Source organism: Variovorax sp. GW821-FHT09A10 (assembly GCF_059418385.1).
This window is the reverse complement of sequence record NZ_JBWKPT010000004.1, coordinates 495,834-553,504: the sequence shown is the minus strand read 5'-3', so window position 1 is coordinate 553,504 and position 57,671 is coordinate 495,834. Positions and strand designations below refer to the sequence as shown.

Annotated in this window: 46 protein-coding genes (1 of these 46 only partly in view); 14 read left to right on the top strand and 32 right to left on the bottom strand. The window is 66.8% G+C overall.

Annotated features, from left to right (window positions below; translation table 11 throughout):
* The first annotated feature begins 209 nt into the window (after positions 1-209).
* Together AC07Q9_RS19240 and proC are read left to right on the top strand one after the other, a co-directional pair.
* The gene (locus AC07Q9_RS19240) at positions 210-1,388 is read left to right on the top strand and encodes an esterase-like activity of phytase family protein (RefSeq protein WP_495311341.1); all 1,179 of its coding nucleotides are present in this window, start codon (positions 210-212) and stop codon (positions 1,386-1,388) included.
* A complete protein-coding gene (gene proC / locus AC07Q9_RS19235) occupies positions 1,385-2,242 on the top strand; it encodes a pyrroline-5-carboxylate reductase (protein WP_495311339.1) in 858 nt (285 codons plus the stop codon). The genes AC07Q9_RS19240 and proC overlap by 4 nt, the downstream gene beginning before the upstream one ends.
* Before the next feature lie 15 nt (positions 2,243-2,257).
* Here proC and ubiA read toward each other — a convergent pair whose 3' ends face one another.
* The 20 genes from ubiA to AC07Q9_RS19135 form a co-directional block, all read right to left on the bottom strand.
* Positions 2,258-3,121 carry a 4-hydroxybenzoate octaprenyltransferase gene (ubiA, locus tag AC07Q9_RS19230; RefSeq protein WP_495311337.1) on the bottom strand — a complete coding sequence of 288 codons (864 nt, stop codon included), beginning with the start codon at positions 3,119-3,121 and terminating at the stop codon, positions 2,258-2,260.
* Between the two features lie 91 nt (positions 3,122-3,212).
* Positions 3,213-3,797 (bottom strand): Dps family protein, encoded by a 585-nt coding sequence (locus AC07Q9_RS19225; RefSeq protein ID WP_139700624.1) that lies wholly within the window; start codon positions 3,795-3,797, stop codon positions 3,213-3,215.
* A gap of 136 nt (positions 3,798-3,933) precedes the next feature.
* Entirely contained in the window at positions 3,934-4,899 is a 966-nt protein-coding gene (locus AC07Q9_RS19220) for a LysR substrate-binding domain-containing protein (RefSeq protein WP_062474802.1), read from the bottom strand.
* Between the two features lie 73 nt (positions 4,900-4,972).
* On the bottom strand, positions 4,973-5,716 hold the full coding sequence (locus AC07Q9_RS19215) for a hypothetical protein (RefSeq protein WP_495311335.1): 744 nt from the start codon (positions 5,714-5,716) through the stop codon (positions 4,973-4,975).
* Between the two features lie 4 nt (positions 5,717-5,720).
* Entirely contained in the window at positions 5,721-6,857 is a 1,137-nt protein-coding gene (locus AC07Q9_RS19210) for a hypothetical protein (RefSeq protein WP_495311334.1), read from the bottom strand.
* Positions 6,854-9,766, bottom strand: a complete 2,913-nt coding sequence (locus AC07Q9_RS19205; protein WP_495311332.1) for a type VI secretion system Vgr family protein — start codon at positions 9,764-9,766, stop codon at positions 6,854-6,856. Before AC07Q9_RS19205 ends, AC07Q9_RS19210 begins: the two co-directional genes overlap by 4 nt.
* 126 nt (positions 9,767-9,892) lie before the next feature.
* Complete coding sequence (locus AC07Q9_RS19200) at positions 9,893-10,411, bottom strand: hypothetical protein (RefSeq protein WP_495311330.1); 519 nt, start codon at positions 10,409-10,411, stop codon at positions 9,893-9,895.
* Entirely contained in the window at positions 10,408-11,322 is a 915-nt protein-coding gene (locus AC07Q9_RS19195; RefSeq protein WP_495311328.1) for a DUF6708 domain-containing protein, read from the bottom strand. The genes AC07Q9_RS19200 and AC07Q9_RS19195 overlap by 4 nt, the downstream gene beginning before the upstream one ends.
* Positions 11,323-11,417: 95 nt before the next feature.
* On the bottom strand, positions 11,418-12,305 hold the full coding sequence (locus tag AC07Q9_RS19190; RefSeq protein WP_495311326.1) for a DUF6708 domain-containing protein: 888 nt from the start codon (positions 12,303-12,305) through the stop codon (positions 11,418-11,420).
* Position 12,306: 1 nt separating this feature from the next.
* Positions 12,307-15,732, bottom strand: a complete 3,426-nt coding sequence (locus tag AC07Q9_RS19185) for a T6SS effector BTH_I2691 family protein (RefSeq protein ID WP_495311324.1) — start codon at positions 15,730-15,732, stop codon at positions 12,307-12,309.
* On the bottom strand, positions 15,725-16,669 hold the full coding sequence (locus AC07Q9_RS19180; RefSeq protein ID WP_495311322.1) for a DUF4123 domain-containing protein: 945 nt from the start codon (positions 16,667-16,669) through the stop codon (positions 15,725-15,727). Before AC07Q9_RS19180 ends, AC07Q9_RS19185 begins: the two co-directional genes overlap by 8 nt.
* Positions 16,670-16,681: 12 nt before the next feature.
* On the bottom strand, positions 16,682-19,507 hold the full coding sequence (locus AC07Q9_RS19175; RefSeq protein ID WP_495311320.1) for a type VI secretion system Vgr family protein: 2,826 nt from the start codon (positions 19,505-19,507) through the stop codon (positions 16,682-16,684).
* A gap of 38 nt (positions 19,508-19,545) precedes the next feature.
* On the bottom strand, positions 19,546-22,263 hold the full coding sequence (gene tssH, locus AC07Q9_RS19170; protein ID WP_495311318.1) for a type VI secretion system ATPase TssH: 2,718 nt from the start codon (positions 22,261-22,263) through the stop codon (positions 19,546-19,548).
* 41 nt (positions 22,264-22,304) lie between these two features.
* Entirely contained in the window at positions 22,305-23,426 is a 1,122-nt protein-coding gene (gene tssG, locus AC07Q9_RS19165) for a type VI secretion system baseplate subunit TssG (protein ID WP_495311317.1), read from the bottom strand.
* Positions 23,390-25,240, bottom strand: coding sequence for a type VI secretion system baseplate subunit TssF (gene tssF / locus AC07Q9_RS19160; protein WP_495311315.1), 1,851 nt, complete (start codon positions 25,238-25,240; stop codon positions 23,390-23,392). The genes tssG and tssF overlap by 37 nt, the downstream gene beginning before the upstream one ends.
* Before the next feature lie 29 nt (positions 25,241-25,269).
* A complete protein-coding gene (tssE, locus tag AC07Q9_RS19155; RefSeq protein WP_062474770.1) occupies positions 25,270-25,761 on the bottom strand; it encodes a type VI secretion system baseplate subunit TssE in 492 nt (163 codons plus the stop codon).
* A gap of 110 nt (positions 25,762-25,871) precedes the next feature.
* Positions 25,872-26,384, bottom strand: a complete 513-nt coding sequence (locus AC07Q9_RS19150; RefSeq protein WP_062474768.1) for an Hcp family type VI secretion system effector — start codon at positions 26,382-26,384, stop codon at positions 25,872-25,874.
* Between the two features lie 80 nt (positions 26,385-26,464).
* Positions 26,465-27,955, bottom strand: coding sequence for a type VI secretion system contractile sheath large subunit (gene tssC, locus AC07Q9_RS19145; protein WP_062474765.1), 1,491 nt, complete (start codon positions 27,953-27,955; stop codon positions 26,465-26,467).
* A gap of 2 nt (positions 27,956-27,957) precedes the next feature.
* Positions 27,958-28,473, bottom strand: coding sequence for a type VI secretion system contractile sheath small subunit (gene tssB / locus AC07Q9_RS19140; protein WP_099793844.1), 516 nt, complete (start codon positions 28,471-28,473; stop codon positions 27,958-27,960).
* A 121-nt stretch (positions 28,474-28,594) separates the two neighbouring features.
* On the bottom strand, positions 28,595-29,269 hold the full coding sequence (locus tag AC07Q9_RS19135; RefSeq protein ID WP_495311313.1) for a tetratricopeptide repeat protein: 675 nt from the start codon (positions 29,267-29,269) through the stop codon (positions 28,595-28,597).
* A gap of 220 nt (positions 29,270-29,489) precedes the next feature.
* On the opposite strand from AC07Q9_RS19135, the gene tssJ reads away from it, so the two are divergent.
* The 4 genes from tssJ to tssA all read left to right on the top strand — a co-directional run bounded on the left by tssJ (position 29,490) and on the right by tssA (position 33,507).
* Positions 29,490-30,110, top strand: a complete 621-nt coding sequence (gene tssJ, locus AC07Q9_RS19130) for a type VI secretion system lipoprotein TssJ (protein WP_495311310.1) — start codon at positions 29,490-29,492, stop codon at positions 30,108-30,110.
* Between the two features lie 79 nt (positions 30,111-30,189).
* Positions 30,190-31,536 (top strand): type VI secretion system baseplate subunit TssK, encoded by a 1,347-nt coding sequence (gene tssK / locus AC07Q9_RS19125; RefSeq protein WP_062481129.1) that lies wholly within the window; start codon positions 30,190-30,192, stop codon positions 31,534-31,536.
* Between the two features lie 16 nt (positions 31,537-31,552).
* A complete protein-coding gene (gene icmH, locus AC07Q9_RS19120) occupies positions 31,553-32,350 on the top strand; it encodes a type IVB secretion system protein IcmH/DotU (RefSeq protein ID WP_062481127.1) in 798 nt (265 codons plus the stop codon).
* The gene (gene tssA / locus AC07Q9_RS19115; RefSeq protein WP_495311308.1) at positions 32,347-33,507 is read left to right on the top strand and encodes a type VI secretion system protein TssA; all 1,161 of its coding nucleotides are present in this window, start codon (positions 32,347-32,349) and stop codon (positions 33,505-33,507) included. The genes icmH and tssA overlap by 4 nt, the downstream gene beginning before the upstream one ends.
* Positions 33,508-33,555: 48 nt before the next feature.
* Here the strand turns inward: tssA and AC07Q9_RS19110 are convergent, their stop codons facing one another.
* The 6 genes from AC07Q9_RS19110 to AC07Q9_RS19085 form a co-directional block, all read right to left on the bottom strand.
* Positions 33,556-34,395 (bottom strand): OmpA family protein, encoded by an 840-nt coding sequence (locus tag AC07Q9_RS19110; protein ID WP_495311306.1) that lies wholly within the window; start codon positions 34,393-34,395, stop codon positions 33,556-33,558.
* A 7-nt stretch (positions 34,396-34,402) separates the two neighbouring features.
* Positions 34,403-35,386, bottom strand: a complete 984-nt coding sequence (gene tagF, locus AC07Q9_RS19105) for a type VI secretion system-associated protein TagF (RefSeq protein WP_095950376.1) — start codon at positions 35,384-35,386, stop codon at positions 34,403-34,405.
* Positions 35,383-39,249, bottom strand: coding sequence for a type VI secretion system membrane subunit TssM (tssM, locus tag AC07Q9_RS19100; RefSeq protein WP_495311304.1), 3,867 nt, complete (start codon positions 39,247-39,249; stop codon positions 35,383-35,385). The genes tagF and tssM overlap by 4 nt, the downstream gene beginning before the upstream one ends.
* A 24-nt stretch (positions 39,250-39,273) precedes the next feature.
* A complete protein-coding gene (locus AC07Q9_RS19095; protein ID WP_495311301.1) occupies positions 39,274-40,746 on the bottom strand; it encodes a hypothetical protein in 1,473 nt (490 codons plus the stop codon).
* Positions 40,747-40,848: 102 nt separating this feature from the next.
* Positions 40,849-41,142: a PAAR domain-containing protein gene (locus tag AC07Q9_RS19090; RefSeq protein ID WP_062481115.1), complete on the bottom strand. Its 294-nt coding sequence runs from the start codon at positions 41,140-41,142 to the stop codon at positions 40,849-40,851.
* A 60-nt stretch (positions 41,143-41,202) separates the two neighbouring features.
* Positions 41,203-42,045: a M15 family metallopeptidase gene (locus AC07Q9_RS19085; protein ID WP_370681903.1), complete on the bottom strand. Its 843-nt coding sequence runs from the start codon at positions 42,043-42,045 to the stop codon at positions 41,203-41,205.
* A 160-nt stretch (positions 42,046-42,205) separates the two neighbouring features.
* Here AC07Q9_RS19085 and AC07Q9_RS19080 point away from each other — a divergent pair, with 160 nt between their 5' ends.
* The 7 genes from AC07Q9_RS19080 to AC07Q9_RS19050 all read left to right on the top strand — a co-directional run bounded on the left by AC07Q9_RS19080 (position 42,206) and on the right by AC07Q9_RS19050 (position 50,556).
* Positions 42,206-43,024, top strand: coding sequence for a hypothetical protein (locus AC07Q9_RS19080; RefSeq protein WP_495311299.1), 819 nt, complete (start codon positions 42,206-42,208; stop codon positions 43,022-43,024).
* Positions 43,025-43,049: 25 nt separating this feature from the next.
* Positions 43,050-46,052, top strand: a complete 3,003-nt coding sequence (locus tag AC07Q9_RS19075) for a type VI secretion system Vgr family protein (protein WP_495311297.1) — start codon at positions 43,050-43,052, stop codon at positions 46,050-46,052.
* 10 nt (positions 46,053-46,062) lie between these two features.
* A complete protein-coding gene (locus tag AC07Q9_RS19070; RefSeq protein WP_495311295.1) occupies positions 46,063-46,980 on the top strand; it encodes a DUF4123 domain-containing protein in 918 nt (305 codons plus the stop codon).
* A complete protein-coding gene (locus AC07Q9_RS19065; RefSeq protein WP_495311293.1) occupies positions 46,977-47,453 on the top strand; it encodes a DUF3304 domain-containing protein in 477 nt (158 codons plus the stop codon). The genes AC07Q9_RS19070 and AC07Q9_RS19065 overlap by 4 nt, the downstream gene beginning before the upstream one ends.
* 74 nt (positions 47,454-47,527) lie before the next feature.
* On the top strand, positions 47,528-48,016 hold the full coding sequence (locus AC07Q9_RS19060; RefSeq protein WP_489063017.1) for a DUF3304 domain-containing protein: 489 nt from the start codon (positions 47,528-47,530) through the stop codon (positions 48,014-48,016).
* A 52-nt stretch (positions 48,017-48,068) separates the two neighbouring features.
* Positions 48,069-50,180 (top strand): T6SS phospholipase effector Tle1-like catalytic domain-containing protein, encoded by a 2,112-nt coding sequence (locus tag AC07Q9_RS19055; protein ID WP_495311290.1) that lies wholly within the window; start codon positions 48,069-48,071, stop codon positions 50,178-50,180.
* A gap of 88 nt (positions 50,181-50,268) precedes the next feature.
* The gene (locus AC07Q9_RS19050) at positions 50,269-50,556 is read left to right on the top strand and encodes a hypothetical protein (RefSeq protein WP_495311288.1); all 288 of its coding nucleotides are present in this window, start codon (positions 50,269-50,271) and stop codon (positions 50,554-50,556) included.
* A 13-nt stretch (positions 50,557-50,569) separates the two neighbouring features.
* On the opposite strand, the gene AC07Q9_RS19045 is transcribed toward AC07Q9_RS19050, so the two are convergent.
* Genes AC07Q9_RS19045 through AC07Q9_RS19020 form a run of 6 tightly spaced genes read right to left on the bottom strand, consistent with a single transcriptional unit; the run spans position 50,570 to position 57,116 of the window.
* Positions 50,570-52,303, bottom strand: coding sequence for an acetyl/propionyl/methylcrotonyl-CoA carboxylase subunit alpha (locus AC07Q9_RS19045; protein ID WP_495311286.1), 1,734 nt, complete (start codon positions 52,301-52,303; stop codon positions 50,570-50,572).
* 21 nt (positions 52,304-52,324) lie between these two features.
* Positions 52,325-53,911 carry a 5-oxoprolinase subunit B/C family protein gene (locus AC07Q9_RS19040; protein WP_495311425.1) on the bottom strand — a complete coding sequence of 529 codons (1,587 nt, stop codon included), beginning with the start codon at positions 53,909-53,911 and terminating at the stop codon, positions 52,325-52,327.
* An 8-nt stretch (positions 53,912-53,919) separates the two neighbouring features.
* Complete coding sequence (locus AC07Q9_RS19035; RefSeq protein WP_495311284.1) at positions 53,920-54,690, bottom strand: LamB/YcsF family protein; 771 nt, start codon at positions 54,688-54,690, stop codon at positions 53,920-53,922.
* 35 nt (positions 54,691-54,725) lie between these two features.
* The gene (gene pcp / locus AC07Q9_RS19030; RefSeq protein WP_495311282.1) at positions 54,726-55,403 is read right to left on the bottom strand and encodes a pyroglutamyl-peptidase I; all 678 of its coding nucleotides are present in this window, start codon (positions 55,401-55,403) and stop codon (positions 54,726-54,728) included.
* A 10-nt stretch (positions 55,404-55,413) separates the two neighbouring features.
* A complete protein-coding gene (locus tag AC07Q9_RS19025; protein WP_492683832.1) occupies positions 55,414-56,370 on the bottom strand; it encodes a DUF979 domain-containing protein in 957 nt (318 codons plus the stop codon).
* Between the two features lie 5 nt (positions 56,371-56,375).
* Positions 56,376-57,116, bottom strand: a complete 741-nt coding sequence (locus AC07Q9_RS19020) for a DUF969 domain-containing protein (RefSeq protein WP_062477421.1) — start codon at positions 57,114-57,116, stop codon at positions 56,376-56,378.
* A 284-nt stretch (positions 57,117-57,400) separates the two neighbouring features.
* Between AC07Q9_RS19020 and AC07Q9_RS19015 the strand changes: the two genes are divergently transcribed.
* On the top strand, positions 57,401-57,671 hold the start of the coding sequence (locus tag AC07Q9_RS19015; RefSeq protein WP_260685246.1) for a GntR family transcriptional regulator. The gene runs 425 nt beyond the window's last position; the window shows 271 of its 696 coding nt (coding positions 1-271); it begins with the start codon at positions 57,401-57,403; its stop codon lies off the right edge, out of view.

The window sequence follows — 57,671 nt, the reverse complement described above, 5'->3', positions numbered from 1 at the left end:
ATATTCCCAACTTGTACCGATGAGCCTCCAGGAGGGAGACACCGCGGTCAGTCTTGGGCCCGTCGTCCACGCCTCGAACCACTCGAGACGCTTCCGCTTTGGGCTGAAAGCTTCGCCTTTTGAAAGCGAAGCCCGCGATTGTGGCACCCATGCAGGGCGATGTCAACTGCCTCATCACGCGAACTTCGACAGCCGCTAGACTTTGTGGCGTGCGCGCCCCCATCCACCCCCTCGTTTCGCCGCCTTCCGTGCGGCGCCGGCGCCTGCTGGCGGGCGGCGCGGGCCTGCTGGGGCTGGGATCACTGGGCCTCGCGGGATGCCGCAGTGCAGCACCGGCCTCAGATACGGGCCGGCTGCAGCGCCTGGGAGAAGCCCGCTGGGCGCACCGACGCTCTATAGAGAACACCACGGCAGGCGGCCTCTCAGGCATCGACTACGACCCAGCCAAAGGTGAGTACCTGCTTCTCAGCGATGACCGGTCAGACCTGGCCCCCGTGCGCTGCTACACCGCACGCTGGCCCCAGCCGGCCGACGCCGCGCCCGAGCCCACCGGCGTTGTCCAGCTGCAACGCCCCGGTGGCGGCCCCTGGCCCGGGCGGCGCCAGGCGGTCGCCGGCCTGCCCGCTCCCGACCCCGAGGCCCTGCGCCTGCGCCCCTCGGCCGGCACCTTGCTCTGGACCAGCGAAGGCGACCTCGCCCGCGGTTTCGGTCCCGCCTTATATGAATCGACGCGCGACGGCCGCTTTCTGCGCGAATTCGCCCTGCCGGCGATGTTCGCCCCGGACCCCACCCAACGTCGCGGCCCGCGCGACAACCTGACCTTCGAAGGCCTGGCCCTCACGCCTGACGACCGCTCGGCCTGGCTCGCGATGGAAAACGCGCTGGTCCAGGACGGCCCGACCCCGACCACCGCCGCCCCCGGTGGCCCCTGCCGCTTCACCCAGGTCGACCTCGCGACCGGCCGCGCCGTGCGCCAGATCGCCTATGTGCCCGACGCCATTCCGCTGCGCCCGCTCGTGCCAGGCGCCTACGCCGACAACGGCGTGAGCGAGGCGCTGATGCTCGACGCCCACCGCATGCTGGTGCTGGAACGGGCCTACGCCACGGGCGCCGGCAATTCGCTGCGCCTGTACGAAATAGACACCCGGGCCGCCGACGACGTGCTCGCCATCGATGCCCTCGCACCCGGCAACCATCGCCCGGCCGCCAAGACGCTCGTGGCCGACTTCGCCACCCTCGGCCTCTCGCGCCTCGACAACACCGAGGGCATGTGCTGGGGTCCAGCGTTGCCCGACGGCCGCCGCCTGCTGGTGGTCGTGAGCGACGACAATTTCAACCCGCTGCAAGTGACGCAGTTCGCCGCCTTCGCCTACACCGACCGACCATGACCATCGCCGTGACCTTCCTGCCCCGCACCGCGCCGGGCCCCCTGCCCCCCATCGCCTTCATCGGCGGCGGCAACATGGCCAGCGCCATCATCGGCGGCCTGATCCAGCAAGGCGTCGCGGCCGACAACTTCGAAGTGGTCGAGCCTTTCGAGGAGGCCCGCACCAAGCTGGCCCAGTCCTTCGGCATCGTCGCCAAGGCCGAGGCCACCGAGGCCCTCGCGCGCTGCGCCGTGGTGGTGTGGGCGGTCAAGCCCCAGACCTTCGCGGAAGCCACCCGCCCGGTGCGCGCCTTTGCCGGCGACGCCCTGCACCTGAGCGTGGCCGCGGGCATTCCGTCCGACAGCATCGCCCGCTGGCTCGGCACCGAGCGCGTGGTGCGCGCCATGCCCAACACCCCCGCCCTGGTGGGCAAGGGCATGACCGGCCTCTTCGCGCGGCCAGGCGTCGAAAGCGCCGACCGCGCACGCGTCGGCCAGCTGCTGGCGCCGACGGGCGAGCTGATCTGGGTCGACGCCGAACCCGCGCTCGACGCGGTGACCGCCATGTCGGGCTCCGGCCCGGCCTACGTGTTCTATTTCATCGAGGCGATGACCGAGGCCGGCGTCGAGATGGGCCTCACGCCCGACCAGGCCCAGCGGCTGGCCATCGGCACCTTCACCGGCGCCTCGGCGCTGGCGCACAGCGCGACCGAGCCGCCGTCGGTGCTGCGCGAGCGCGTGACCTCCAAGGGCGGCACGACCTACGCGGCCCTGAGCGCGCTCGAAGCCTCGGATGTGAAGGGCCAGTTCAAGACCGCCATCCGCGCCGCACAGAAGCGCGCGGCCGAGCTGGGCGAGGAGTTCGGGCGCGGCTGAGCCTGTGGCGGGCGGCTACCGAGCGGTGTAGCCCGCCACGATGCCGACGAACAGCGCGAAGCCCAGCCAGTGGTTTTCGCGGAAGGCCTTGAAGCAGCCCTCGCGCGTGCGGTCATGGATCAGGCGCCAGTGCCAGAGCGCCTGGGCCACCGCTGCGGCAACGCCTAGATAGAAGAGCCCCCCCAGCGACCGGCTGGCACCGGCCCAGATCCAGACCGCCAGGAAGATCGCGTAGCTCGCCATCACCGCCGCCACGTCGAAGCGGCCGAACGTGATCGCCGAGGTCTTCATGCCGATCTTCAGGTCGTCGTCGCGGTCCACCATCGCGTACTCGGTGTCGTAGGCCAGCACCCAGAACAGGTTGCCCGCCAGCAGCCACCACGCAAAGGCCAGCACCGTCGACTGCACCGCGGCAAAGGCCATCGGGATGCCGAAACTGAAGGCGATGCCCAGCACCGCTTGCGGGATCGACACGAAGCGCTTGGCGAACGGGTAGATCAGCGTGATCGCCAGCGCCGCGAACGACCACAGCACCGTCGTGCGGTTGGTGGTGAGCACCAGCCCGAAGGACAGCAGCGCCAGCACCGCGCCCAGCCCCAGCGCCTCCTTGACCGACATCGCGCCGCTCGTCACCGGCCGCTGGGCCGTGCGCTTCACATGGCGATCGAACTCACGGTCGGCCACGTCGTTGACGCAGCAGCCCGCGCTGCGCATGAGGAATGTGCCGAGCGTGAACACCGCGAGCAGGTGCCAGCCGGGCCAGCCGTCGGCCGCGAACCAGAGCGCGCCCAACGTGGGCCACAGCAACAACAGCCAGCCGGCCGGCCGGTTCCAGCGGATCAGATCGAGGTAGAGCGCGAAACGGCGGGCGAGAGGCATGCGAAAAGCGGCAAGGCAGACGTCAAAAGAGCGGCAATTGTGCCGCTCTCTGAAGGGGTTCCCGGCGTACCGGGAGATCAGGACGCCGTCATCAGTCCTCGAGCAGCGAGCGCAGCATCCAGGCCGTCTGGTCGTGCACCGTGCAGCGCGCGGTCAGCATGTCGGCGGTCGGGTCGTCGCCGGCCTCTTCGGCCACCGGGATGAACTCGCGCGCGATGCGCGACACCGTTTCGTGGCCCTTCACGAGGATGCGCACCATCTCCATCGCCTTGGGCGGGGTCTGCGGCACGTCGGGCACGGTGGCGATCTTGCTGAACTCGGCGTACGAGCCCGGCGCGTAGTGGCCCAGCGCGCGGATGCGCTCGGCGAGCACGTCGGTCGAGCCCCACAGCTCGGTGTACTGCGTCATGAACATCGCATGCAGCGAGTTGAAGTGCGGCCCTGTCACGTTCCAGTGGAAGTTGTGGGTCGTGAGGTACAGCGTGTAGGTATCGGCCAGCACGCGGCTCAGGCCCTCGGCAATGGCCGCGCGGTCCTGGCGTTCGATGCCGATGTTGATGATCGGCGCGTTGCGGCTGCCCGACTCCTGCGCGACGACGGCGCCGCCCTTCTTGGGCACCTTGCCGGCCGAAGAAGCGGGCGATGGGGACTTGGTCTTTTTCGGGGGTTTGGCCATGGCGGAGGGGTCTTTCTTGAAGTTGGGTGACAACACCGAAATTCTGAAAGCCGGCAGGCGGCTTCGCAACAGCTTCACTCTATCCCAGCGATCAGCGATCACAAACAGCCCGCGCGTAGGCGAAGGCCCCGAATCGCTAGGAGAGTCGTTTGACACCCGGCAGCTCGCACGCGTAGATCGCGTTGCGCAGCGCTGCAATCGCCTCGTAGCGCGTGAAGGTGCGGCGCCAGGCCAGCACCACGCGGCGCATCGGCGGGTCGCGGTCCTGCGCGTCGCGCACGGGCAGGTAGCGCACCATCTGCTCGGGCTCCTTGCGCCCCTTGACCTTCGGCTTGAGCGCCTCGGCCGGCACCGACAGGCGCGGCACCAGCGTCACGCCCATGCCCGAGGCCACCATGTGCTTGATGGTCTCCAGCGACGAGCCCTCGAAGCTCTTGCGGATGCCCTCGGCGTTGCTCGAGAAGCGCGCGAACTCGGGGCACACCTCGAGCACGTGGTCGCGAAAGCAGTGGCCCGTGCCCAACAGCAGCATCGTCTCGCTCTGCAGCTCTTCCGAGGTGATCGACTCGCGGTCGGCCAGCTTGTGCTTCACGGGCAGCGCCGCCATGAAGGGTTCGTCGTACAGCGGCGCCATCGCCAGGCCCGTGTCGGGAAAGGGCTCGGCCATGATCGCGCAGTCGATCTCGCCGGCGCGCAGCATTTCGAGCAGCTTGACCGTGAAGTTCTCCTGCAGCACCAGCGGCATCTGCGGCGTGCGCGCGATCACCTGGCGCACCAGGTCGGGCAGCAGGTACGGGCCGATCGTGTAGATCACGCCCAGGTTCAGCGGGCCGGCCAGCGGGTCTTTTCCGCGCTTGGCGATCTCCTTGATGCTGGCGGCCTGGTCGAGCACGCTCTGCGCCTGCTGGACGATCTGCTCGCCGAGCGGCGTCACGGTCACTTCACCGGCGCTGCGCTCGAAGAGCTTGACCTCGAGTTCGTCCTCGAGTTTCTTGATGGCCACCGAAAGCGTCGGCTGGGACACATAACAGGCCTCGGCCGCCTTGCCGAAGTGCCGCTCGCGGGCGACTGCGACGATGTATTTGAGTTCGGTGAGAGTCATAGCTTGCGTCAATTATGCGCAAGGGTCTGTGACCCGGCTGGGGCGGGGTTAAAAGCCGCGGGCTGCGCTGCGCTCAGTCGGCGCGGCTCCAGACCCATTGCACCGGCTGCCCAGCGTTCGAGGGCATCGGCTCGCCCTGCGTGACCGCCGTGCTCACCCGCAGATCGGTCAGGCAGGCCCAGATGCCCGAGCGGGGGCACTTCTGGCCCGTGTCCGCAAACAGCAGTTCATCGCGGCGCATGCGGTGCCCCTGGATCTGCGCCGAGCCATCGACCTCCGCGGTGAACGCGACGCGGCCGGACGCGGCACGCTCTTCGAAGATCTCGATGGCGCCTTGCAAGGCGACGAAGAAATCCCAGTCGGACAGGTCCTGCTCCGCCGCCGCGGCGGTGAAGTCGGCCTGGTACAGGCGTTGATAGCGCTCGGCGTTGTAGTCCAGCTCGAAGACGACCTGGCCTGTCGCAGCGTCCATCAGCCGGAACTGGCTGAAGCCTTGCCGCAAACGCCCATCGCCATACCGCGAAGGCGCGATCTCGCTGCGCAGGACGGGCGAGAGCATCACCACGGAGCCGTCGTCGCGCTTCTGGCAGATCTCAAACACGGCACCGTCGTCGGTGCGAAAGACGAACTTCTCGTCGGACGTCCAATAGCTGTAGTAGCGCTTGTCGTTCTCGATCGTGTAGCCGCCTTTGACCGGGAGATCGGCGAGAACCGAGGCGCCTGGCGGTTTTTCGGCTTCGTCGACGGGGCGCCAGCGGCCGGTTGTGGGGTTCAGGTCGATGAGGTCGGAGGCGGTGTGATGCAGGTAGAGCCACATGGGACTATTTCTTTGCTCGGTTGACGATCGCGTCGATTTCACGGAGAAGCTTGGCTGCCTTCTCGGGGTCACCGGTTTTCTTCTGGCGATAGAACTCCATGATCAGGTCCCACGGCATGTCGTCGCCCCCTGCATTCTGGGCGCCTTCGATGATCTGGGCATCGGTCTTGGGATTGCCCTTGCCGACATTCACGCGCTCACGTGTCTTGGGGTGAATGACATAGCCCCGCTTCAGGTCTTCGTACTTCGGCCCCAGCGGATCGCCATACAGCGCCTGGTTGCGCTTGTAGATGACCTCCCGGAGCTCGGGGTCGGTCTTGTCCTTGAATTCCTTGCCGAGTGCACGGCGCTCGGCATTCGCGGCCCTTGCGATCTCTTCTTCGCTCTTGCCTGCGGCGCGCATGCTTTGCACCTTGCCGCCGACGCGACGCTTGACCGCCACCTCATAGTCGAGCCGAAGCAGCGGCTTGGCGCTGTGCGCCAAGGTATTGGCTGTGTCGGTTGCGCCATCCAGCTTCGCGGGCTTGGCCCGCTCCAGCAGCTTGTCGAGCTCGGACTTGAGGAAGCGCATGACTTCGGGAATCTTGGCCTGCCCCATGCCCCGCAGCTTTGCAATCTGCTGCTCGACCAACTCCAGACGCTTGACGTTGTCGCCCAGCAGCTTCCGGGTCAGCCACCGGTGCCGCACATCGGAGATCCCAAGAATGATCTTCTGCGTGATCTCGTCGAACCGCTTGACGGCATTCTTTGCATACTGATCCATCGGCAGGCTCTTGAGCCACTTGACGGGATCTCCCTTGCCAGCGCCACGGATGATCGCAAGGATCGTTTCGAGCGCCTCATCGGCGTACTTGCCACCCTGCTTGAGAAACTTCACCAGCGACTTGAAAACACCCTTCAGCAGGCTCCCCAGAACCGGAATGAGGCCGATGAGCGTGATGGCGAGCGCGATCCATTTCCACTTGTCGCTCGAGTCCTTCGAGAGCTGGTGCAAATTGGCAATCACGTCGCGAATGTCCGCGAGCTGATCAAGGATGGGAATCGCGGTGATGATGCTGCCGACGACTGTTTGCGACAGGCTGGCATCCTCGTTGAAGTCGCCCTGCAGGACGCCCCAGAACCAATCGAGCGCGTCGTTCATTTGTCCTCCGAACCGAAAACCAGCGCGTAGAGCGCCATGGCCTGCTCAGGCGTCACGTCCTTCCCGTAGGCGGGGTTGGCCGGAGACTCCTCGACGGGGTCGATTTGCCATTCCCTGGCGTCCTCGCCGATCTCGATGTCTGCGGAACCCGCCGGCACGCCGTCGAAGCGCAGCTGCCCGTTCGATCCCAACTTGCCCCTGCGTACGCTCTTGTCCGAGAACGTCACCTTGACGTCCGCGCCCTGCACCGCATCCGTGTCGTAGTAACGGCGTTCCACTTCAATGAAATGCTTGGGTTCGCTGGTCAACCCCATCGGCAGCCCCATCAGCTGTGCCGGATTCCCCTTCGGCCCCACGAAGCTCTTGCTCGTCCCCTTGATGTCCAGCAGCGCCGGCATCTTCAGCGTGATGTTCATCCCATCCAGCTCAATGCTCGTCTGCCCCCCCTTGAGCGTGATCTTCTGCTGCGCCAGCACATGGATCTCGTCGTTGCTGCTGGTGACCGTGAAGCCTTCCTTGGCCAGCCATTCGAGTTCGTCGGTGTGCGCCTGCACGCTCACCGGTCCGTCCTGCGCGATGACCTGGATGCCGCCCTCGTGGCTGTAAAGCCCCACGGACTTGGCGGCCGCGAAGCTCACAGTCTTGCCCGCCGCGATGTGGGCCTGCGCCTGCGCAGTCCAATGGATCGCCTCGCCCGCGTACACAGTCGCGCTGGCAGGCGTGGCCATGTTCAGGCTCATGGCCGCGTCGAGCACCATGAGCGGGCGGGCGAAGGCGGGCACCGGGTCTTGCCCTTCGCGTGAGCCTGCGCTCTCTCCGCCCGTGGGCTCGCGCGTGTCCTGTCCGTTGACGCTGCCGGGATAGTGCCCATTCTTCTGCGGATCGATGTCGTCGATGAGCGGCTGCAGCAGCGCCGTGGCGGTCAATGCCAGCGCCTTGGCGCCGCCGGCCGCATCGGACAGCTTCTGCGCCTCGCGCAACGCGCCCGCGAGCTGGCCTCGCACGCTGGTGGTGTCCTGCACGCTGCCTGCCGCCCGCTCCTGGGCGAGCGTCGAGATCAACAAACCCTCGCCGGCGCGCGTGGCGACCCAGGCGTCGGAGCGCAGTTCGGCACCGCTGCCGCGCCAGGCGCCACGGCTGCTCTCGTCGGGCGACTGGGCGTTGAGGTGACCCAGGTTCAGCTGGCTCGCGGCGTGCGAGCTGGCCAGGCGGGTGCGCACCTGGCCGGGCGCATCGTCGGCGATCCACTGGTTGTAGCCGCTGCCGTCGAGCGCGCGGCTGTGCCAGCCCGAGAGCACGCCCGCATGGTTGGCCGATGAGTCGGTGCCGGCCGACCAGGGCGGCAGGTCTTGTCCGTTGTAGAGCTGCTGCGTGACCACCGGCCGGTCGATGTCGCCTTCGATGAAGGACACGAGCACCTCGGAGCCCACGCGCGGCAGGTGGTGTGCGCCCCAGTTGGGGCCGGCCACGGGGGCCGCCACGCGCAGCCAGACGGACTGGCGATTGCTCGCGTGGCGACCGGCGGCGACGAGGCTGCCTTGTCCGCTGCCCGTCGATTGCTGCTGGCCCGCCCGCTGGGCCTGCCAATGGAAGCGCACCTGCACACGATGGTCGCGCTGCGTGTGGACAGCGGTCGGTGCCTCGTCGTCATCGCCACCGACCACGAGCGCGACCATGGCCTCGGGGGCCGTGGGCTTGGGGCGCCACAGCGGCACGACCTGCGCCTCGGCCGGCTGGGCCTCGAAGCTGTTGCGGTAGCTGCCCTTCTCGAGTTCGCCTGCCTCGAGCACCTGCGCGGCCTGTGCGCCGAGGTTATTGGCCACTTCGTGGCGCACGCGCAGTGCGAGGAATCTGCGACCTTCGTAGCGGTCGTGCTGCGTGAGCGCGAAGCGCTCGCCGGCACCGAGCTGTCGCACGCTGCCCGCGGCGCCGTAGCGCTTGATGCGCGATTCGAAGGCCACCAGCTGTTGTTCGGCGCACCGGGCGGCGGTGGCGCTGTCGGCATAGCGTTGTGCACCGCTGCCGTCGTAGTGCTCTAGCACGGGCACATCGCCCATCGACAACGCGCTCTGCACCGCGCCGGTGGGGGCCTGCAGCACGCTGGCGTCCCAGGCGTTGCGCATGACGGCGTTGGTGGTGACCTGGCGACGGCTGCTCCAGGCGGTGATGGCGTCGGTCGCTTCGGTGGCATTGACGCGGTGGAAGCGGATCTGGGAAAGGGCGCAGTCGGGCGGGGTTGCCGCGCGATCGAAGATTACCAGGCGATGCTGCGAGGGCGTGGTGTTGCCGCTGCTGCCACCGGTCGACTGTTGCTGCTGCTCGTGCTCGAACCGAAAGCTCAGGCCCTCTTCCGCGAGCAGGCGCAGCACGAAGGCCAGGTCCGACTCGCGGTACTGCACGCAGGTGGGCCGCACGGGCATCTCCTGCGTGACTTCGAAGCTGAAGCTGGCGGTCGTGTGATCGGCGAACACTTCGCTGACGATGTCCTGCACATGCTTGGCGGCGTACACGAAGCTGTCGCGGCGCAGGCCCAGCGCGGCGAGCCAGGGCTGCAGGTGCAGCCGGTAGCGCGCCAGGCCGCCGTCACCGCCCAGCGCGTCGACGGCCGTGAGGTAGCCGTGCCAGGTGCGAAAGCTGCCGTTGGCCAGCAGCAGGCGCAGGCTCAGCTCTTCGCCGATCAGCGCGAACGGGTCGAACTCGCTCGACGTGGCCAGCGTGTCGATGGTGAAGTCGAAGAGTTCGTTGAGGCCTTCGCTGCCAGTGAAGCGCTCGACGACGACGGCGTTCTGCGGCGCCGACGCGGGCAGCTGCAGCTTGATGAGCCGCGCCTGATCCGACAGCCGTGCGACGTTCAGGCCTTCGAGTTTCCATGGCGTCGGCATGAAGCTGCTTGATGTGTCTGATGACATGGATATCCACCTCCCTGGTGTCAGTGCCGGTCGTGCCGGCCTTCGTTCGATGCATGGCCGCGCGCGATCTTCTCGCCCTGTCGGTTCAGGGGTTGGTCGATCGACATCGCGTGGACCGAAAAAATCCTAGTTCGCCAACGTTGCATGTGCGTTTGCTGTGCCACAGCTGAATTTCATGACCGCAGGCGGCGGAAACACGGTGTTCGATCCGAACAGCCCGTAGCGCTTGGCATTGATCGTGACGGTCTGGGTGAACGAGCCGGCCAGTCCCAGGCTGGACGCGGTCGGGTTCGTCTCATCGAAGCTCAAGATCTGCGCAGGCAGGAACGGATCTTTGGGCATGTCGAGTACCACATGAATGGCAGCTGTCGGGACGGTTTCATTTCCAAGACGGATTCCGAACCAGCTGCGCGTCACGAACGTGGAGGACTTTTCCAGCCACGCGTCATGGACCGAGCAATCGCCAAAAGACGGTGCATCGAAACGAAGCTTTGCCAACAGCCTTCCCTGGGCCCGGCTCTCATCGCTCGATACCGCGGTTGAAGTGTCGGAAGTGCTCGTGTTCACCCGATAGCCGCGGTACGCCACAGCCGATGCGATGAGGACTGCAACAACAACTGCGGCAAGTAGAGCGAATCGCTTCATAGGGCAAAAGAACGGCTGTGCAGCGCACAGGCCACACCGGCCGCACCCGCCAGCCGGGCAACGTCTTCCACACTCAACGCCGGCCCGCCAGCCGCAGCAATGACCTCCGGCGGCAACTCGGGCAGCTTGCCCGCACCGCTGGTTCGCAAGGTCTCGCCCGGCTGGATGGCCAGGCCGCCCTCTTCCATGTAGCGCCGGATATGTTCCCACAGACGCCAGAGTGCTGCGTCTTCGTACCATCCGAGGTAGCCGATCAAGGCAATGCCTTCCAGCTTGCGCGGATTCCGGGCCTCGCCCCACAGCAGGCGCAGCACATGGGTGTCGCGGGCCGCCTCGCCAGTGAGTTGCATGATCTTGTAGCTGCGGGCCTGCAAATCGTCCCACGAGGTGGTGATCACTTTATCGATACCCACGCGCTCCCAGAAGCGCCAGAAACGTAAGCGTCCCAGCATGCAGATGCTGACTTCTCGGGTCTTGCGGTTGAAGACTACAGGGATATCGCGAGGGCTTAGATAGGTGGCGCGGATAACGTGAGAGAAAGGAAAAAAGCTAACAGCAAAGAAAAGACTTCCAAGAAAAAAACGAACGACGTTTGGTCGAAGTAGCGCTTCAAAAATAAACCACCCTCCCATCGCCATTCCTGCCAAGAAAAGAACCGTAAGGGTATTTCCATTCCCCACCGTCTCCCCGGTTCCAGAGGGTGCGCCAATCTCAATCGCATGCGGATGCACTGCCAGCAGCGAATCACAGGTGCTGGCGCTCTCGTGCACGGGCTGCTTCTTGTCCTCGGGCGCCACACGCGTGATCGTTCCATTGAGCATCGACCGCAGCGCCTCGCCGATCTCGTCAAACTGCGTTTCCGGCCCTTGCCAATCCGGCAGCAGCACGTTGTATTCGGGTAGCTTTTTCATGTCACGCCGTCATCCCCTCACCGTCGGCATCGATTGATTTTTTGACAGCCGCTCGCGCCTGACTGATGGAGATCGAGTGCACTTCAGCTTGCACCCTAAGTCGCCGCATCAGCCGCACCCGCCAACCGAGCGACCTCTTCCACGCTCAACGCCGGGCCGCCGGCCGCAGCAATGACCTCCGGCGGCAACTCGGGCAGCTTGCCCGCACCGCTGGTGCGCAAGGTCTCGCCCGGTTGGATGGGCGGGCCGTTCTCTTCCATGTAGCGCCGGATGTGCTCCCACAGACGCCAGAGCGCAGCGTCTTCGTACCAGCCGAGGTAGCCGATCAAGGCGATGCCTTCCAGCTTGCGCGGGTTCCGGGCCTCGCCCCACAGCAGGCGCAGCACATGGGTGTCGCGGGCCGCCTCGCCAGTGAGTTGCATGACCTTGTAGCTGCGGGCCTGCAAATCGTCCCACGAGGTGGTGATCACTTTGTCGATGCCCACGCGCTCCCAGAAGCGCCAGAAGCGCAAGCGCCCCAACACGCAGATGCTGACTTCGCGGGTCTTTCGGTTGAAAACCACGGGAATGTCGCGGGGGGCAAGGTGGGACATCCGCAGAGCGAATGAGAAGGGGAAGAAGCCAATCGCAAAAATAATGCTTCCGCTAGCAAGAAAAAAAACGCTCGAAGACATCAATCCTTCCCAAAGAAACCAAGCCCCGAATCCCATGAATCCCAAGAAGAAAACCGCATAGGTATTCCCATTCCCCACTGCCTCCCCGGTTCCAGAAGGCGCACCAACCTCAATGGCATGCGGATGTACCGCCAACAGCGAATTGCAAGTGCTGGCACTCTCGTGCACCGGCTGCTTCTTGTCTTCAGGCGCCACGCGCGTGATCGTTCCATTGAGCATCGGCCGCAGCGCCTCGCCGATCTCGTCAAACTGCGTCTCCAGCCCTTGCCAATCCGGCAGCAGCACGTTGTATTCGGGTAGTTTCTTCATATCAGTCAGTCATCGTCTGGTCCACCACATAGTCTCCGCTGGTGGCGTCGACCAGCACCTGGACCTGGACCTGGGCTCGTGGGTAGAGCAGCCCGTCGGTGTCAATGGTGATATGGGTGAAATCGCCCTCGTCACTGCGTTGAGGGCGCTCCAAGCCCTTCAAGCTCAGCGGTGGTGCAGGCGACACGCTGCGACCCAGCATGTAGATCAAAGTCGAGATGCCGTCGCGGCCCCCCAGCGTGATGCCGATGGTCCATTCGAGGCTGTCGCGCAATGCCTTGGGCATCCACAGCTTCAGTTCGACGGTCTTGTACAGACCGCTGTGGCCTTCGAACGGGTCTTTCACGAACAGCGCTCCCAGCCCACCATTGCCGCGCGCGATGCCGGCCCCGGTGGTAGCCATGGTGTTCATGCCGTACTCGAATTCGACGCGGATGCCCATGAGCAGCTTGTTGAGTTCCTGCTGCTCCACTTCCAGGCTGCCCCATCTGTCCCTGGCGCCGCCCCAAATGGTCTTGGCAGCCCATTCTTCGGTGGGGGCGTCCTGCAGCAGCATGGCGATGTAGCCGACACCGATGGCCAGACCGATCAAGATCAGTCCCCAGCCGGTCCATGACAGGCCCAGCAAGCCCGCGCTTGCAACAGAGCCACTGATTTGCCCAGCAGCCGCCAGCCCAGCCACACCGGCGAATCCGAACAACGCTCCGGATACTACGTAGGCCGTAGCAGCGTCTTCATCATCGTTGCGCCCTCGCTTCCAGGCATTGGTGAACGACAACCCCGCATCCACAAACAACCCCGCAGCCGACAACCTGCTCGCCATCAGCTTCAGCATGTTCGCCTTCGACGCCCATGCACTGTTCGCCTTGGCAATCTGCTCGGCAACTTCAAGGCTCGCGCCCGTGATGCCCAGGCCCGAGCCGGCCAGCCCAAACCACGCAGCCGTGCGCTGGTCTTGCGTGCCGTTCTCCAGCATCTTGATGGACTTGGCAATCGAGAATCCATGCAACACCGCGCCTGCTGCCGAGAAGGACGCTGCGCCGCCACTCATGACGGCTGCCGAGCCCTTGGCAAAACCGGAGAGCTGTGCCGCGGTCCAGCCGGCCGCACGGGTGGCCGCTTGCGTTGCAGGCGCGGTGGCGCTGCCGACCGCCCGCCCCGCCGCAGTGGCGACATTGCCCGCAGAGCGGCCCGCCTGAGCGGCGGCGTTGGCGGCGGAGCGCCCTGCGACGGTGGCCTTTTTTGTGAGGTCGTCTGCCGATTCAGCCGTGAAGATCCACACATCGATCAGCGTGTTGAGGCCGCGCGAATGCCCCGCCAGTGCCAAGCTCAGACCACCCGCCAGCGCCACGTTCTTGAGCTTGCCTGTGGCGGCGGTACCGGCCTTGTTGGCCGCGCCCGTTACGGCGCCCGCGCCCTGCGCCGCGCGGCGACCCAACTCGCCGCGCAGGCTCTCCCAGTACTTCACAGCCTCCGACAGGGTCATCTTGACCGTTTGCGCCATCGCGCCTGAAGGGCCTGCCGTGCCGGCGGTAATGCATTGCATGATGGCCGTGAGGAATTGCCGTGTCTTGACCGACGCCGGGTCCGTGCCTGTCGTGGCCATGCTGATCCCGCCGACGATGGTGATGAGCGGATGCGCCAGACCCGAGGCGGCGTTTTTCAGCAACGGCAAGCTGCTGACGACCTTGTCGTAGAACGGATACTTGGCAAGGAGGACCTGGCTGGCCAAGGGAGTTCCCTTGCCCGCGCTGGCATCTTTCAGAGCCTGTGCCGTTTCCTCGAACAACTTGAAGATGTTCTTGGTTTCCTTGTGGATCTTGGTGGGCTTGAACGCGTCGAAGAATGCCACCTGATTCCCAAGCAGCGCCCGAGTGAGCAGCGCCTGGCTGTCATGTGGGTTGTCAGAAGCAAAGGGCTTGTACCACTCGAGTCCCGTGGCGCTCATGTGCCCTCCCAACGTGATCTGTGCGACAGCATTGGCGTAGTGCAGGCCGTCGACGCGTTCATTGAGGCCAAAGTCATGCTCGGTCACGAGCTTGCGCGCTGCCGAATTGAGCCACGCCCCGTGATCGGGCTCGATCTTCGAAAGAAGATCCTTGTCGGCCTTTGAAAGCCTGTCGAATTGCTCCAGGAAACTCCGGAAGGGGTACCTGCCACCCGATCCGAGCTTCTCAAGAACGTCATCCTTGAGGCCCGCGGTGTCGTGGTCGATCTCCCCCTCGTTGGGAAGCTCGATTTTTCCATTGATCGGGTCGGGGTAGGCGTCTACCCTCGACATCGGCCTTGCCTTGCGATTGCCTACCCAACGAGCTTCCGGCGGCAAGCTGCCAGCTGCTTTCTGCTTGCGGAAATCCTCGCTCGTGATGGCCTTGCCATTCAGGTGCGCCATGCCTGCGATGCGTCTCTTGGTCGCATCGCCTTGTGCACCGATCTCTTTCAGCAAGCCCTCGATGGTCAACGCCGTTTGAAGTCGCCACTGCCCCTGCTTTTTACCTTCCGAGTCCTTGTACTCGTTCAGCCACCGGGCTGCGCTGTTGCACTTGACCAGACGCATGTAGGCCGACTCGGAGGTCACACCAACGGCATCGGGAACGCTGACCATGTGCACATGGTCCATGGTGTATTGCCCCTGTGAAGCCCTCACCAGACGCTCGGCCGCTTGAAAAACGTCCAGTGCGCCTTCCGGCCGCACGCCGGCTTTGCCCGCCGCCCCCTTCTGCATGCTCAACGGGGGGAACGGCGTACCCAGCAAATCGTTGGGCTGCAGCTTCTCGTCGTAGTCCGCGACAAGCGTCAGGATGGCGCCCGTGGTCAGTGGCATCGACCGCTTGGCCGTCCCCTTCGAAGCCTCGATGAGAGTCATGCGTCTTTTTCGCAAGTCCTCTTTGGACGCGTACAGGTCTCGCACTGGCTGGGACCAGGGATGGTCGCTGTAGCCCACCCACACAGAGCCCGCGAGCTTGGCCTCTGGAATCACGAGCAGCATCGCATTGGCATACGCTTCGGAGCGCTGGCACACAAAGCCACCTTCGCTGCTGGCACTGTTCGTGTAGGGCACGGCCTGCAACGGGAAAGGACTGAGATACCCACCATCGCTGACACGAAAAATCTGCCAGCCTTTGTCGGCCTTCAATTGCGGCGTATGGGGCTTCTCATAGAAAACGACAACGAATCCCGCACGCAGCGTACGCATTGCGTAGCGGCTGTAGCTCAACGCCGCCTCCGCGGTGTGCCTGTCGAGCAGCGGCCGCGCCGCGTCCTGTTTGGGCTGCGCGTAACTACTTTCCGCGAGACCGGGCCGTACGAGCAACACCGGCAATCCGGCTTTGGCGCACGCCGGGCAGCCGCCGGCAGTGCATCCGGGCGTGCCGGCAGCCGCCTTTTGCGCGCCCGCCGAATAGCTGGGGGCAGGTGTATCAGCCAAGTCGTTCTCCCTGTGTGGCCGGTTGAAGCTGCGACAGTCCGGCGTGGCGCTCCAACTCGGTCCGAATGGTGTTCCATCCCTCGGGGTCAGGCACGCCCTCGAGCGCCTGCGCCAGCGTGGCGTCACCGCGCAAGGCGCGAGCGATCAACGAGTGCACGGTCGGATGGGTGGTCAATTGCGGGTGGACCTGCAGGATGTAAGCCCCCAGCAAGACCCGGTCTTGCCGGCTCGACAATCCCGCGGAGATGGTCGCGGCAGTCGCCTCGGCGGCTCTCTGCAAATAGTCAGAAGGCAAGGTGCCTGCAAACCGCAACCACCCGCGCAGCAAATCCTGAACCGCTTCGTTGCGGGTTGCATGGGCCCACTGATCGGCACTGAAGCCCACGCCCTCCTGCTTGGCATCGGAGGTGGCCTCGTAGCGTACAAGTTCGCCGCATCGGTCCAGGCTGTACCAGCAATGCACGGGCCCCAGAAGACCCGCTTGCTGGTTCGGTGTCAGTGCAGGCCACATCCACTCGATGACCCGCCGATCAGCCCAGCGTATGAACTTGGGGTTGGTTTCACCGGGGAAGCCGCCCTGCATGCACCGGGCGAAATGTCGAGTCAATGCGTCTGCCGGTGCGTCAGTCAACAACCAGCCGCCCAAGACGAACCCTTGTTCGCCCTCCGCATCCGGGTCTGCCTGCTCGCTCAACGCCAAGGCCAGGCTCGCCTTCAGCAGATGGGTGTCGTGCGGATGCAGGCGAATCAACCGAGGGCGCTGTTCGGGCTTCAACAACGGGTGACGAACAGGAACGGTCCAGGTTTCGCGCGGCTCCGCCTGCAACAGGTCCTCGGAGAAGGGCTCGCGCAACATGGGGTCGACCAGTAGGTAGGCGGACAAGGCATCGTCCGCCTGCAGTGCCTCCCCCAACTGCCGAACAAGGTTTTCGAACATCTGTCCCCGGCCTCAGAGGGTGACGGCGCCGCTGGCTGCGGCATCGTTTTGCTTCGGGCATGGCTGTGCTTCCGCCTTGCCCACGCTGTTGCTCGCACTGTCCCCCATCGGCCCCACGAAGTTGTGCATCCCCCTGAACGTCACCTTCCCCGGCGCATGGATCTTGATGCTCGATCCTTCCAGCCTGATGTACGCCCCCGCACTCGTCAGCAGCACGTGCTTGGGCGCCTCCACGGCCACGTCCTTCGCCGTGCTGGCGATCGTCACTTTCTTGTCCGCCGCGATCTTCGTGGCCCCGGTCTGGCTCTGCAGGCTCACCTTGCCGCTGGCCGCGTGCAGCGCGATGCCGCGCTCCTGGTTCGGCTCGCCGCCTTCTCCCGCCTTCGTGCCCACCGTGTACAGGCTCACCCCCTTGGCCACGCTCACCGCGATCTGCCCTTGCGCGGGCAGGTCGACATCCTGGCTCGCGACGATCGCGGTGTGCTGTCCGCTCACGGCGATCACTTCCTTCGGCGTGACGAAGCCGATGCCCATCGGCGCGCTGAACTGCAGGTGCGGCTCGCTGTACGCGGTGACGCTGCCGTGGCCGCCTTCGGTGGCCTTGATCTCGCCGCCGCCCGATCCGTTGCCCGATGCCGCAGCACCGCCCTCCTGCTTCGCCCCCAGCACTTCAGCCACATACTTCAGCGCGGCGATGGTCGGCAGCTCGCCCGGAGCACCTTCGCCCTTGATCTGCGCCTTCTGCGTCTGCGCGCTCTGGGCGAGTGAGGTGGCGAGTTCTTCGGCCTGTTTCGTCTGTTGCTGCGCTTCGCGGCTCGCCATGAACGCGCCCTTGGCGTTCGGCTGGGCATAGGCGCTCACGAGCAGGCCTGCGCCCGCGCGGATGGCGCCTTGCGCGGTGGTGGCCAGTTCGGCGCCGTGGCCGCGGCCCTTGCCGCGGGCGTTGTCGTCCTGCTGCTTGTGGTGGCCCAGGTGCAGGCGGCTGCTGGCCTGGGTGGTGGCCAGGCTGGTGCTGCCCTGGCCCGGGGTGTCGTCGAAGACGAGCTGGTTGTAGCCGCCGTCGCCGCTCTGGCTGGCGCTCAGTTCCTGGGTCTTGATGCCGCTGAAGACGGCGTTGTGCGCGTGCTCCTTGGCGCCCTTGCCTTCGCCGGCGAACCACGCCGGCGCGTTGCCGGTGGACTGGGCGGCGCCTGCGGGTTTCTGGTTGTGCTGGGCGTCGACCTGGCCGGCGCCGTTGTACAGCGCGGCGACGACCACGGGGCGGTCGATATCGCCGTGGTGGAACTCGACGAGCACTTCCTGCCCCACGCGCGGCAGGCTCATCTGGCCCCAGTTGTCGCCGGCGGCGCTGGCGGCCACGCGCACCCAGGCGCCCAGGCGGTCGGCGGCGGGCGCGTTGTCCTGGCCGTCGGTGCGCGACTGGCGTGCGCTGGACGCACTGCCGCGCTGCCAGTGGAACTGCACCTTGATGCGGTGGTCGCGGTCGGTGTGCACCGGGGCATCGCCGCCGCCCACGCCGATGACGATGGCGCTCTGGCTGCCGTGCACGCTGGGCTTGGGGTGGATTCGCTGACCGTGGCCGTCCAGGCTCAGCGGCCGGTAGGGGATGGCCGCGCGCACGGTGGTGAATTCGTTGCGGTAGTGGGTGACGGCGTCTGCGGTCGTATCGCCGTTGCCGCTGTCGAACACGGTGGCGATGTCGGGCAAGCCCAGCCGCTCGCCGATGCCGGTCTTCAGGTCTTCGTCGAAGTTGTTGCGCGCGATGTGGCGCACGGCCAGCACGGCGAAGCGGCGGTCCTGCTCGCTGTCCTTGTCGTGCTGTTCGTGCCCGCTCAGCGTGAAGGTGGTGGCGGGCGCCAGGGTGCGCACGGCACTGCGGCCTTCGAAGCGCTTGTTGCGCAGTTCCAGCGCCTGCAGGGCGTTGGCGAGCAGGCGCTCGCCTTGTGCACTGGTCTCCCATCCGTAGGCGCCGGGGTCATCGCTCCAGTGCAGGGTGCGCTGGCCCGCGGCGCGGCTTTGCTGCTGCACGGGGCAGGCGTTCACGCTCTTGTAGTCCCAGCTTTGCTGCGCGAGGCTGTTGGTCTGCAGCTGGCGGTGGCCGCGCCACTGCTGGATGGTGTCCTGGCGCTCGCTGGCGTCGGCGCGGTGAAAACGGATGGTGGGCTGGGCGTTGGCGCGGAAGGCACCGTTGTGGTCGGCGATGACGAGCGTGTGGCTGCCCAGTGCGCCGTCTTTGCCGGTGGCGTGTTCGAACCAGTAGCACAGGCCTTCTTCCGCCAGCAGGCGCGCGACGAAGTCGAAGTCGCTCTCCTGGTACTGGGTGGTGATGCCGCGCACGGGGTAGATGTCGCGCTGCGCGATCTCCCAGCGCCACTGGGGCACGAGCTGGCCCTGGCTCTGGTAGCGCCCGAACACGGCGTCCACGATGTCGAACACGTTCTGGTGCTGGAACAGGCAGCTGTCCTGGCGATGCCGCAGGAAGGCCATCCACGGTTCGATGACGAGCCGGTAGCGCGCCATGCCGCCGTTGCTCGACACGCACTCGGCCTCGCTCACATGGCCGTGGAAGGGGCGCAGCTCGGTGCGGCTTTGCGCGGTCTGCAGATCGAGCCGCACGCCCTGGCCGATGAGGGTCTTGAGTTCGATGTGCGCGTCATCGCTCAGCGCGGTGAGTTCGAAGCGAAAGCCGCCGCCGTCGATGCACTCCACGCCGTCCAGGCGCTCGGCCAGCAGCTTGTTCTCGCCCAGCGGCGTGTGCAGCACCAGCAGGCGATCGCGCTGCGTGGTGCCCGCGCGCATGAGCCCGCCGAGCGAGGCCGATGTGAAGGTCGTCGTCATTGTTCTGGTTCTCCCGTGGGCACGCGCGGCTGCTGCGCCTAGGTGATCCGGTAGCGGAATTCGCCGCCCTTGCCGCAGCTGGCCTTGATCTTGGCCAACGGCGTCTCGTCGGCCATGCGCGTGAGCACGGCCTCGGCGATCTCGGGCAACAAGGTGCCGTTGAGGATGTGGTCGACGTTGCGCGCGCCCGAGTCGACCTCGGTGCAGCGCGCCAGCACGGCCTCGACCAGCGCATCGTCCCACTCGAACACGGCCTTGTGATTCGTCGCGATGCGGTCGCGGATGCGGCCGAGCTTGAGCGCAATGATCTGCTCCAGCACCGCATCGGTGATCGGATAGAACGGCGCCACCTTCATGCGACCCAGGAAGGCCGGCTTGAAGGCCTTCATGAGCACGGGGCGCAGGGCCTCGGCCAGCGCGTCGGGCGCGGGGCGCTCCTCGTCGGCCTTGTTCAGGCACGCCTGCATGATCTGCGACGAACCGATGTTCGAGGTGAGGATGATCAGCGTGTTGCGGAAGTCGATCTCGCGGCCCTCGGCGTCGTCCATCATGCCCTTGTCGAACACCTGGAAGAACATCTCGAGCACGTCGGGGTGGGCCTTCTCGACCTCGTCGAGCAGCACCACGCTGTAGGGCTGGCGGCGCACGGCCTCGGTGAGCACGCCGCCTTCGCCATAGCCCACGTAGCCGGGCGGCGAGCCCTTCAGGCCCGACACGCTGTGCGCCTCCTGGTACTCGCTCATGTTGATGGTGATGAGCTTCTTCTCGCCGCCGTACAGGATGTCGGCCAGCGCGAGCGCAGTCTCGGTCTTGCCCACGCCCGAAGGGCCGACGAACATGAACACGCCGCGCGGCTTGTTGGGGTCTTCCAGGCGCGCGCTCGCGGTGCGCACGCGCTGGGCCACGGCGGCGAGCGCGTGGTCCTGGCCGATGACGCGCTCGGCCAGCAGGGTGTCGAGGCTGCGCACGGTCTTGATCTCGTCCTTGACCATGCGGCCCAGCGGCACGCCGGTCCAGGCCGAGACGATCTCGGCGACGACGTGGCCGTCGACCTGCAGCGGCACCATCGGCGTGGTGCCTTGCAGTGCGCGCAGTTCGGCGAGCAGGGCGTCGAGTTCGTCGCGCGCAGGGTCGGCGGCGGCCTTCTTGCGGCTGGCGGCGCGGGCTGGCGCCTTCTCCGCCACTGCTGATACAGCCTCGGGCTGCGCAGCCGACTCGTCGCGTTGCGCACGCAGCGCGCGGATGCGTTCGACCAGCGCGTTCTCTTCAGCCAGGCGCTGCTGGCTCGCGGCCAACTCGGCCTGCAACGCACTCTTCTGCTCCGCCAGTTCGGCCAGGCGCGCTTCATGGCGCCCGCCGGCCGCGGTGTCGCGCACCAGCGCGGCGCTCTCGGCCTCGATGCGTTCGAGGCCGCGGTTCGCCTCTTCGATCAGCGCCGGCGTCGCGCTCTGGCCGAGCGCCACTTTCGCGCACGCGGTGTCGAGCACACTCACCGCCTTGTCGGGCAGCTGGCGTCCGCTGATGTAGCGGTGCGACAGACGCACGGCCTCGGTGATGGCTTCGTCGAGCACGCGGATGTTGAAGTGCTTCTCCATCAGCGGCACCATGCCGCGCAACATCGCGGCGGCCAGCGTTTCGCTGGGCTCCTCGACCTTCACGACCTGGAAGCGCCGCGCAAGCGCCGCGTCCTTCTCGAAGTATTTCTTGTACTCGCCCCAGGTGGTGGCGGCGATGGTGCGCAGCTCGCCGCGCGCCAGCGCGGGCTTGAGCAGGTTGGCCGCGTCGCTCTGCCCGGCCTGGCCGCCCGCGCCGATCATGGTGTGGGCCTCGTCGATGAACAGCACGATGGGGTGCGGGCTCTTCTTCACTTCGGCGATCACGTTCTTCAGGCGGTTCTCGAACTCGCCCTTCACGCTCGCGCCGGCCTGCAGCAGGCCCATGTCCAGCGTGTGCAGCGCCACGGCGCGCAGCGACTCGGGCACGTCCTGCGCCGCGATGCGCAACGCCAACCCTTCGACCACCGCCGTCTTGCCGACGCCGGCCTCGCCCGTGAGGATGGGGTTGTTCTGGCGCCGGCGCATCAGGATGTCGATGACCTGGCGGATCTCGGTGTCGCGGCCGATGACGGGGTCGAGCGCGCCGTCCTTCGCGCGCTGCGTGAGGTTGGTGGTGAACTGGTCGAGCGCAGGCGTCTTGCCGGGCACGCCCGCGGCCAGCGGGTCGGCCGACGCTTGCTGCGCGTCGCCCTCGGTGGCCGCGCCCGAGGCGCCGGCCTCGGCCGCTTCGCTCGACCCGTCGGTGAGCTTGTCGAAGTCGTGCTTCAGGTCTTCGAGGCGGATCTTCGCGAACAGCGGCGAGCCGCGCTGCGCCAGCTGCGCGAGGTCGGGCTGGGTCAGCAGCGCGAGCAGCAGGTGGCCCGAGCGGATCTGTGCCGCGTGCGCGTCGAGCGAGGCCAAGAGCCATGCCTGCTGGAACAGCTGCTGCAGGTGCTGCGAGAACACGGGCGTGCGCGTGTTGCCGTTCTTGAAGGTCTGGATCTCGCGTTCCAGGTCCGACTGGATCGCGGTGGCGCTGATGCGGTTGGCGCGCAGCACACGCGCGAGGTCGTTGTCGGTCTGCTCCAGCAGCGCCAGGAAGAGGTGCTCCAGGTCGACCTCGTAGTGGCCGTGGGCCAGGCACAGGTTGGCGGCGCGCTGCGTGGCCATGCGGGCGCTGGCGTTGAGCTTGGTGATCAGTGTCTTCAGCGAGGTGCTCATGAGCGGTGGTGTTTTTCTGTCGGTCGTGTTCGTTGAAAGGGTCACTGCAGGGGCTGAAGCTCGTACTGCGTGTCGCTGCGGTCGCCCTCGGCCTCGCGGGTGGTGATGAAGCTGTCCCAGCCGAGGTGGCTGCCGCCGCTGTCGCTGAGCTGCACGGCGGCCACTTCTTCGCGCGCCAGGATCAGGCGCACTTCGTATTCGCAGGTCACGCCGGCGAGCAGCGCCAGCATCTTTTCGAGCGCCTTCGCATGCGCGCGGCCCGGAAAGAACTCGCGCAGCGCGCTGCGCTTGAGCGGGCCGATCCACAGGCGGATGCGCAGGTCGCGCTGCCAGATGCGCTCGCCCGCCATTGCGTTCTGGCCCAGGCTCACGTTGCCTTCGCCCAGCCTGGAGCGCTGCTGCACAGGCATGTCGTACCACTTGCCCAGGAACTGCTCGATGCGGATGTGGCTGCGGAAGTAATCGGACAGCACGCGCTGCAGGTACGCCGCCGACATCGGCCGGTGGCGCACCGCGGCGGCGTAGCCGGCCACGGTCTCGTCGAACACGGTGCCCGTGCCGTCGGTCAGCGGATCGCGCTGGGCCGTGTGCTCCAGCCCGGCCATCGACAGCAGCACCGGCAGGTAGGCGCGGCTGCGCTCGTGCTCGTAGTGCAGCGGCAGGCGGTACTTGCGCCAGGCGGCATAGAAGAGCGCGGCGGCGCGGTTGCTGAACACGTCCAGAAAGGCGCGCGCCGAGCTGTCGCGCAGATGCTGCTCGCGGCGCATCAGCATCTCGGTGTAGACGATGGGCAGGGCGCCCGACACGCCCAGCATGCCGAACGAGGCGGGCGTGAGTTCGATGCGGCTCAGGCCGTGCTCGTCCTCATGCGACAGCGGCGGCTCGCACAGCTGCGCGCCCGACATCAGCTCGCCCACGGCGTCGCGCACCGCCAGCGCCTCGATCTCGCTGGGCGGGAAGTTCAGGCTCGTGGAGCTGCGAAAGCGCACCCAGCGCGGCACCATGCGCTCGCCGGGCACCAGGCGCTGGTGCACGTCGCGCTCCTGCCGCTTGAGCAGCATGAGCTCGATCAGCCGCACCGCCTGGAAAAACTCGAAGCGGTAGGGTTCGCGCAGCAGCCTTTCGGCTACAGGAGGATCGATTCGCCGCTGCGGGGCTTGCATCGCACCAGCTCCTCCTTGTCGCGCGCCGAAACGATCACCAATTGAGTGAAGCTGTTCAGGTGCACATAGAGACCGAAGAAATGGTCCATCACGCGGGCAAAGGCCTGCAGGCTGCTGCCCACGAAGCCGGTCTCGTCGACCGTGAGCTTGAGCTCGATGCCGCGCACGAAGGTCGCGAAGGGCTTGCCGGGCAACCACTGCGTGGTGGCCTGCTGCTCGATCGCGGTGATGGCCTCGATCTGCCGCGCCGACACGGCCGAGCGGCCCAGGTCGTACAGCCGCAGCATTTCCTTCAATGCCGGCAGCCCGCTGGTGGCCAGCGACAGGTGGTTGAGCGACAGGTGCGACACCAGCCGCCACTGCACGCCCTTGCCGCGCGGCATGCGCAGCGTCTGCGTCGGGCGGCGCAGCATGCGGATCGAGCGCGCCACCGAGTTGCCCTCGATGAACAGGTCGCCGCCGGGCAGGCCGAAGGCCAGCGAATGCGGCAGGTCGCGGTTGGTGCAGGTGAGGTCGATGCTCAGCGTTTCGGTCTGCGGCAGCGAGGGCTGGAAGTCGATGTCGACGATCGAGAGCTCGGTCTCGTAGCCCGGGCTGCGCTGCGCCACGAGTTCGTTGCGCCGCGCGAACCAGTAGTGCTCGGCTTCCTTCGGATGCTCGCCGTGGTGCAGCGAGTAGAAGGGCCGGAACTCGATGTAGGCGTCGCCCTCGGCGGTCTGCTTCACGAGCTTGACCGAGTCGATGCTGTAGACCTCGAAGCCGAAGGCGCGGCGCGCGTCGGCCACCACCGGGTAGGCGGCGGCGGCGTGCGTGACGCGGATCGGGTCGCTGCGCTGCTTGAAGAGGTTGATGACGGGCGTGCAGCCCAGGCGCAGATTGCGGCTGGACACGCCCTCGAGCAGCCGCGCCGTGGGCGAATCGGCGCGCACGCCGGTCATCACGAGGTGCAGCGTGATCGAGCGGCACGAGCCGATGTGGCGCAGCGCGTTCGCCAGGTCGATGTCGACGAAGTTGAATTTCTCGGGGAACGCGAAGTACTCGCTCAAGAGGCGGTAGGCCGGGTGCGAGCGCGGCGGCAGTTCGATGAGCGCGTCGGCCTCGTCGAAACCGACCGGGTGCAGCGCCTCGCCCTGCACCAGCGTCCACTTGCCGCTGCGCTCGGGCTCCACGAAGACGGCGGCCGTCTTCAAGAAGATGGCGTCGGCCAGCGCCGTGGCCAGCGAGGGCTCGGCATCGATGAAGGTGCGCAGGCGCGCCAGCGTGAGCGCCAGGGTGCCGAGCGACTTCTGCTCGCCGGTGGCCTCGAGCGTGACCGACAGGCAGCCCGTGGCATTGCGCGGCAGCGAGGCCTGCGCGGGCGCGTTGACCACCGAGTGGTAGACCACGTTCGACACCTGCACCGCCGCCAGCGTGACGTCGTACACGCTGCGAAAACGGCAGGCGCCGCCGCGCACCGGCTGCGAGGTCAGCTCGGTGCCGCGCGCGATGGTGACGGGCTTGCTGAGCTTGGCGAGCGCCGCGCCGCCGGCGTCGAACTGCGCGATGGAGCACGACGGAAAGGGCCGCAGGTAGTGCGGGTACATCACCTCGAGCAGCGCTTCGGTGAGCTCGGGGTAGTCGTCGTCGAGCTTCTTGCTGATGCGGGCCGTGAGCAGCGCGAACGACTGGATCATGCGTTCGACGTGCGGGTCTTCGCTGGCGTCGGCCGAGATGGCCAGGCGCGCGGCGATCTTCGGGTAGCCCTTGGCGAACTCCTGCGAGTAGCCGCGCAGGAAGGCCAGCTCGCGTTCGTAGAAGGGCAGCAACTCGTCCATGGTGTGCGTCGTGTGCGCGGATCGTGGCGCTAGGCGTACCGGCTCTTGCCGGTGCCGCGGGTGATGGAGTACTGCAGCGTCGTGGGCTGCAGCATGGCGTCGAAGTTCACCGGCTCGGCCAGTTCGGGCAGAACGAGCAAGGCGGTGATTCCGAAATACAGCATGTGGGTGCTGGCCTGGCCGTCGACCTCGAGCGACACCGAGACATCGCGCAGGCGCGACTCGTGGCGCGCAATGGCTTGCTCCAGCGAGCGGCAGATGAACGATCGGTCGTAGTGGCTGGCCAGGCTCAGGCCCGAGAAATCGCTCAGGCCGTAGGTCATGACGGAACGCCGGCACTCGGGGTAGGCCTGGAGCTTGGCGTCGTCGAAGACCATGCGCGTGTTGAGCAGGGATTCGAGGTCGCGTGCGACCACGTTCTTGACCTCGTCAAGCGACAAATGCCGCAGCACCGGCGAAGCCGGCCCGCGCCAGTCGTCATCGAACAGCTTGTCGAGCAGGCCCGGTTCGAATCCTGTCATGGGTCACTCCCTGTCTCTCGCGTCGAGCAACGGGCAAGGCGCCGCGCGAGGGGCGCGGCGCCAAAAAGAAACCGCGGCCTCTCGCCGCGGTCGACATCGCCCGACTGGCGTCAGACCGAGTAGGTCTTGTCGTTCTTCGTGAGGCTCCAGGCGCCTTGCGAGTTGCCGCCCTGGTTGCCGCCGATCTTCTGCTGCGTGTACTTCCACTGCACGGCGGCGTACTTCAGCGAGAAGGTCTCGCTCGGCACGCTGGCCACATCGGTGCTCACGACCTTCGGGTTCACGCTGGCGATCAGCACGTACTTGAGCTTGATCTCCATGTACTGCACGCGCTTGCCTTCGCCGTCGGCACGGTAGAACTGCACCGTGACTTCGTCGAAGGTGGTGCCGCCCGACGCGTGCTGGTACAGCAGCGGGCTGACGACGTCCATGTCCTTCGTGAAGATCATCTCGCCGTGCTCGCAGCGCTCGGCGGTGTGGCCGCCGGCGGTCGACGCGGTGGCCGAGCGCGGCTGCACGATGCTGTGCTGCCACGAGCTGACTTCGATCCAGTCCTTGTGGTCCTTGTCCTGCGACTCGCCGTTGATGGCCGGGCTGCCGAACTTGACGTAGATATCTTTCATGTTTCTTCCCCTTCTTGATTGATTACTGACAGTTAACGTGTTGCAGCACGGCCCCTCGGCCGCGCACCCGATCTGCCTCCTTACTTATTCACTGACTTCGGCAGATCGGCGACCAAGCGCAGTGAAATAGACAGTTCATCCAGCTGGAAGTGCGGCCGCAGGAACGCGACCGCGCGGTACACGCCGGGCCGCCCGGGCACTTCGCCGACCTGGATGGCGGCTTCGCGCAGCGGGAATTGGGCTTTCTGTTCCTGCGTCGCGTTGTCGTCGAGCAGCACGTACTGCGCGATCCAGCGGTTCAGGAACTGTTCGACGTTGTGCGCCGAGGCAAAGCTGCCGATCTTGTCGCGCATCATGGCCTTGAGGTAGTGCGCGATGCGGGACACCGAGAAGATGTACTGCAGCTGCGCCGAGAGCACCGCGTTGGCGTTGGCACTGTCGGTGTTGTACTTCTTGGCCTTCTGCAGCGACTGCGCGCCGAAGAACGCCGCGTAGTCGGAGTTCTTGCAGTGCACGAGCGGAATGAAGCCCAGGTCGCTGAGCTCCTTTTCGCGCCGGTCGGTGATGGCGATCTCGGTCGGGCACTTCAGGGCGATCTCGCCCTCGTCGGTCTTGAAGGTGTGCGTGGGCAGGTCTTCGACCAGGCCGCCGCCTTCGACACCGCGGATGGCCGCGCACCAGCCGAAGTCGTCGAACGCAGCCGTCAGGCGCGTGGCGAAGGCCCAGGCGGCGTTGCACCAGAGGTACTTGGCGTGGTCGGTGCCGTCGACGTCTTCGACGAAGTTGAAGCTGTCGACCACCGTGCCTTCGCGCGGGTGGTAGGGCAGGCGCCCGAGGAAGCGCGGCAGCGTGAGGCCCACGTAGCGCGAGTCTTCCGAATCGCGGAACGACTTCCACTTGGCGTACTCGACGGTGTCGAACACCTTGGCCATGTCGCGCGGCTTGCCCAGGTCGGCAAAGCTTTCCAGGCCCAGCAGCTCGGGCGAGGCCGCGCCGATGAAGGGCGCGTGGGCGGCAGCCGCCACGTGCGCCATCTGGTCCAGGAAGTACATGTCTTCGGGCTGGCGCGTGACGTCGAAGTCGCCCACCAGCGCGCCGAACGGCGCACCGCCGAAGGTGCCGAACTCTTCTTCGTAGACCTTCTTGAACATCGCGCTCTGGTCGAACTCGACGGCGGCCTTGAAGTCGCGGATCAGGTCGCGCTTGGTGGCGTTGATGACCTTGATCTTGAGCATGGTGCCGGTCGGCGTTTCCTTGACCAGGTACTCCAGGCCGCGCCAGGTGCTCTCCAGCTTCTGGAACTCGGGCGCGTGCATCACGGCGCTGAGCTGGGCGGAGATGAGCGCGTCCAGGTCAGCCACGCGGGCGTCGATCATGGCCGACACGTTGTCCGAGACGATCACCGAGCCTTCGAGGACCTGGCTGACCAGTTCGCCGATGAGGTCCTTGGTGCGCGTGTGTTCCACGTCGGACTTGGCGACCTTGCTCTTCTCGACGATCTGGTCGAGCAGGTCGACCGAGGCTTCCGACGAAGCGGCACCGCTCGATGCCGATAGTGCTTGCGCGGTCATGGTCAGCTTTCGTCCTTCTTGCCAACGCCCTGTCCCAGGCGCTGGAGTTGCTCGGTGTTGTTCAGCACGTCGGCCAGCAGGTCTTCGAGCTTGCTGTTGCCGGCCATCTTGTTGCGCAGGTCGGCCAGCTTGGTGCGCGCGTCGAGCAGGCGCTTGAGCGGCTCGATCTGCTCGACGACGGCTTCGGGCGAGAAGGCGTCCATCGAGTTGAAGGTGAGGTCGACGCCGAAGCTGCCGCCGCGCCCGTCGAGCTTGTTCGGCACCTGGAAGGCGGCACGCGGAGCCACGCCCTTCATGACGTCGTCCATGTTGTCGCGGTCGATGCTGACGAACTTGCGGTCCTTGAGCTTGGGCTGCTCCACCTCGGACTGGCCCGCCAGGTCGGCGATCACGCCGACGACGAAAGGCAATTCCTTTTTCTCGATGGCGTCACCGAGTTCCACGTCGTACGTGAGTTGCACGCGCGGCGGGCGCACTTTTTGAAGCCGCTTCTGCACGCTCTGTCTTTTGGTCGCCATAAGTTTCAATACCTTCGCAATAGGACTGAGAAACGAATTAAAAAGTTGTACGGCCTATTTGGAAACCGCACGCCCATTCGTTAATACATTGGTTTAAGAAACCAATTCAAAAACAAAATAATTACTTGAGGGCGTCAAATGGATTGCCGCCACCGGCGCGCGGGGCGGGCGCGGCAGGTGCCGGGCGCGGCGCGGCGACCGGGGCCGGGGCCGGCCGTGCGGCGGCGACCGGGGTCGGCGCTGCGGCAGACGATGACGACGGCGCGGGTGCCGGGCTGGGGGCCGCGGCGCGGCGCGTGGGCGTCGGCCGGGCTTCGGGGCTGGCAGGCACCAGGACCGACAGGCCCAGGGTTTCGCGCAGCAGGGCGGCCAGGCGGTAGGCGTCGGCGTTGGCGTCGCCGCTCAGGCTGCTGTCCTTGCCCAGGTCCTCGATGGAGCGGGCTGCCAGGCGCAGGCCGCCCACGGCGGTGATGCTCTTGGCCTGGCGGCTGGACGGGTCGCGGCGCAGCGACTCCTCGGCGGCCGAGATGGCCAGGCTGTAGCGGCCTTCGTTGAAGTAGATCTGCGCGATGCGCGACCACGGCTCACCGCGGGTCGGGTTGTCGGTGGCGAGCTGCTGGTACTGGCGGATGACGGGCGCCTTGTCGCCGGTGGCGGCAGCCGCGGCGGCATCGGCGTCGGCGAGGCTCTTGTTGTAGGCCGCGGTGGCCTGGGCAACGGCCGCGTCCGGCGTGGTGGTACAGGCCGACAAAAAGACGGTGCTCGCAATGGCACCGGCAATCATCGTGCGAGTCATGATTTTTCGAATCGACACATTCCCCCCTGGTCTGACTTTTTTTGGCAGGCCGCAATCATTCATTAATTTGCGACCGGTGACAATAACAATACACGATACTACATCGGCATTGATGGCAAATGACGGGAGAGGATGAATGCTAATTTCCTAATCGAAAGTCATGTTTGAAATGACGTAATCCTATTTGGTCCATCGGAATTTTGTTACGACTCGTCTTTTAATGAAAACATTAATTACATCCGGCGCGCTGCTGGCCGCGTTGATGCTCGGCGGGTGCAGCTCGCCGGCGCTCACGATCGCCAACATCGCGCTGGAGGCGAGCGGGCTGAAGAAGCCCGAGCTGCCCGAGTCGCAGAAGCCCCCGCGCAAGGTGACGATGTCGATCGCCGCGGGCAAGAACCTCAACGCCGACAGCCGCAACCGCCCGCTGGCCGTGGTGATGCGCATCTACAAGCTGAAGGAGACGACGGGCTTCTACCAGTCGTCCTTCGATGCCTTCGTCACGCCGGGGCGCGACAAGACGCAGCTGGGCGACGACCTCGTCGAGAGCCGCGAGATCACGCTCATTCCCGACCAGCAATACACCTGGACCGAGACCGTGCCGCGCACCGCGAACGCGGTGGCCGTGGTGCTGCTGTTCCACTCGCCCGACGCACAGCGATGGCGCTTCGCCTTCAACGCCGCGGACGCCGAAAAGACCGGCATCGTGATGGGCGCGCATGCCTGCGCGCTCACCGTCACGACAGGCGCGGTGGTGGGCCAGCAGAACGCACAAGGCGCGGCCCCCACGGGCGCGCTCAACCTCCTGGGGCCGGTGACTTGCCGGCCCTCGCCCGCCTGATCTGTAGCGACGGCGGGGCCGTTCAAGTCGACACGACGATGCGATACATTCAAAAAAAATTGTGGGGAGTTGATCCGACGTGAGCTACGCAGCCAAGGTCCTCTGGGGAGAGGGCTTGTTTCTACGCCCCCAGCACTTCCAGCGCCAAGACGCGTACCACGAGGCGCGCCTGCGCGCCACGGCGCAGACGCTGCATCCGTACTTCTGGGGCGTGCGCTCCATCAGCTTCGACCTCGATGCGCTGGCCAGCGGCATGCTGCGCGCCTCGCAGCTGTCGCTGGTATTCCCCGACGGTGAGCCCTACGCGGCGCCGCAGGCCGACGCGCTGCCTCCGCCCATCTCGCTGGACACGCTGAGCCCGGGCCAGAACGAGATCACCTTCTACCTGGTGCTGCACCCGGTGAAGGAGCTCGGCAAGAACTACACCGACCCCAACGAGGAAGGCTTTGCCGCGCGCTACACCAGCGACGCGACGCAGTCGCTCGACCTGTACACCAACGCCGTGAGCGCCGAGGTGGTGTTCCTGCGCAAGAGCGTGAAGCTCTTGGCCGACACCGAGCCGCGCGAGCAGTTCGTGTCGATCCCGGTGATCCGCATCCGCCGCACCGCCGCGGGCGGCTTCGAGATCGACCGCAGCTTCGTGCCGCCGTGCACCAGCATCGACGCCTCGCCCACCGTGTTCCAGCAGCTGCGCCGGCTGCTCGACGTGCTGCAGGCCAAGGTCAATTCGCTGTACGGCATCCACCGCGAGCCGAGCAAGAACATCATCGAGTTCCGCTCGGGCGACATCGCCTCGTTCTGGCTGCTGCACACGGCCAACTCGGCGTTCGCCTCGCTCTCGCACCTGTTCCATCACCCGTCGCTGCACCCGGAGCGGCTGTTCCAGGAACTGCTGAGCCTGGCCGGCGCGCTGATGACGTTCGCCAAGACCTACTCGCTGAACGACCTGCCGGTGTACGACCACGAGAAGCCCGGCCCGGCCTTCGCCGAGCTCGACCGCATCGTGCGCGACCTGCTCGACACGGTCATCTCCACGCGCTACTTCGCCATTGCGCTCACCGAGACGCGCAACGCCTTCTACCTGGGGCGCCTGGACTCCGGAAAGATCGACGAGAAGACCGTGTTCTACATGTCGGTCACCGCCAGCATGCCGGCCGCCGAACTGGCCGAGGTGGTGCCGCAGCGCTTCAAGATCGGCGCGCCCGAAGACGTCGACAAGCTGGTGCTCTCGGCCATGCCGGGCGTGCGCATCGTCTACGCGCCGCAGGTGCCGCCGGCCATTCCGATCCGCGCGGGCGCCTGCTACTTCTCCATCGACAGCAAGAGCCAGCTGTACGACCGCATGCTGCAGGCGCAGAGCGTCACCATCTACGCGCCGGCCGGCATCCCCGACATGCAACTCGAACTGATCGCCGTGACCGGCTGATCACCCGCCCGATCGTATGAACACCACCACCCTCAACAAGGCCCCTTCCCTGCTGGGCGCCGACGCGCCGCCCGCCTCGTTCACGCCGGCCGGCGTGGCGCCCGACGCCGACTCCAGCCTGCTCGACCTGCTGTACGACGGCTTCGTGATGCTGTTCCTGCTCAAGAAGAAGCAGCAGCCGGCCACCACCGAGCAGTTCCTCACGGGCATCCGCAACTACCTGGGCGAGTTCGAGCGCAACGCGCGCAAGCTCGACGCCACGGCCGAGCAGATCCACGCGGCCAAGTACGCCTTCTGCGCCACGGTCGACGAGTTCGTGCTCTCGGCGCCCGAGTTCGCCATCCGCTCCGAGTGGGAGCGCCGGCCGCTGCAGCTCACGCTGTTCGGCGACCAGCTGGCAGGCGAGAACTTCTTCAACATGCTCGAGGTCGAGCGGGCCCACGGCGCCGCGCGCATCCAGACGCTCGAGGTGTTCTACATGTGCCTGCTGCTGGGCTTCCAGGGCAAGTACGCCATCGACGGCACCGAGAAGCTGGCCTACCTCACGGCGCGCGTGGGCGACGAGATTGCCAACGCGCGCGGCAAGCGCACGCCCTTCGCGCCGCACTGGCCGCTGCCCGACCTGATCTCGCATTCGCTCAAGCGCGAGGCGCCGCAGTGGGTGGTGGCCGCGCTGTTCGCGCTCATCGGGCTGCTGGGCTTCATCGGCCTGTCGGCGCACCTGGGCAGCACCACGCAGGGCGCGCTCGCGAGCTACCAGGACATCGTGAAGCTCGGCCCGCGCCAGGCCAACCTGACGATCTCGCTGCCATGACCACGGCCGCGACGAACCGCCTCGACCTCGCGGCCCTGCTGGCCCCAATCTCGGAGGCCAAGCCCTGCGGCGAGGACATGCTGTTCTCGCGCGAGTTCGACGCCATTCAAGAAGCGCGCAAGCACGACGACCCTTCGCTCGAACAGGGCGAATGGGTGATCGAGCTGAAGGAAGCCAACTGGCCCTTCGTGATTGCCGAGTGCGACAAGCTGCTGCGCGCGTCCACCAAGGATCTGCGCCTGGGCGTGTGGCTCACCGACGCGCTGGCCAGCCAGCGCGGCTTCGAGGGGCTGGCCGACGGCTACCGCCTGCTCAGCGGCCTGTGCCGCCAGTACTGGGACGAACTGCATCCGCAGCCCGAGGGCGGCGACATCGAGATGCGCATCGGCACGGTCACGTGGCTGATCTCGCGCTCGGTCGAGCTGCTGCAGCGCGCACCCATCGTGAGCGACGGCAGCACCGGCCACAGCGCGCTGGTCTGGGAGACCGCGCTGGCGCTCGACCAGGCCATCCGCCGCACGCCGGCGCAGGCCGACGAGTTGCAGCGCAACAAGGTGACGCTCGACCAGTTCGACCGCCTGCGCCGCGCCACGCCCGCGAAGTTTTTGCAGAAGACGCACCGCGACGTGCAGGCCTGCGAGCAGGCGCTGGCCGAGTTCGAGGCCGTGTTCGACGAACGCACCGCCTCCAACGGCCCGAGCTTTCGCGCCGCGAAGGACGCGGCCACGGCCATCCGCCAGGCCGTCGAGCGCTTCGCGCGCGAGGCCGGCGTGCCGATCGACAACGGCGCGGCGCCGCAAGCCACCGCCGCTGCACCGGCCGCCAGCGCACCGGCTGCCCCGACCCGCATCGAACCTGTCTTCGACGCCGCCATGCCCCATTCATCCCCCACCTACCACGCGGCGGCGCATGTGCCCACCGCGCTGCCGCCCGGCATCCACAGCCGCGCGCAGGCCATCGCGCAGCTCAAGGAAGTGGCGGCCTATTTCGAGCAGACCGAGCCCTCGAGCCCGGCCGCCTACATGGCGAACAAGGCCGCGCGCTGGGCCGACATGCCGCTGCATGCGTGGCTGCGCAACGTGATCAAGAACGAGCAGGAGCTGGCGCAGCTGGTGGACCTGCTTGACTTGCCCAAGGGCGACGACGAGTCGCGTTGACTGCGCGCTGAGCGAAAGAAAAAAGGCCCGCGTTGCGGGCCTTTTTCTTTAGCGTCCGACCCGGAACTCGATGCGCCGGTTGCGCGAACGCCCCTCGTCGGTCGCGTTGCTCGCCACCGGCTGGTCCGGGCCCACGCCCGAGGTCGTGAGCGTCATCGGATCGATGCCCTTGCCCACCAGGTAGCCCTTGACCGATTCGGCGCGCGACTGGCTCAGCGCCAGGTTCGACGTGCGGTTGCCGGCGTTGTCGGTGTGGCCCACCACCGCCACCGACTTGTTGGTGAGCTTCTGCAGGATTGGCGCCATCTCGTCGAGGATGGCGCGCCCCTTGCCCGTGAGCGTGGCGCTGCCCAGCTCGAACTCGATGGTGCGGTTGCCCAGCACCTGGTCGACCGCGATCTGTTCCGACACGGGCACGCGCAGGCTGTTCTTGATGGTGTAGGTCGGGTTGAGCGAATTCGCCATGTCGCTCACGATCTTCTGGCGCAGCGCCTCGTTGCCGACCTCGCCGCTCAGCGCCATCTGCGTGCCCTCGATCTGGAACTGGCCGCGGTGGATCTCCTTGAGCGAGGGCGTGATCAAGCGCTGCACGTTGGCGGCCCAGTTGGCCGGCATGCTGACGGTGCTCACCACCTCGATCTTGTCGATCACGCCGCTGGGGCCGTAGATGCGGCGCAGCGCCTCGATGACGGCGGCGCGCGTGGCTTCGTCGGGCACCTGCCCGCCGGCCACGACCGGCTCGCCCTTGCCGACGGCCGCGGCCGTGGTCTCGACGCGGGCGGCGGTGGCGCCCGCTGCGGGTTGTTGTGGTTGCTGGGCCTGCACGGCCGGCACGAGCGCGAGCCCGCAGGCCATGGACAGCACGAGAACGCGCAAAGAACAATTCATGACCGTGTCATTCCCCGATGAAGACTTCGCGAAAGGCGGTGAGCACGATGTCCAGCGGCAGCTGCGGCTGGTCGAGATAGCTCACCAGCTTGAACATCGCGTAGTTGCTGTGGATGGTGTCCTCGACCCACTCCGGGTTGTCGATGTCGATGTTGTGCTCGGTGTAGACCTGCGGATGCAGCACGCTTTGCAGGCTGCGCGGCGACAGGCCGTTGAAGCCGATCACCAGCCGCGAGCGGCCGTCGATCTCGGTGACCAGCAGCACCAGCTCGAAGTCGGCCTTGGCCAGAAACTGCGACACCATCTCGAGCCAGAAGGTGGCGATCAGCGAGCGGTCGACCGGGTCGCGCGGCAGCGGCAGCGTGAGCCCCTTTTCCAGGTGCGACACGGCGCTGGCCATCACCGGTTGCAGCAGCAAACCCAGCGCCAGGATGGCACGGCGCAGCGACACCTTGTGACCATCGAAGTTGAGCATCTGCTCGATGCGCAGCAGGCTGGTGTCGCGCGTGAACGCCGCATAGGTGGCGCGCGAGGCCGACTTCTTGAAGCCGGTCTCGATGGCCGGGTCGATGGCCTCGAACTTCTTCAGCTCGTTGTCCAGGTCGGTGCCGGCCGCCAGCGACTGCACCTGCACCGCCATGCGGTCCCAGTAGGGGCCGATGAGCATCGGCGCACCGCGCATGAAGTCGAGCGCCTCGTCCACGTCCACCGAGGTGGCCGCCAGGAACGGGTAGCGGCGCGACGACTCGTCGCGGCTGGGGCGCACGTGCCCCGCAATGGCCACGCGGCTGCGCGAGCCCAGGCACACGAAGTGCATCGGCGCCGCGTTGTCGTAGATCAGCTTCCAGCGCGGGTCTTCCGACAGCATCTCCATGGTCTGCGACAGCCAGTGGTCGAACACCTTGATGAGCTGCGGGTTGTACAGGCCCTTCACGAAGTCGCCGCGTCCGGGCAACTTGCCGAAGTAGCACAGCTGTTGTGGCGCGCTCATTTGCCTGCCCCCCCTGCCTGCACCGGCGCCTGGGCCGGTGCCTGAACCGCTGCGGGTGCTGCTGCGCGCGGCACACCGATCTCCGCGACCGTCGACGGCAGCACCGTGCCGCGCAGGCCCTTGCCCTGCGGCGAATCGCCACCCGAACCGGCCGACTGCGTGTTCTGGATCACGCGCAGCTTGACGGTCACGCTCGCGTTGTCGCGCGCCCACGTGAGCTCGAAGCTGCCGTCGGGCAACTTGGTGCGCTGCGCCGTGCTCAGCAGGCGCTCCAGGCCGAAGTTGCCCGGCTCGTTGATCAGCTCGACCGTGCGCCCGTCGAAGGTGACGGCGGTGATCTTCGCGCCCGGCGTGCCCTGCGCGTTGGGCCAGACGAAGTTGGACCACTGCGGCGGCGTGTTGCGGTAGCGCAGCTGCTGGCCGTCGATTTCCACCATGTATTCCGTCAGGCCCGACACGGGCTGCGGCAGGATCTGGAACAGCGTCTGCGGCTGCGCGCTGCCGCCGGCCCCAGCCGCGGCACCGCCCGACAGCGGCGCCACCCACTGCGCGAAGCCGTTCACGAAGTCGGGGCTCAGCGTGAGGCCCTGGTCACCCCAGGCGCGCGGCGACAGCAGATCGCCGCGGCGGATCACCAGCGAGCCCAGCGTGGTCGTCACGAACTTGCCGATGGCGCCTTCAGGTCCGAAGAACTGCGCGATTTCCGCCGGCGAGGCCTCGATCTTCGCGCTCGCCGAGAACGGGTACTTGGTGGCCAGCGACTGCTGGAAGGGCTGGTGCACCTGCGCGCTCCAGATCTTGTTGACCTCCACCGCCGTCGGCTGCACCGTCACCGCGTAGGCCTGCAGCAGCGGCCGCACCAGCAGCGGGCGCAGCGCCTGGCGCTGCGCGGCGTCCATGCCGGTGAGCATCTGCTCGTCGACGTACTTGAGCGCATCGGCCAGCTCGGAGCCATTGCCCTCCAGCGTCTGCTGCATGAGCTGGCGCGCGCCCGGTCCGGGGTCGCCCTGGTTCTTGATCTGGTTGAAGCGCCCGCGCAGCTTGGACAGCGTGCCCAGGTAGCCGCGCAGCAGCGAGGTGTTGTCGCGCTCGACCACCAGGCGCGCCACGCCCGCGAACTCGCGCCCGATCGGGCCCATCGGGATCTCCGTGGCGCCGCCGTTGAGGTCGACGTTCACGTTGACCTGCGACGGCGTGGCGCGGCTGAAGAGGCGCTTGAACCAGTTGAAGGCCCCGGTGCGCGCCTGCTGCAGGCCGGCGTTGACCAGCGAGGGGTTGTCCCACGAGGTCTGGTCGTACACGGTGTCGAAGACCTTGCGGATCGGCGAGTTCTGCGGATCGCCCAGCTGGTTCATCGCCACCACGGCCTGCTCGAAGCTGCCCATGTCCTTCACCGCGATGCCCTGCAGGAAGCGCTGCCACTCCTTGGCGTACTCCAGCTTGTACATGGTGGCCAGCGTCTTGCGGATCTGCTCCGGGCTGCCTTCGAGCGTCAGGTCGTCGTTGCCGGCGACGTTGAGCACCCAGTCCTTGCTGGAGGTTTCCTTGTTCGCGGCGTCGCGGATCGCGTCGTCCACGTACTGCTGCCAGGCCTCGCGCGTGAACGCGCCCGAGATGGCGACGCTGCCGGCGAGGGTGCCTTCGGCTTCGGCGCTGCTGGCCGTGGCCCCGAGGATGCGCGCCACGGTCATCGGCGCGAAGCGCGTGGAAGCGCGTGCCTTGATCTCGGCGTACACGCGTTCGCGCGCCGGCATGCCGCGCACCACGCGGCGCAGGTTGTCGCGCGTCTGCTCGACCAGCGCCAGGTTGGTGTCGGCCAGTGCGGGCCAGTTGTCGTCGCCCACGCGGCGCAGATAGAAAGTGATCATGCGCTCGGCATCGCGGATGACCGCCGCGCGCGGCATGTCGCCGCGGTTGCTCTCGAGCCAGCCGCGCCAGAAGCGCGAGATCTGGTCGGTGAGGTGCGCCGTTTCCACCTGCCGCTTGTCGGACAGCATGAGGTAGGTCTTGAGCGCGTTGTAGGCGTCCTGCACGTCGGCCGGCGAGGAGCCGGCATACAGGCCGCCACTCTCCGGCGCTGCGGCGGGTGCCGTGGTGGTCGCGGCACCTGCGACCGGCAACGGTGCGGGCGCGGCACCGCCCGTCAGTGCAGCCACCGCATCGGCGCGCTTCAGGCGGTCGGGGTGCGCGTTGACCTCGCGCAGGAAAGCCTGCAGGTTGTCGGACACCGGCGCGAGCATGAGCTGCTTCACGCCACCGTAGTACTCGGCCACCAGCTTGTCTTCGAGCTGGTTGCCCTGGTACAGGCCCAGCGACAGCGACAGCGGCCGGTCGTTGCGGAATTTCTCGAGCTGCTCGATGCGGTCCTGCAGGATGCCCAGCGCCTCGAAGCGCGTGCGCAGGCCGTTGTCGCTGGCCTGCAGCTTGACCACCTTGTCCAGGTCGGCCTGCACGTTTTCCACCAGCTGGCGGTTGCCGAGGTACGACCAGGTCCAGCCGCCCAGCAGCAGGCCCAGCACGGTGACGAACGCGAAGAAACTCACGTAGCGCACGCGCGCCTTCACGGGGCTGGAGAACTGCCGCACCGTCTTCTTGTCGGCAAAGATCACCTTGGAGAACAGGTCGCGCAGGAAGAACCCGTTCTGCGAATAGATTTCCTTCGACTTGGTGGCCGCATTGCTCAGCGTGAGCCCGAAGCGCTTGGCGATGCGCTCGGTCGACAGGCTGCGCATCGTGCCTTCCTGCAAGGCACTGGTGAAGTAGAAGCCGCGGAACACCGGCTTGTGCTGGAAGGGGTTGCTCTCGAACAGCGTGGCCAGGAAGGCGCGCAGCGCGGGCTTGATGGCCGCGAACTCGAGCGGAAAGATCAACAGCTCGGGCGACGGGTCGCTGCTGCGGTGGTTCGCGAAGTGCGAGACGCTGATTTCCTTCAGGCCCATGTAGAGCTCGTCGAAGCGCTTGTCGAACAGCGCCACCGCGTCCTGCTTCTCGTCGCCGTCGTAGGGCAGCGAGGCGCCCCACACGCGGTCGCGCTCCATCTTGTCGCTGTCGCCGAAGAATTCGGCAAAACCGGTGATCAGGTCGGCCTTGGTGAACATCACGTACACCGGCGCGAACACCTCGAGCCGCTCGGTGAGTTCCTGCATGCGCTGGCGCAGGTTCTTCGCGAGCTGGATCGCGAAGTCGGGCCGGCTGCCGATCAGCTCGGGAATGCTGGCCGTGATGATGATGCCGTTGATGGGCGCCTTCGGCCGGTACTTCTTGAGCAGGTCCAGAAAGCCGAACCACTCCTTGCGGTCTTCCTGGTGAATGGAATAGCGGCCCGCCGTGTCGAGCACGATGCCTTCGGTGGTGAAGAACCAGTCGCAGTTGCGCGTGCCGCCGATGCCCTGGATCACCGCGTTGCCCTTGTCGGCGAACGGGAACTGCAGGCCCGAGTTCAGGATGGCGCTGCTCTTGCCCGCCGCCGGGTTGCCGATGACCATGTACCAGGGCAGCTCGTACAGCGCCTCGCTGCCCGACATCTGCCCGATCTTCGAGGTCTTGATGGTCTTCACGGCCTCGACCATGCGCCCGCGCAGCTCGTCGATCTCGGCCTTGCGCTCGGGGTCGCTGTCGCGCACCGCGGCGTCGGCCTGGTCCTCGAGCATGTCGCCGAGCTTGCGGTTGGCCGCGCGCGTGCGCATGCGCCGCACGAACCACACCAGCAGCCACAACAGCAGCAGCACCACGAAGATGCCGACGGCCCAGATCGCGCCGACTTCGAGCGTCTGCGCCCCGAGCAGCAGGAACGCGCCGAGCGCGATGGCGCCGATCACCGACAAGGTGCGCGGATCGGCCAGGAAACTGAAGAATCGCCGCATAGAAGTTTCTGGAATCGGTCCTGTTTAGGTAGCGGATGACGCGGGGCTCGCCGGGCCGGCCAGGAGGGCCGTCCGCGCGAGCGCGTCCTGCACGGAAATGGCGAGCACATGCCGTGCATCGCGCGCGGCCAGGTGGCACGCGAGCACGACGGCGCTCATGTCGGCCGCGGCCCCGAGGTGACCCAGGGTGGCGCAGACAGAAAGGTTGTTTTCGAAGGGCACATGCGGCAGCCGCTCCTGCACGAGCTTGGCCACTTCGGTGACGCGGCTGGTGCGGTGGTCGGCGTCGCTCACGACCCAGTCGACCTGGGCGGTCTCAAGGGCCGATGTAGCCATCAAATGTTGAGCAAAGCGATCGAGCAGGCTCGCATCGGGCGTGCGCGCCGTGTCGGCCGATGCTTCGCGCTGGCCGCTTGCGCTGCGCGACAGCCGCACGGCCTCGGGCGGCGCCAGCAGCGCATCGCCGGCGCGCACGAGCAGCAGGCCCGCCGCGGCTTCGCCGGGCACGCGGCCCTTGCGGCGCGTGGCGGTGTACAGCAGGCCGTCGGCCTCCCAGCGCGCGATGCTCGCTTCGGACACCGAGGAGTCGGCCGCCAGCGCGATCCACAGCGCGGGCCGCTGCTCGCGATGCAGCGACAGGCTGATGCGGTCGAGCAGCGCCATGGCGGACACGCCGTCTTCGCTCTTGAAGCAGTCGACATGCCAGCGCTGCGACGCATCGCCTTCGCGCACGCGCTGCTGCACCCACTGCGTGGCGATCACGCGTTCGCTCTCGCTCCATGCGCCCGGCAACAGCAGCGAAATGCTCAACTGCGGCGCCGCTGCAGGCCCCGGGATGACGCCGCCGCTGGACACGAAGCGTCCTGGCGCGCGCACCGCGAGCGCATCGCCGGCGTTCGCGATCGCCTCGGCCGCGGAACCCAGCAGCTCCTGCAGCACGTCAGACATCAAGTGGATCGCGCGCAGCCGGTCGTCGGGCAATGCATCGACGTCGAAAGCTTCGCCAGCGGGTTGCAGGCTTTCGCGCAGGTGCTCGCGCAGCTCGTTCTCGTCGATGCCTTCGACGCGGCCCGCGATGACGGGGAAGCCTTCGCCGTCACGCAGCTCCGGGACCAGCTCAGGCGTCTGCGCCTGGCCGATCGCGGTGGCCACAGTGTCGGCATCGCTGCCGCGCGGCGTGCGAAGAGCGAAGGCCAGCACGGCCATCTGCAGGCGCTCCTGCGAAGCCTCGGTTGCCACGGCATTCGATGAGGCCGCGGCGCCTGCGGCCACTGTTGTCCCAGCTGCGGACAACGCAGCGGCGGGCGCGGCCGTGAAGATGCGGCGCAGCACCACATAGAAGAGCATCAGCGCCAGCGGCAGCACCACGAGGTAGAGCGCGATGTCGCTCGTGCTCGGCATGCGCGCCGTGTACTGCCAGTAGACGATCACGAGCACCCACACCGTGATGAACACGGCGCAGGCCAAAAGAACGGGCTTGATCAGTCGCGACAGCATCCGAAGTTTTCGAACGCCTGCGTCACGCAATGGCGATGGCAGCGGTCCACGCGGTCGCGTGACCGCATGCCATGCCTGCAGCCGAAGAAGGAGGCACCGCCGTCATTCGGACGCGGAAGCGATCTGGCTGGACAGCAGCCGGCAACCGCAGGCCGCCCGGTCGCCGTGGCGCGCCACGCGCCGGCCATCGATCGACACGCAGTCGCTGCCCGTCACGATGGGGTTGATGCCATGGCCGGGCCGCGGGCACGACACCATGTCGCCGATGCGCGCCACGCGCCGTTCGTCGATGTGCGTGTTTTCGGATGCGGTGATCACGAAGCCACCGTGGTCGGTCTTGTCATGCAGAACGATCCACGGGCGGTCGTTGTCCGCCTCGGGTTGATCCTCACCCATTTGAACTCTCCCCCTTGATTGCCTCGTGGTGTGCCGATGCGACAGATGTCGTCCCGGCATTCAGTTGCGTGACAATTTAAATCCCGGCTTGCGGTACTCCACGTGACCGTAATCCCTGAAGGACCATCGACCACCCCACACCAAGCCCACGGACTCGGCCGCTTCACCATAGAGGCGATAGCCTTCCATGGCCCACGGATCTTTTTCAGAGATCACCAGCTTGCCATTGCGATAGAACGCGTTGTCTGCCGCAAGTCCATACTGATGATAGCTTTGATTGGCCTTCGCCATGGTCACTGTATTGCCCAATGCAGCGAGTTTGGCTTGTCGTTCAGGGCTGCGATAACCCTCGAGCAATGCGAGGTCGTAGCCGTGCTTTTCTTTCATGATCTTGTAGACGAGCAGCAAACGATTACGAAAGTCCACATCGAGAACAGCCCAGTCCCGACTGCCTTCTTTCGTGAGCGGACGAATCTGCTCGACCTCTGCCGTCGCAAACACCTCGGGCGGCAACGGCTGCGGCGGCACCAGCTGCTCGCCCTTGAGCAAGGCCTCGATCTTCGGGTCGCTTGTGGCGGCCCAGTCGTCGAAGAACAGAACCCGGCCACTTCCGAAAGTCACACTTAACAACACCGGCACGATAAGCAGACCCATGCCCGACAGCAACAGATAGCGATGCCTTACGGCAAAAGTACGCACTCCTGAGCCGCTGTCGCGCATCAACTGAAAACTTGCTTCGGACACAAAGCCGAGACGGCGTCCTATTCCAATAAAAAAGAATGCAATAGCAGTAGAAATGGAGACCGTCGCTCGCAACACACGGTCACGAAAAGAAGGGAACAAGAAGATGGCAAGTGCTGCCACCATCAAGGCAAAATAACAAAAGAGAGTGAAGAAGATCAACGGTGTTCAATGAGAGCCACTCAATTGTATGAGTCGCTCCAAAATTTGAACCCATCGCACGCAACACCTTGTTGCATCCCAATTGCGATATCGCGTTGATCACGCCACATAAAGCCGAGGGGAGAAATCACATGCCCGCAGCCAGCCGGACCACCCATCCATGACGGGCGCGTCTGACGCCCACAAGGACCGACCGAGCCTGCTCGGTTCGAACGCACCCACCACGGCCACATCGGCTGCCGCGACCGGAGGCGAGTCCACGCGTGTGCTTGCACAGTTCGGTGGCCGCGAAAGCGGCGCGCGTTCCTTCTTTGCACGGCCTGGTGTGTGGGCCTCCCTCGCAGTGTTGATCGGCGTGGCGGGTGCCACGACCTACCACCTGCAGTCGAAGCACGCGGATGCATCGCGGACCGTGGCGGCAGTGGCGCCGGCACCCGTGGCCGCGCCTGCCGCAGTGGAACCGCCGAAGCCGCAGGCGCCTGTCGCAGCCACTGCGCCGGAGCCCACGCCCGCACGCATCGTCGAAGGCGACAGCACGCCGCCGCCACAGCAACCACCACAGCAGCAGCCGGCCTCGACGCCGTTCGCCGCGATCGGTGCACAGCCCATGGCCGTGCCGCCGGCGGCGAAGTCGGCGCGCGTGGCCGCCGCGTCGCCTGCGAAAAAATCGGGTGCTGACAGCAAGACCAGCGTCGCCGCAAAGAAGCAGCCGGAGCGCATCGCGTCGGGTTCGAAGAAGCCCGTGCGCACGGCCGCGAACGGCAAGCCCGTCAAGACCGCCGCCAACAGCAGCAAGGCCGCGAAGCCCGCGACGCGCGCCAACGTCACGCAAACAGCGGTACGTCCGCGCGGGCCCGATCCCGACACCGACCTGCTGACCGCGCTGCTCAAGCGCAGCAAGACCTCCGACCCCGCACCGTCGGCGCAGGCCACTGCCGCAACGGCGGACTGCAAGCCGGGCGCACCTTGCAAACCTTGAGCATCCGAACCTGAGCGAATTTCCGATGCCTTCCGCTGACCGCAGCGCCCTGTGGGCCGAGTTGAGCCAGACGGCTCGGCTGTACCGCCTCGAAGCGCCGAGTGCTGCTTCATCGTCTTCGTCGGCCGCGCGCGAGAGCATCGATGCTTTGCGCGTGGAAGGCTGGGTACAACGCGAGGCGGTGTCGCAGCTGTTCGAGCTGCGCATCGTGTGCCTGAGCTTGCGCGCGGACCTTGCTCTAAGTTCGCTGATCGACCAGCCGCTGACGCTGGTTACGGTGCTGGCCAATGGCTCGCTCGCAAAGCGCACTGGATTGATTCGCGCCGTCGAATCGCTGGGCGCCGACGGCGGCTTGGCACGCTACCGCCTCACGCTCGTGCCCTGGCTCTGGCTGGCCACCCAGCAAGGACGCAGCCAGGTCTTCCAACAGCGCAGCGTCGCCGACATCATCGAACGCGTGCTCGCGCCGTATGCGGATGCGGGCAGCTGGGCCTTCTCATCCGAAGTGAACAGCTTCCTGGCCGATGCGCCCGTGCGCACCTACTGCACCCAGTACCGCGAAAGCGACTTCGACTTCTTCTCGCGCCTGCTGGCCGAAGAAGGCCTGGCCTGGCGCATCGAGGAAGACGCGAAGGCGCCGATGGGCCACAAGCTCGTCATCTTCTCGTCCAACGACACCCAGCCCGCCGATGCGGGCTCGCCGGTTCGCTTTCACCGCAAGAGCTCCCAGGAGCGCAGCGACGCCGTGCAGGCACTGGTGCGTCGCATGCGCCAGTCGGTAGCCCAGGTGCACCTGAGCGCCTGGAACGTCGACGGCAAGCGCCAGCTCACAGGCAGCGCCCCGGCGCGCTTTCCGGTCGGTGGCAAGAACGCCCCGCGCCTGGAATACGACGACGTGCTCGGCCTGAACGACCGCAGCCGCGGCTGGGACACCAACCGCACCGTCGAGCGGTATGCGGCCCTGATGATGGAAGCGGCCGAATGCCGCGCCGACCTGATGCTGGGCCACAGCACCGTGCGCACGCTGCGCGCAGGTACGCGCATCGAGATCGACGACGCGCCCGCGCTGGGCTTGCAGGCCAAGCCTGCGCTGCTGCTGGACACCGTCGAACACGTGGGCATCAACAACCTGCCCAAGGACACGGCGGCGTCGATTGCGGCGCAGCTGGGTGCGCTGACGGAACACCTGGTGTTCGACCAGCCCCGCGCCCCTGTGACGGCCGAAGCCGATGTGTTCGGGCTGGTGTCTGCCGCAACGGGCACGAGCAACGACAACAACACCATCCACCCGCAGCCCCAGAGCCTGGCAATCGCCCAGGCTCAAGGCTACGCCAACAGCTTCTCGGGCGTGCACGCCCCGCGCCCCTGGCGCCCCGCACTGGCCGCGGCCGACGGCGCGCGCCTGCACGCCAGGCCCACGGCCAGCGGCGTGCACAGCGCCATCGTGGTCGGGCCTTCGGGCGAGACTTCGCCCCACGGTGCCGACGAGCTGTACTGCAACGACCGCGGCGACGTGCGCGTGCGCTTCCACTGGCAGAACGGATCGAGCGAGAACGGCAACAGCAGCAACGGCGACAACGCCCAGGACAACCGCAGCACCCGCTGGATCCGCGTGGCCCAGCGCCAGGCCGGTCCCGGCATGGGCTGGCAATGGCTGCCGCGCATCGGGCAGGAAGTGCTGGTCAAGTTCGTCGACCTGGATGTGGACCAGCCCGTCATCGTCGGCGCGCTGTACAACGGCCGTGGCGACGGCGGCATCGCCCCCACGCCCGGCGGCGCATCGCGCGACAGCGAACAGGGCAACTACAGCAACGACGTCTTCGCCCAGGCGGGTAACGCCTCGCCCAGCGCCCAGGCCAACCTCGCGGCGGGCCACGCGCCGCCCTGGCACGGCGCCAGCGCCGACGACAAGGGCCACCGCAACGCCGCGGCCCTGAGCGGCTTCAAGACCAAGGAGTTCGGCGGCGAGGGCTTCAGCCAGCTGGTGTTCGACGATTCGAACCAGCAGCTGCGCGTGCAGCTGCACGCCAGCACCGCCCACAGCCAGCTGAACCTGGGCCACCTGATCCACCAGGCCGACAACTTCCGAGGCAGCTTCCGCGGCCAGGGCCTGGAGCTGCGCACCGACGGCTACGCCGCCCTGCGCGGCGGCAAGGGCGTCTTGCTCAGCACGTACCACGGTGCAGGCGGCCAGAAGCTGGAGCCCGTGGGCGACTTCGCCGCCGGCATGGCGTTGCTCAAGCAGGTGCAGCAGCTGGGCCAGGCGCTGAGCGATGCGGCCAGGACCCACGAGACCGTGCAACTGGCCGGGCACATCGGCGCGAACAAGGCCAACGAATCCCAGCTCGACAAGGAGCGCGCCCCCTATGCCGCGATGGAGCACACCGCCAGCGGCATGGTGACGGCCGATGCGCTCGATGCTGCCTACGCCGATGCCGCAGACAAGGCCATTGCCACCGGCGAAGGCAAGGTGCCGCACACGAGCGATGCCGTGATCGCACTGGCCGCACGCGGCGGCCTGGCGATGGTGGCGGGTCAGCAGCTGCAGATCGTCAGCGGCGAGACCGCCACGCTGGCCAGCGGCGGCGACATCAACCTGGCGCTGGCCGACGTGCTGCGCGTGCACAGCGGCCAGGCCATCGGCGTGCTGGCCGGGGCGCAGAAGGCCGATGCAGACACAGGCCTGTCGGTCATCGCGGGCAACGACGACCTGGACTTCCAGGCGCAGCACGACGAACTGCGCGTGCAGGCCAAGGAGGCCCTGAAGATCGCCAGCACCGACCAGACGGTGGAGTTCGCGGCCAAGAAGAAGATCCGCATCGCGACGGCGCAGGGCGCGTCGATCACGCTGCAGGATGGGGACATCACGTTCGAGTGCCCGGGGAAGATCACTTACCACGCGGTGCAGCGGAAGTTGGCTGGGCCGACGAGTTCGCCGTATGGGCTGCCGCTGTTCCCGCAGAGCATCTGCATCGAGTGCATGCTGAAGGCAGCACAAAGCGGAGCCCCCTTCTCCGCCTTGCAGTGAGAGCGTTGCGTTGGAATTCGCGACCGATCCGATCGACCCCCTCCACCTTGCCCACGCCGTGCAAGCGATGGCCGACGCCCAACCTTCAGCCTTCGGCCTCTGGCTGCTGGTCGATGCGGCCTTGCTCGATCCGGCGCGCCTCGCATCGGTGCTGCGCCGCAACGGGTGGTCGCACGTCAATGCGCTGGCCAACACACCGTTGGAGGCCTATGGCGCAAGGGGACCGCAGCTGCTGGAGCTGCCACTGGACGACGAGGTGCGTGCCGAGGGCTTGCGGCGCCTCGCCACGATCGACCCGGCGGCGCCCGCATTCAGCTGGATCGCATCCAGCCGCGTCGCTGCGGATTTGCAGGCCTGCTTCGGCTACCTGGCCCAGACGCGGCACGACGGCCTGAAGCTGCATTGCCGCATGGGCGATGTGCGCGTGCTTCCGACGCTGCTTGCCACGCTGGCCGAGCCACAGGCACGGCGCGTGGCGCAGGCCATCTCGCAATGGCAGTGGTTCGATCGCAGTGGTGCAGTGGTCGGCAACTGGCATGCGGCTGCCGGGCAGGACGGTGTGGCCGACACCCGCGACCATCTCGAGCTCGATGCATCGCAATTCGCGACGCTCCTGGATGCCTCGGAAGCCGACGGCATCTTTGCGCAGCTGCTTGAGACGGTGTCGCAGCTGGTGCCGCAGGCCGACCGGGCGGCGTTTCATCAGCGCCTCCAGCGCGCGCTCGAGGTCGCCACCCGCCTGCACGTAGCAGGTAACCCCGATCGGCTGCAGTTCGTGGTGCTGTCACTGACCTGTGGCGACAACTTCTACCAACACCCCGATCTGTCGGACACATGGAAGGCCGTCGCGCAAGGCACCAGCCTGTCGAGCCTGATGAAGGGCTGGAGCGACGAGTTGTGGAAGGCGTTGGAGGGCAAGGCTTCATGAAGCGCTTGGCTCTCTTGGCGCTTTGCGCGTTGGCGTTGCTGGGGGCTTGCAGCAGCAAGAAGCCGGCGGCTGAAAGCTACAGCGCCAACCTCAGTGCCTACAACCACACAGAGGACTACATCCATCAGTTCTATGTGGATGAGGCGGGTGGCGGGAATTCATACCCCTACGGTGGCGGCGGCAGCTTTGTGTGCTGCATCTCCTATCCGGCCCAGTGGCGTCCCGGGCTCAGCGCAACGGTGGAATGGACGACCTCGAGCGGGATTCCTGGCGACAAATGCCCCGAGGCCATCAAGCCCACATGGCACAAGAGGGTTGTCCCGATCGATCGATATGACGTCCCAGGCGGCACGCTCAACGTGCACTTCCTGGCCGAGAGCGATGTTCGATTGGTCATCTCCAACATGGGAGCCGGCGCCAAGGGCTACCCCGGCCCAGCCTATCCGGTGAAGCCATTGGATTGGAAATGGTGAGCCTGAGGCGAACAAGAGATTCGGCAAGAGGTCTGGGAGGAACAACCTATGAACGTATGGAAAGGCCACACGCCATGAAACGCACCACAACCTTGACGCTTTGCGCACTGGCGCTACTGACGCTGCCACTGGTGGCTTGCAGCAGCAAGAAGCCGGCAGCCGAGAGCTACAGCGCCAACATCAGCGCCTACAACCACACCGAGGACTACATCCACCAGTTCTATGTGGATGGGGCAGGCGGTGGCAACTCACGCCCCTACGGCGGCGGCGGCAGCTTTGTGTGCTGCATCTCCTATCCCGCCAAATGGCGTCCCGGCCTCACAGCAACAGTGAAATGGACGACCTCGAGCGGAATCCCAGGCGACAAACGACCCGAGGCCATCAAGCCCACGTGGCACGAAAAGGTGGTCCCCATCGACAAGTACGACATCCCGGGCAGCACGCTCAATGTGCATTTCCTTGCCGATGGCGATGTTCGATTGGTCATCTCCAGCAAAGGCTCCGGCGCCAAGGACTATCCCGGCCCCGCCTATCCGGTGAAGCCTCCCAACTGGAAATGGTGAGTCGGTGCGAACACGTATTCATTCCTTCTGAAAGATCCCGGGGGAGCAGCACATGGAAAAATTCAAAGAAGGCTGGTACGAAATCAGCTTTGACCCCAACACCCACGAGAAGCGCTATCTCTACTTCAAGACCGCCGTGCTTTGCACGGCCGAGTGCATCGTCAAGGAAACAGGGCTGCAGATACTGAGGTGGTCGGACGAAGCGGGCAGGGCCATCAAGTGTTTGCCACGCTACAAGTGGACAGCCAATGCGCCGAAAGGCGACTGGTGGGACAACGACCCGGGCGGCAAGAACTACCAGCCCGCACTGCCTGGCGACCATTCGCGCGCCGACCGGACCCTGACCGCACGCGAACTGTGCCAACGCGCCGCCAGCGCCGACCCGAGCAAGGCCGATTCGCTGAGTTGCGCCAAAGAGATTCACGTGGGCCTGTTTTTTGACGGCACCAACAACAACCTGGTCCGCGACACGCCCGACCAAAGCCACACGAACGTGGTCAGTCTCTTCAACGCGCACAAGGACGACAAGGTCGAGAATTTTCGCTACTACATCCCCGGCGTCGGTACACCGTTCCCCGAGATCGGTGAGATGAAGGAACTGGACAACGGCAAGCGTTTCGGCACCGGTGGCGAGGCGCGCATCCATTGGGCGTTGATTCAGGTCTACAACGCACTGCATCGGGCATATCACACGTCCGACCTTGTCCAGCCGGACGAAATGAAAGACCTCTGCGTCGATCAACTGAAGACCTGGTGGCGCTTGAGCGACAACAAGATGGTCAGCATCTTCAGGGGCATTCAAGAGCGCCTGCTGAAAGCCATCAAGGACCAGCGGCCGCGGGTGACCAAGATGCATCTGTCGGTCTTCGGCTTTTCGCGTGGTGCGGCCGAAGCGCGCGCCTTTTGCCAGTGGATCCAGCTGGTCGCCGAGAACATGACGATCGGCGAAGCGGCGCTGGAGCTTCATTTCCTGGGCATCTTCGACACCGTGGCGTCTGTCGGGCTGGCCGATTCGTCACCCGTCGGCGAAGGCTTTCAGGACTGGGCCGACGGCACCATGGACATCCACGGCGTCAACCAGACCGTTCACTACGTGGCGGCACACGAAATACGTCAGTCGTTTCCGCTGTCCACGGCGCGCATCAGGGCCACGAACTACCCGCCGAACACCAAGGAGTTCGTCTATCCGGGGGCTCACTCTGACCTGGGGGGAGGCTACCCGTCGAAGTCCCAAGGGAAGGGTGTCGAGGGACGAACCGCATTGCTCTCGCAGATTCCCTTGATGGACATGTATTTCGAGGCCTTGGCGGCGGGCGTTCGCGTGGACAGCAAGTCAGAAATGCAAGGCGAAATACAAGCCGATTTCGAGGTCGCTCCTACCCTCGACAAGTCCTTCAGCGATTACGCAGCCTGGACCACGACAGAGGAAAAGCAGAACGTCGCCAACGGCGGCGAGCCCGTGCAAAACCGCATGCGCTATCACATGGAGTTGTATTGGCGCTGGCGTGCGTCCAAGAGCGACGAGGCCACCTTCAAGGCCATGGCTAGCTACGAGGCCTCCAACAAACAGGACCGACAGGATCTGTGGGAGTCGGAACTCGACTGGCGTGAAGACGTCAAGGCCGCCCAGGCGGCCAACCAGCCCCGACGGGTGTTCGTTCCCAGAGCGGGCGTCTACGTTGACCAGCCGCCCCGCGCCAACGAGGTGGAAAAGCGCCTCGTGCGCGCCGTGGCAGCCGCCAAGGACGTTCCGCAAGCCGCCAACGACTTCTTCGACAAGTATGTCCACGACTCGCACGGCGGGTTCTGGATGCTCGGCCCCATCACGAAGGAGAACCGCGAGGACTTCGTGGCCGCCATCAAGCAGAAGAAGGCCACGCACGACCGGTTGCTGAAGGCGGCTGACGAAGAGTCGATGCCCTCTGCCGCGGAGAACCTGCGCAACTTCGCCCGCGGCTATGAACTCAACAATTTCGAAAACCGCGTGCTCGCACAGGATGCGAAAGAACCGGGGACACTGCCGCTGATGACGGATGCCGATGCGGCAGATCTGCGAGACAACGCGGGCACGATGGCATCGCTCGCCTTGAAGCTCCTGGGCACCGCCAGCCGGCGCGAACCGCGCGGCCACGGCCGCTACCGGCGCGTGTTCGACAAGAGTTGAAGAAGCCCGCTGCAGGTTCCGTCATCACCTCGCAGACCCTGCAACAGCCAGCCGCCTGTCCATCGCCGCCCGGTGACGCCGGCTCCAGATGAATCCGATCGCCCTCATCCTGATCCTCGGCACCCTGCCGTCGGTGGTGTGCACGCTCTTCCTGATCGGCCATCGCGCACGCCCCCGTCCGTCTTGGGCACCTCGCTTGAGAAAGGCCTGGCTGTACGTGCTCGTGCTGGCCGGCACCGCATTGCTTTATCTCGGCGCACGCCACCTGCTCATCAACGCACGCGATGCAGGCGCGCATCTCGAGACCTACATGGCCGCCGTGACGCTCGCACCCTGCATCGTTTCAGGACTCGTCGCCCTGTTCCTCAAGCCTTGACAGCCGCCCTCATTTACCCGATGCGCGCGATCGCCGTCCCGGCTGCCACATAGCCACCCGCTGCGGCAGCGAAGGTAATGCGCCCCGCGCGGTGCGCGACGACCTGCATCTCCATCTTCATCGCCTCCATCACCGCGATCACCGCACCTTCGGCGACCTCATCGCCGTCGGCGACTTTCCATCCTTGCAGCGTGCCCGACACCGGCGCAGCCACGGCGGCGACATCCGCTGCAGGCGCGTTCGCAACAACGCCAGGCGCAGCAGCACCACCACCCGCCGACGCCAACCCGCGCAGCAACTCCGCCGGCAACCCCAGCGACATGCGCCGCCCGTCGATCTCGATGGCCGTGCGGTGCAGCGACGCGTCCGGCAGCGGATCGGGCCGTATGCCTGCCGTCTCGTCGTTCGCAAAGTCGGTCTCGATCCAGCGGGTGTGGACCTTGAAGGTGTCTTCCGACACGAAGTCGGGGTGCGCCATCACCGCGCGGTGAAACGGCAGCACCGTGGCCAGGCCTTCGATGCGGAATTCCTTGAGCGCGCGGCGTGCGCGTGCGATCGCCTGGGCGCGCGTGGCGCCGGTGACGATGAGCTTGGCCATCAGCGAGTCGAAGGTGCCGGGCACCCGCGAGCCGGCGTCCACGCCGGTGTCCACGCGCACGCCCGGGCCCGAGGGAGCGTCGAACACATGGACGGGGCCGGGTGTCGGCAGGAAGCCGCGGCCCACGTCTTCGGCGTTGATGCGGAATTCGAAGGAGTGGCCGCGCGGTGCGGGCGTCTCTTTGATTGACAGCGGCAGGCCTTCGGCGATGCGCAGCTGCTCGATGACGAGGTCGATGCCGGTGGTCTCCTCGGTCACGGGGTGCTCGACCTGCAGGCGCGTGTTGACTTCGAGGAAAGAGATCGCGCCGCTTGCGCTCAGCATGAACTCGACGGTACCGGCGCCGGTGTAGCCGGCGGCCGCGCAGATGTCGCGCGCCGACTGGTGGATGCGCTCGCGCTGTGCATCGCTCAGGAAGGGGGCGGGCGCTTCCTCCACCAGCTTCTGGTTGCGCCGCTGCAGCGAGCAGTCGCGCGTGCCGAGCACGACGACGTTGCCGTGGGTGTCGGCGATGACCTGGGCCTCGACGTGGCGTGGGCGGTCAAGGAACTGCTCGACGTAGCACTCGCCGCGGCCGAAGGCGGTGATGGCTTCGCGCACGGCCGATTCGTAGAGGCCTTCGACCTCGTCGAGCCGCCATGCGACCTTGATGCCGCGCCCGCCGCCGCCGAACGCGGCCTTGATGGCGATCGGCAGGCCGTGCTGTTCGGCAAAAGCGAGCACCTCGCCCGCGTTGCTCACCGGGTCGGCCGTGCCCGCGACGAGCGGCGCGCCGACCTTCAAGGCGAGCTTGCGGGCCTGCACCTTGTCGCCCAGCGTGGCGATGGCCGAAGGCGAGGGGCCGATCCACGTGAGGCCGGCGTCGATCACGGCCTGCGCGAAGGCTGCGCTTTCCGAGAGGAAGCCGTAGCCGGGGTGCACGGCGTCGGCGCCGCTGCGCTTGGCGATGGCCAGCAGCTTGGGAATGTTGAGGTAGGTGTCGGCCGGGCGGTGGCCGTCCAGGCCGTAGGCCTCGTCGGCGCGGCGCACATGCAACGCATTGAGGTCGGGATCGGCGTAGACGGCGACCGACTGCACGCCGTGGTCGGCGCAGGCGCGCGCGATGCGCACGGCGATTTCGCCGCGGTTGGCGATCAGGACTTTTTTCATCGCGGGACTCTCGATCTCAAATCAAAGTTCGATGGGGCCGTGGCCGGCCATCGGTTGGAAGCGAACGCGGGCGTTCACGGGGATCTGCCCCGCACGGTCCAGGTGATGGGTGGCGACCGACGCGATCACGGGGTAGCCGCCGGTGAGCGGATGGTCGGCCAGGAACAGCACGGGCTGGCCGCTGGGCGGCACCTGGATCGAACCGCGCGCCGTGCCCTCGCTGGGCAACTCGGCGGTGTTGGCACGCACCAGCGGCTGCTCGCCGTTCAGGCGGATGCCGACGCGGTTGGACTGCGGCGTCACCACCCACGGCTGGCTGCACAGGCGCTCGACGGCGTCGGTGGTGAACCAGTCGGTGCGCGGGCCGAGCACGATGTCGAGCACGACTTCTTCGTGCACGGTGGGCAGGTCGGTCGGCGGTGCTTCGGTGGCACCGACGACGGCGCCGGTGGCGACGGCGCGCACCGGCAGCACGTCGCCCACCGCCACGGCGGGCGGGCCGATGCGGGCCAGCGTGTCGGTCGCGCAGCTGCCGAGCACGGGTGCCACGGCAAAGCCGCCGCGCACGGCCAGGTAGCTGCGGATGCCGGCGACGGGCTCGCCGACAGTGACGGTGTCGCCGTCGGCCAGCGCAACGGGCTGGTAACGCGGCAGCGGCCATTGCGCGCCGTCGGCGCGGGCCAGCGTGAGCGGGCCGCCGGCGCCGGTGACGGCCATCACGGCGTCGCCGCGGCAGACGAACTGGAAGCCGCCGTAGGCGAGCTCCAGGCAGGCCACGTCCGACGCATTGCCGACCAATCGATTCGCGGCCTGCAGCGAGCGCTGGTCCATCGCACCGGAGGCGGACACGCCCTGTCGCGCCTGGCCATGACGGCCACCGTCCTGCCACAGCGCTTGCAAGCCAGCGGCGCGAACCTCGAACGCGCTGCCGCCTTCGACGGCCGCAGGCGCGGGCGTTGCAACCACGGGCTCGGCCACCGGCAACGCCACCTTCAACGACGAGGCATCGACAAAGCGCACCGCATCGCCGGGCTGCAGCAGCGCCGGCGTCTCGCGCGACAGGTCCCACATGGGTGTGTCGGTCACGCCGATGATCTGCCAGCCGCCGGGGCTGGCCTGCGGGTACACGCCGCTGAAGCTGCCCGCGAGCCCGACGGCGCCGGCCGGGATGCGGGTGCGCGGCACCGCGCGGCGCGGCACGTTCAGGCTGGGGTGGCCGCCGCTCAGGTAGGCGAAGCCGGGCGCGAAGCCGGTGAAGGCGACGGTGTAGTCGCTGCCGGTGTGGCGGCGCACCAGTTCGTCGGACGTGATGCCGAGCAGGCCGGCCACTTCGGCGATGTCTTCGCCGTCGTAGCGCACGGGAATCTCGATGCGCTTGTCGATGCGCGTCTCGCGGGCGTCGAGCGTTCGCTGGCGCACAGCGTGTGCCAGCGCAGCCGCCGACAGCGCGGCGGGGCGGAAGGTGATGAGGATGGTGCGCGCGGCGGGCACCAGCTCGCCGATGCCGGCAAGGGGCTCGGCGCGCAGCGAAGCCAGTAGTGCGAGCGTCTGCGCCAGGTCGTCGAGCTCGACCAGCACGGCATTCAGGTTGACGCGAAGAAAGCGCATCGAGGTCGTCATGCGGGGGTGGCCTCGGCGAAGGGGCGGATCGTCACGCCGGCCTGCACGAGCCGTTCGCGCACGCGGCGCGCCATCTCGACCGCGCCGGGGCTGTCGCCGTGCACGCAGATCGAATCGGCCCGGATGCGCACCACGCTGCCGTCGATGGCGGTGACGGTGCCCTCGTTGGCCAGGCGCAGCATGCGCTCGGCCACGTCGTGGGCGTCGTGCAGCACGGCGCCGGGTTCGCGGCGCGACACCAGCGTGCCCTGCGGCGTGTAGGCGCGGTCGGCAAAGGCCTCGGCCACCACGCGCAGGCCCTGGGCCTCGGCCCAGCCCACGAGCGGCGAGCCTGCGAGCGCGACGAGCACGAGGCTGGCGTCGATCTCGCGCAGGGCGGCGATCACATCGCGCGCCTGGCGCTGGTCGTGCGCGATGGTGTTGTACAGCGCGCCGTGCGGCTTCACGTAGCGCACCTCGGTGCCGGCCGCGGCGGCCAGGCCCTTCAGGGCGCCGATCTGGTAGATGACGTCGGCGCGCAGGTCGGCGCTGTCGACGTCCATGTTGCGGCGGCCGAAGCCGACGAGGTCGCGGTAGGCCACGTGGGCGCCGACGGCCACGCCGCGTTCCTTGGCCTGGCGCAGCGTGCGCAGGATGCCCGCCGGGTCGCCGGCGTGGAAGCCGCAGGCCACGTTGGCGCTGCTGACGATGTCGAGCATGGCGGCGTCGTCGCCCATGCGCCAGACGCCGAGGCTTTCGCCGAGGTCACTGTTCAAGTCGATGTTCATCGGGGGTCTCCAGCGTGCACGGCACGCCTCAGGAATCAATGCAGCCGGCCGGCGGTTTCGCGCACGTCGTGGCGCACGGTGAGCGCGGTGCGGATCGCCACGCGGAAGGCCTCCACCTGTGCGTCCAGCGCCATGCTCGCCACGCCGGGTTTCGAGGCCGCCTGCTCGGGCAGGTAGGGCACGTGGACGAAGCCGCCGCGCGTGTGCGCCAGCGCCGGGCGCGTCGCGAGCCGGTGCATGAGCGCGTAGAAGATGTGGTTGCACACGAAGGTGCCGGCGCTGTTGGACACGGCCGCGGGCAGGCCCGCCGCGCGCATGTCGCGCACCATGGCCTTGATCGGCAGCGTCGAGAAGTAGGCCGCCGGGCCGTCCTTGACCACGGGCAGGTCGATGGGCTGCTGACCGGCGTTGTCGGGAATGCGCGCGTCGTCGATGTTCAGCGCGGCGCGCTCCATCGAGATCTCGGTGCGCCCGCCCGCCGCGCCGATGCACAGCACCAGCTGCAATGGCGGGCCGATCAATGCAGCGTCGAGCGTGTCGATGGCGCGGCCGAACACGCAGGGCAGCTGCACCGCCTGCACCACGGCGCCTTCGCAGCTCCAGCCGTCGAGCGCGCGGGCGATCTCCCACGCGGGGTTGACCGGGTCGTTCTCGAAGGGCTCGAAGCCCGCGAGCAGCACGCGGCGTGCCTTGGCATCGGTGGCGATCGTCATGCGCGGTGCCTCAGCGGAACATCAGGAAGTACAGCAGGAAGATGTTGACCACCAGCAGCGCGGCCGCGGTCGGTATCTGCACCTTGATCACCGCGTTCTTGTCGGGCAGCTCCAGCAGCGCCGCGGGCACGATGTTGAAGTTGGCCGCCATCGGCGTCATGAGCGTGCCGCAGTAGCCCGAGAACATGCCGATGGCCGCCATCACGGCCGGGTCGCCGTGGTACACGCCCACCAGCACCGGCACGCCGACACCGCCCGTCATCACCGGGAAGGCCGCGAAGCCGTTGCCCATGATGATGGTGAACAGGGCCATGCCCAGCACGTACACCGCGACGGCGACGAAACGGATGTCCATGTTGATGTAGCTGGTGGTGATGTGCGCCACCGCCTTGCCCACGCCGGCGTCGGAGAACACCAGGCCCAGCATCCCCAGCATCTGCGGCAGCACCACGGCCCAGCCGAGCGCGTCGGTCAGGCGGCGCGACTCGCGCATGCCCTGCACGGGCGTCTCGCGCGTCAGCCAGCAGGCCAGCGCCAGCGCCACCACGCAGCCGATGCCCAGGCTCACCAGCGTGGTGTTCTTGGGGTCGAGCAGCAGCGTGCCGCCGAGCTTGATGTGGCTCATGCCCACGGTGCCGATCACGGTGACCAGCGGAATCGCCAGCGCCGGAATGAACAGCTTGTTGCCCAGGCGCGTGGCGCTGGCCTGGTACTGCTCGGGCGTGGGTTCGCGGTGCTTGCCCGCGCCGACGCCGCGCAGGCCGGCAATGACGGCCATGCCGATCGCGCCGACGCCGACCAGTGCCGGTGGCAGCTTGTCGCCGATCAGGAAGACCAGCGCATAGATGCCCCAGAAGAGCGCGCTGGTGTAGCGCTTGGGGTGCTGGCGGTCGGCCAGCGTCATCACGGCCGTGACGGCGAGGATGAAGCCGACCAGGAGGTACAGGTGCTGGATCGAGAGAATCATGATGCTCAGCGTCCTTCCTTGGCGGGCACGGCGGTGGCGGGCACGTCGGCCTCTGCAGCGCCGCCCAGTTCACGGGCCAGTGCCTGGTCGAGCCGGCGCAGGCGCCAGGCGTGGATGATGAAAGCGGCAATGGCCGTCGGAATGCCCCACATCGCGATGTGCAGCGGCTCGACGTCGATGCCCGCTTCGTGCAGGAAGGTGGTCATGAGCACGATGGCGCCGAAGGCCACGAAGATGTCTTCGCCGAAGAACAGGCCCACGTTGTCGGTGGCCGCGGCGTAGGCGCGCAGCTTGTGGCGGATGCGGTCGGGCAGCTTGCCGTAGCGCGTCTCGGTGGCGCCTTCGGCCATCGGCGCGAGCAGCGGACGCACCATCTGCGGATGGCCGCCCAGGCTGGTCAGGCCCATGGCCGCCGTGAGTTCACGCGCGGCGAGGTAGACGATCAGCAGGCGGCCGGCGGTGGCCGACTTGATGCGGCTGATCCAGTTCTGCGCGTGCTGGCGCAGGCCGTGGCGCTCCAGCAGGCCGATCACCGCCAGCGGCAGAAGAATGATCAGCGGCAGGTTGCGCGTCTTGATGAAGCCGGTGCCGATGGCCGTGAGGATCGCCATCGGGCCGAAGCCGGCGGCGAACGCCGTCACGATGGCCGTGACGATCACCACCAGCATCGGATTGAAGCGCAGGATGAACCCCGCAATGATCACGGCCACGCCGATCAGCGGCCACAGGGGGACTTCAGGTGTCATGGTTGGTCTTTCGTTGCAATGCAAAACACCGGCGCAGGGGCACCGGTGCGGTCGATTGATGCAAACCTCATGCCAATGAATGAGCAATTCATTTCTTATGAATCACTCATTTCAAACAAGTTGTTGAACAATTTCATGTAGTGTGCCCAACAACAGTGCCTGAATACCCCCATGGAAACCCTGAAACGGGCGCGTTTCGGTGCACGGGCGCGGCGTGGCACAGGGGCTGTCTGTTACAACGCAGGCTCGCTGCGCCCCTCTCTTTTCCCCTCCGACCGACCGGCATGACCCGACTGGATTCCCCTGCTTCCCCCACCTCGCCGGCCGCCGGCGCGCTCACGCTCAACGACCGCGTGGCCGAGCTGATCCGCCAGAAGATCGTGAAGGGCGAGTTCTCGCCGGGGCAGCGGCTGTCGGAGGCCGCGCTGGCCGACAGCCTGGAGATTTCGCGCAACACCCTGCGCGAGGTGTTCCGCACGCTGACCAAGGAAGGCCTGCTCAAGCACGCGCCGAACCGCGGCGTGTTCGTGGCAGTGCCGAGCATCGCGTCGATCA

Coding starts and splice junctions, on each gene's coding strand:
- AC07Q9_RS19190 (WP_495311326.1), bottom strand. CDS start 12,305: ATGAAGAAACTACCCGAATACAACGTGCTGCTGCCGGATTGGCAAGGG.
- AC07Q9_RS19055 (WP_495311290.1), top strand. CDS start 48,069: ATGGAAAAATTCAAAGAAGGCTGGTACGAAATCAGCTTTGACCCCAAC.
- tssJ (WP_495311310.1), top strand. CDS start 29,490: ATGAAAACATTAATTACATCCGGCGCGCTGCTGGCCGCGTTGATGCTC.
- AC07Q9_RS19205 (WP_495311332.1), bottom strand. CDS start 9,766: ATGTCATCAGACACATCAAGCAGCTTCATGCCGACGCCATGGAAACTC.
- AC07Q9_RS19060 (WP_489063017.1), top strand. CDS start 47,528: ATGAAACGCACCACAACCTTGACGCTTTGCGCACTGGCGCTACTGACG.
- AC07Q9_RS19075 (WP_495311297.1), top strand. CDS start 43,050: ATGCCTTCCGCTGACCGCAGCGCCCTGTGGGCCGAGTTGAGCCAGACG.
- tssA (WP_495311308.1), top strand. CDS start 32,347: ATGACCACGGCCGCGACGAACCGCCTCGACCTCGCGGCCCTGCTGGCC.
- tssC (WP_062474765.1), bottom strand. CDS start 27,955: ATGACCGCGCAAGCACTATCGGCATCGAGCGGTGCCGCTTCGTCGGAA.
- pcp (WP_495311282.1), bottom strand. CDS start 55,403: ATGACGATCGCCACCGATGCCAAGGCACGCCGCGTGCTGCTCGCGGGC.
- AC07Q9_RS19035 (WP_495311284.1), bottom strand. CDS start 54,690: ATGAACATCGACTTGAACAGTGACCTCGGCGAAAGCCTCGGCGTCTGG.
- AC07Q9_RS19215 (WP_495311335.1), bottom strand. CDS start 5,716: ATGTGGCTCTACCTGCATCACACCGCCTCCGACCTCATCGACCTGAAC.
- proC (WP_495311339.1), top strand. CDS start 1,385: ATGACCATCGCCGTGACCTTCCTGCCCCGCACCGCGCCGGGCCCCCTG.
- AC07Q9_RS19210 (WP_495311334.1), bottom strand. CDS start 6,857: ATGAACGACGCGCTCGATTGGTTCTGGGGCGTCCTGCAGGGCGACTTC.
- AC07Q9_RS19045 (WP_495311286.1), bottom strand. CDS start 52,303: ATGAAAAAAGTCCTGATCGCCAACCGCGGCGAAATCGCCGTGCGCATC.
- tagF (WP_095950376.1), bottom strand. CDS start 35,386: ATGAGCGCGCCACAACAGCTGTGCTACTTCGGCAAGTTGCCCGGACGC.
- AC07Q9_RS19135 (WP_495311313.1), bottom strand. CDS start 29,269: ATGACTCGCACGATGATTGCCGGTGCCATTGCGAGCACCGTCTTTTTG.
- tssE (WP_062474770.1), bottom strand. CDS start 25,761: ATGACAGGATTCGAACCGGGCCTGCTCGACAAGCTGTTCGATGACGAC.
- AC07Q9_RS19200 (WP_495311330.1), bottom strand. CDS start 10,411: ATGAAGCGATTCGCTCTACTTGCCGCAGTTGTTGTTGCAGTCCTCATC.
- ubiA (WP_495311337.1), bottom strand. CDS start 3,121: ATGCCTCTCGCCCGCCGTTTCGCGCTCTACCTCGATCTGATCCGCTGG.
- AC07Q9_RS19220 (WP_062474802.1), bottom strand. CDS start 4,899: ATGACTCTCACCGAACTCAAATACATCGTCGCAGTCGCCCGCGAGCGG.
- AC07Q9_RS19225 (WP_139700624.1), bottom strand. CDS start 3,797: ATGGCCAAACCCCCGAAAAAGACCAAGTCCCCATCGCCCGCTTCTTCG.
- AC07Q9_RS19080 (WP_495311299.1), top strand. CDS start 42,206: ATGACGGGCGCGTCTGACGCCCACAAGGACCGACCGAGCCTGCTCGGT.
- AC07Q9_RS19020 (WP_062477421.1), bottom strand. CDS start 57,116: ATGACACCTGAAGTCCCCCTGTGGCCGCTGATCGGCGTGGCCGTGATC.
- AC07Q9_RS19195 (WP_495311328.1), bottom strand. CDS start 11,322: ATGAAAAAGCTACCCGAATACAACGTGCTGCTGCCGGATTGGCAAGGG.
- AC07Q9_RS19025 (WP_492683832.1), bottom strand. CDS start 56,370: ATGATTCTCTCGATCCAGCACCTGTACCTCCTGGTCGGCTTCATCCTC.
- AC07Q9_RS19050 (WP_495311288.1), top strand. CDS start 50,269: ATGAATCCGATCGCCCTCATCCTGATCCTCGGCACCCTGCCGTCGGTG.
- tssF (WP_495311315.1), bottom strand. CDS start 25,240: ATGGACGAGTTGCTGCCCTTCTACGAACGCGAGCTGGCCTTCCTGCGC.
- tssG (WP_495311317.1), bottom strand. CDS start 23,426: ATGCAAGCCCCGCAGCGGCGAATCGATCCTCCTGTAGCCGAAAGGCTG.
- tssM (WP_495311304.1), bottom strand. CDS start 39,249: ATGCGGCGATTCTTCAGTTTCCTGGCCGATCCGCGCACCTTGTCGGTG.
- tssB (WP_099793844.1), bottom strand. CDS start 28,473: ATGGCGACCAAAAGACAGAGCGTGCAGAAGCGGCTTCAAAAAGTGCGC.
- AC07Q9_RS19065 (WP_495311293.1), top strand. CDS start 46,977: ATGAAGCGCTTGGCTCTCTTGGCGCTTTGCGCGTTGGCGTTGCTGGGG.
- AC07Q9_RS19150 (WP_062474768.1), bottom strand. CDS start 26,384: ATGAAAGATATCTACGTCAAGTTCGGCAGCCCGGCCATCAACGGCGAG.
- icmH (WP_062481127.1), top strand. CDS start 31,553: ATGAACACCACCACCCTCAACAAGGCCCCTTCCCTGCTGGGCGCCGAC.
- AC07Q9_RS19110 (WP_495311306.1), bottom strand. CDS start 34,395: ATGAATTGTTCTTTGCGCGTTCTCGTGCTGTCCATGGCCTGCGGGCTC.
- AC07Q9_RS19095 (WP_495311301.1), bottom strand. CDS start 40,746: ATGCTGTCGCGACTGATCAAGCCCGTTCTTTTGGCCTGCGCCGTGTTC.
- AC07Q9_RS19040 (WP_495311425.1), bottom strand. CDS start 53,911: ATGCGCTTTCTTCGCGTCAACCTGAATGCCGTGCTGGTCGAGCTCGAC.
- tssH (WP_495311318.1), bottom strand. CDS start 22,263: ATGAGCACCTCGCTGAAGACACTGATCACCAAGCTCAACGCCAGCGCC.
- AC07Q9_RS19180 (WP_495311322.1), bottom strand. CDS start 16,669: ATGTTCGAAAACCTTGTTCGGCAGTTGGGGGAGGCACTGCAGGCGGAC.
- AC07Q9_RS19175 (WP_495311320.1), bottom strand. CDS start 19,507: ATGACGACGACCTTCACATCGGCCTCGCTCGGCGGGCTCATGCGCGCG.
- AC07Q9_RS19090 (WP_062481115.1), bottom strand. CDS start 41,142: ATGGGTGAGGATCAACCCGAGGCGGACAACGACCGCCCGTGGATCGTT.